Origin of the sequence: Pseudomonas sp. OV546, from assembly GCF_900116845.1 — a bacterium.
Taxonomy (GTDB): Bacteria; Pseudomonadota; Gammaproteobacteria; order Pseudomonadales; family Pseudomonadaceae; genus Aquipseudomonas; species Aquipseudomonas petroselini.
In genome coordinates this window covers 110,795-164,393 of the sequence record NZ_FPCE01000016.1, presented here as the reverse complement: position 1 = coordinate 164,393, position 53,599 = coordinate 110,795, and the positions used below count along the sequence as shown (strand labels likewise).

The window sequence follows — 53,599 nt, the reverse complement described above, 5'->3', positions numbered from 1 at the left end:
GCGCTGAATCAGTCACCTGATGAATCGACTGACACACCGCTATCGGGGGCAAGCCCCCTCCCACATTTGGATCGCGGTCTAACCGTTAGATGGCGCTCGGCTGTCAGGCCGCCGGCGGGAGCAAGCTCCCTCGCCACAGGTCCTGCGCCATACCCAGAATTGTGTAGATACCGATGCACCGATGGCGCTGAATCAGTCACCTGATGAATCGACTGACAGACCGCTATCGGGGGCAAGCCCCCTCCCACATTTGGATCGCGGCCTAACAGTTAGATGGTGGTCGGCTGTCAGGCAGCCGGCGGGAGCAAGCTCCCTCGCCACAGGTCCAGCGCCATAGCCAGAATTGTGTAGATACCGAGGCCCCGATGGCGCTGAATCAGTCACCTGATGAATCGACTGGCACACCGCTATCGGGGGCAAGCCCCCTCCCACATTTGGATCGCGGTCTAACCGTTAGATGGCGGTGGGCTGTCAGGCAGCCAGCGGGAGCAAGCTCCCTCGCCACAGGTCCAGCGCCATAGCCAGAATTGTGTAGATACCGACGCCTCGATGGCGCTGAATCAGTCACCTGATGAATCGACTGACACACCGCTATCGGGGGCAAGCCCCCTCCCACATTTGGATCGCGGTCTAACCGTTAGATAGCGGTCGTCGGTAAGGCCGCCAGCGGGAGCAAGCTCCCTCGCCGCCCATCTGGCGAACACAGTTCACCACATGCCATCACTTTGCACCTATCCCCCCGCCCCCGACTAGCGTAAAAAAGTGCCCCTCACTCCATGAAGTCAGAGGCCTGCTATGCCTGTCGCCGTCATTGATGGACAACCGCTGCACTACGTCGACCAGGGTTCCGGCCCGGTCGTCCTATTGGGCTCAAGTTACCTGTGGGACCGCGACATGTGGGCGCCGCAGATCGAAGCCCTTTCGCAACAGTACCGTGTGATCGTGCCCGAGCTATGGGGGCATGGCGAATCAGGCCCGTTGCCGACGCAAACTCACTCCCTCGATGACCTTGCGCGCCAGACCCTGGCCCTGCTGGACCATCTGGACATCGCACAGATCAACCTGGTGGGGCTCTCGGTCGGCGGCATGTGGGGCGCACGCCTGGCACTGCTGGCACCCGAGCGGATCAACAGCCTGGTGCTGATGGACACATACCTGGGCGCCGAGCCCGAGGCCACGCGCCAGTACTATTTCTCACTGTTCAAGATGATTGAAGATGCCGGCGCCATCCCTGAGCCTTTATTGGACGTGATCGCACCGATCTTCTTCCGCCCGAACATCGACCGCGAATCCGCGCTGTACCAGGACTTCCGCAAACAATTGCAGGGCTACTCCAAAGAGCGCCTGCTGGAGAGCATCGTGCCCCTGGGCCGCTTGATCTTCAGCCGCGAGGCTGTGCTGGAGCAGTTGCCACGCCTGGACGCCGACACCACACTGGTGATGTGCGGCGAACAGGACAAACCGCGCCCACCCGCCGAGTCCGAGGAAATGGCCGAACTGATTGGTTGCAGCCTGATCCTGATCCCGCAAGCCGGGCATATCAGCGCCAGGGAAAACCCGGACTTCGTCAACGAAGCCCTGCTGACCTTTCTCGCCAACCACGCCTGACCACCCTCCCCTGTGATCGCTGCGCAGGCGCGGTGATCACAGGCGGAAGTGCCCCACCATCCCCTTGAGCTCGGCCCCCAACTGCGCCAGTTGAATACTCGACGCGGCGTTGCCCTGCATGCTCAGCGCCGACTGATCGGCACTGGCGCGGATACTGGTGACACTGCGGTTGATCTCTTCGGCCACCGAGCTTTGCTGCTCGGCCGCCGCCGCAATCTGCTGGTTCATCTGCTGGATCAACGACACCGCCACCGCGATGCTGCCCAGGGCACTTTCGGTTTCCAGCGCATCACTCACCGCCAGTTTCACCAGCTCACCGCTTTGCTGGATCTGCTGCACCGATGACTGTGCCGCGCTGCGCAAGGTGCTGACCAGCCGCTCGATCTCTTCGGTGGATTGCTGGGTGCGCTTGGCCAAGGCCCGCACCTCATCGGCCACCACCGCAAAACCGCGCCCCTGCTCGCCGGCACGCGCGGCTTCGATAGCGGCGTTGAGGGCCAGCAGGTTGGTCTGTTCGGCCACGCTTTTGATCACACTCAACACGGTGCCGATATGCTGGATCTCGGTGCTCAGGCTCTCGATGCTCGCGCTGGCGCGTGTGCTGGAGGTGGCCAGCAACTCGATGCGCTGCAAACTCTGGCGCACCACCTGTTGGCCACTGTCGACTTTGTCGTCCGCCGTCTGTGCGGCCTGCGCAGCCTCCTCGGCGTTGCGCGCCACATCGTGCACGGTGGCGGTCATCTGGTTCATCGCCGTGGCGACCTGCTCGGTTTCTTCTTTCTGGCTGCTGACTTCGACGTTGGTCTGCTCTGTCACACTGGACAAGGAATGCGCCGAGCTGGCCAGTTGCTCGATACCGGCTTGCAGGCCGCTGACCATCTGGCTCAGGCCGTTGCCCATCTGTTGCATTGCCTGCATCAACTGGCCGATTTCATCGCGGCGGCTGACCTCCATGCGCCCGCTCAAGTCACCGGCGGCAATCTGCTGGGCCACGGCGATCACACTGCGCAGCGGCGCGACGATCAACCGGGTAATCACCCACGCTGCAATCAACCCCACCAGCAAGGCCAGGGCCGAAGAGCCGATGATCAGCATCGCGCTTTTCTTCAACTGCGCCTGCATCGACAGGTCTTCGGCGGCATAGGCCTGGTTGACCCGGCCGACCACTTGCTCCGCCCGATCATGCAATTGCGTGTAGACCACCTTCTCCTGCGCCAGCAGGCCGGTGTACTCACCGAGCTTCTCGCTGAACGCGGCGATATGCCCAGCCACTTCGTTAAGCACAGTCTGGTAGCCGGGGTCCTTGACCGAGGTCTTCAGTTGCTCAACCTGAGCCAGCGCCTGGTCAGCCTGCTCAATCTTGCCTTGCTCGGCGTCGTCCTGGTCCGCCTTGCGGCTCTGGTCCAGGCGTACGTGAGCTTCGTTCATGGCTTGCAGCATCAGCCGCGACACCTGGCTGACCTGCCCCGCCTGCTCGATAAACTCGGCACCTTCCTTGCCCTGGCTTTCCTTAAGGCCATAAGCGCCGTCGTCTGCCAGCCCGGCCTGCAATACGTCGAGGTTATTGGCCACGCTGGACACCGACCAACTGGCCATTTCCAACGCAAGGTCCTTGGTCTGGGTCAATTCGACAAACTCATCGAACGCCTTGCGGTAAGCGGCCAGGGCCTGTTCGACCTCGGCCATGACCGGCACGTTGGCGGCCGATTCGGCTTTGAGGCTGGCGGCGAGGGCCGCCAAGGCATCGACACTTTCATGCAGCGCGTCGACGTCCTTGGGGTCGGCATGCAACGCATAGTTCTGCTCGATCAGGCGCACCTTGAGCAAGCCGCTGTTGAGCGACGACATGACCTTGAGGCCTTCGAAACGCTGGCCAACGGTTTGCAAGGACCACACGCCGATCGCCGCGACCAAGGCCGTCAACAGCAGCACGAGGGTGAAGCCCAAGCCCAGTTTTTTTGCCATACCGAGGTTGGCGAATTGTCGTTGCACGGCCGAAATCATTGCACTTGAATCCTCTTGCAATGGCAATTGCCATCGAGCCCGGTTTACATCGGCGAGATTGGCAACCACAAGGCCCTGAGCACAAGTCGTTGGCGCCACAATAATGGCAAAAAGCTACAGGTTCGTCGTTTTCAGAATGCTTGAGGTCGATCTGGCGGGTCCCATGGCGCGGAACAATGCCAAAGCCCGTTGATCAGCAGCATAGGCCACATTGATGCGTAGCCACTCACTGGGTTCGCTGGTCGGGCTGAACAACGCCCCCGGCGATAACAAAACCCCGAGACGCCGGGCACACGCCTGCAGCCGTGAGTGATCCGCCTGCCCCGGTCGCGCCCACAAGAACATACCGCCGGCGGGAGTGGCAAACACCTCCCACTCCTCGTCTTCCAGCACTTGCAAGGTCGCCGCCATTTCCATACTCAAGCGCTTGCGCAAGCGTTGCACCCACTTACGATAGGTGCCATTAGCCAGCAGCGTGGCCACCACCGCCTCAGCAAACCGCGAGGTGCCGAAGCCGGTCAACGTCTTGAGGCTCGTCAATTGAGTGATGATCGCCGTGCTGGCACTGAGATAGCCCACGCGCAAGGCGCTGCTCAGGGTCTTGGAAAAGCTCGCGACGTAGATCACCCGGTCATCATGGGGCATTGCCGACAGCCGCGTGCAGCTGGCGTGTTGCAGGTCGCCGAACACGTCCTCTTCGATAATCAGGAAGTTCTCGCGGTGCGCCAGCGCCAATAAACGCTCCGCCACCTCGCGACACAGGCTGGAGCCGGTCGGGTTGTGATACAGGCTGTTGATAAACAGGCATTTGGGCCGATGCCGCTGCAGCAGGGTTTCCAGTGCAGGAATGTCCGGGCCACCCCGCGTGCGCGGCACTTCCAGCAACTGCACTCCGTGGAATGACAATTGCCGATAGAGGTTGCCGTACCCCGGCGTTTCGACCACCACGCAATCACCGGCCTTGAGCAGTGTGCGTATCAGCAAGTCCTGGGCATGGCTGGCGCCTGCGGTGGTGAGGATACGGTCAACGCTGCTGGCAATATGCGCCTGGGCCAGGCGCTTGAGCAGTTGCTCACGCAACGCCGGCAGACCCAATGGGGGGCTGTAGTTGAACAGCCCGGCGGTGTCGGTACGGGTGACTTCACGAATCGCGTAACTGATGTCATCGCTTTCGCGCCAGGCATCCGGCAACCAGCCGCAACCCAGCTTGAGCTCGCCCAATGGGTTATCGGCGAAAGCCCCCCATTCCCGCTCAGCACCTTCGTACCACTGGCCTTCGTGCGCCTGCGGCGGCTGGGCCACCCTGAAACCTGCCCCCTGCTTGGACACCAGCAAGCCCTGGGCGACCATCCGCTCGAACGCCTCAATGACGCTGGACTGGCTGAGCAGGTTATCAAGGGCCACCTGGCGGATGGACGGTAAGCGTGTGCCAGGGCTCGCCCCACTCGTGCGAATCCATTGCGCCACTGCGCTGATGATCTGCTGCACCACCGGTACAAGGGCTTGTCGATCGATCCCTAAATCCATACGCCACTCACTTCAACTGTCTGTTATTCAACCCGGAACAGTTAAGCACAGAAGCCCTTGTCGACCCGTCGCCAAGTTTTATTAAAGTATTGATTCTATTGGATTATTTACCTAATGATACACATTCTGACAGGGCACACTGCCAGCTATGGAAAAGCCCCACAGCCCCCCAAACGTTTTCGAATGGAGAGCGAGGTGAGGTCCTAGATCGCCGTCGCGCCACCGTCCACCGCCAACGCTTGGCCAGTGGTAAATGCCGCACCGTCGCTGCACAGATACAGCACCGCACTGGCGATTTCCTCGACCTTGCCAATGCGCCCGACCGGGTGCATGGCGGCGGCGAATTCGGCTTTGCGTGGGTCGGCTTCATAGGCACGCCGGAACATATCGGTATCGATCACCGCCGGGCACACCGCGTTGACGCGGATTTTCTTCTTCGCATACTCAATGGCCGCCGATTTCGTCAGGCCGATCACCGCATGTTTGGACGCGGCATAAATGCTCATCTTCGGCGCAGCGCCCAGCCCCGCGACCGACGCGGTGTTGACAATCGCGCCGCCGCCCTGGGCCAGCAAGAGCGGCAATTGGTGCTTCATGCACAACCACACGCCTTTGACGTTGACGCCCATGATCGCGTCGAACTCATCCAGGCTGCCGTCAGCCAGCTTACCCTTCTCGATCTCGATCCCGGCATTATTGAAGGCATAGTCCAGGCGGCCATAGGCGGCGAGGGTCTGGGCCATCAATTGCTGCACCTCCCCCTCCAGCGTGACGTTGCAGCGCACAAACAGCGCTTCGCCGCCGGCCTGGTGAATCAAGGCAACGGTGCCCTCGCCGCCCGCCGCATCCAGGTCGGCGACCACGACCTTCAAGCCTTCGGCGGCGAACGCCAACGCGGTAGCGCGGCCGATACCGGCGGCGGCACCCGTTACCAGAGCGACCTGGCCGGAAAACGTCATGCTCATAAGAAGATGTCCTGTTGGGGGAATAGCAGTGGGTCGAGTCTAGCCAACGCCGCGCCGGGCGCGTCAGCACTATTAAAAGGCCGGTTGGCGCTGCATGAATCGCAGTGATAAGAGGCACCACCCGACTATCAGCACTGTCTATCGAACGGCATTCGCGCCCTCGGTGAACCTTGCCCTCTACCCGTTCAAGGTCTATCACTTCAGGTTCATTTCCAGAAGAGTCGCTGCCATGACCGCCCAGACCAACCGCCAATTCCTGCTCGCCAAGCGCCCGGTCGGCGCGGCCACCCGGGAGACGTTCACCTACCAGGAAGTACCGGTGGGTACCCCCCAGGACGGCCAAGTGCTGGTGCGCAATGAATACCTGTCCCTCGACCCGGCCATGCGGGGCTGGATGAATGAAGGCAAGTCGTATATTCCGCCGGTCGGCATCGGTGAAGTGATGCGTGCGCTGGGCGTGGGCAAGGTGATTGCCTCGAACAACCCGAAATTCGCGGTCGGCGACTACGTCAACGGCGCCTTGGGCGTGCAGGATTACTTCCTCGGCGAGCCACGCGGCTTCTATAAGGTGGACCCGACACTCGCGCCCCTGCCCCGTTATCTGTCTGCCCTGGGCATGACCGGCATGACCGCTTACTTCGCACTGCTGGACACCGGCGCGCCCAAGGCCGGTGAAACCGTAGTGATTTCCGGCGCAGCCGGCGCCGTGGGCAGCATTGCCGGCCAGATCGCCAAGATCAAAGGCTGCCGCGTGGTGGGCATTGCCGGCGGCGCCGACAAGTGCAAGTTCCTGGTGGACGAACTGGGCTTCGACGCCGCCATCGACTACAAAAGCGAAAACGTGCCCGCCGCACTCAAACGCGAGTGCCCCAAAGGGGTGGACGTGTATTTCGATAACGTCGGTGGCGATATCCTCGACGCGGTGCTCAGCCGCCTGGCGTTGAAGGCCCGCGTGGTGATTTGCGGTGCCATCAGCCAATACAACAATAAGGAAGCCGTGAAGGGCCCGGCCAACTACTTGTCACTGCTGGTCAATCGCGCACGCATGGAAGGTTTTGTGGTGATGGATCACGCCGCAAATTTCGCCGCCGCCGGCCAGGAAATGGCCGCCTGGATGGCGCAGGGCAAGCTCAAGAGCAAGGAGGACATCGTGGAGGGACTGGAAACGTTCCCGGAGACGCTGATGAAGTTGTTCAACGGCGAGAACTTCGGAAAGCTGGTGCTCAAGGTCAGCTGACAAGCGATAGATCTAGAGGGTGGATATCTGAATGTGGGAGGGGCTTGCCCCCTCCCACCTTTGACAATCAGGCGATTTCGGCGACCACGTCAGCCAACGCCTTGGCCGGATCCGCCGCCTGGCTGATCGGACGCCCAATCACCAGGTAATCCGAACCAGCGTCCAGCGCCTGACGCGGGGTCAAGATACGGCGCTGATCATCCTGGACGCTCCCCGCCGGACGAATCCCCGGAGTCACCAGTTGCAGCGATGGATGCGCAGTTTTCAACGCCTGGGCTTCCAGCGCCGAACACACCAAGCCATCAAGGCCGGCTTTCTGCGCCAGGGCGGCCAAACGCAGCACCTGCTCCTGAGGCTCGATATCCAGGCCGATACCGGCCAGATCCTCGCGCTCCATGCTGGTCAGCACGGTCACACCGATCAGCAAAGGTTTAGGGCCGCTGCGCTGTTCCAGCACTTCACGGCAGGCCGTCATCATGCGCAGGCCACCGGAGCAGTGCACGTTGACCATCCACACGCCCATTTCGGCGGCGGCCTTGACCGCCATGGCGGTGGTATTCGGGATGTCGTGGAATTTCAGGTCGAGGAACACCTCGAAACCTTTGTCACGCAGGGTGCCGACGATTTCCGCGGCGCAACTGGTGAACAGTTCCTTGCCGACCTTGACCCGACACAGTTTCGGGTCCAACTGGTCAGCCAGCTTCAGTGCGGCGTCACGGGTGGGGTAATCCAGGGCGACGATGATAGGCGTCTGGCAGACGGACATTGGAATGGGCTCTCAGGCAAGTCGAAATCGGCGCGGATTGTAGCGCACGCAGCGCCGTTGCGGGATCCGATGATCGGTAAATACTGCCCAACCGCCCTTGAGCGAGCATTTTTTGGGCAATTGTTTCAAAACAGATACATTCACGACATGCCCCCAACACGCCCCACCGCTAGCCTCGCTCGCACGACCCACCGACCAGCACTTCCAGCCATGTGGCTGGGCGCCTATGCTGACCGCAACAACCAGGCAGATGATCACACTATGCAGACCCCTTCCGCCCCTGTGAACGACGAGCAAAAAGGCGCGGTGATCGCCGATGACAAGCGCTGGAACACCCGTGCGCTGATTGTTGACGACGATGTGCCGATCCGCGAGCTGCTGATCGACTACCTGGCGCGCTTCGGTATTCTCGCCACCGGCGTGACCGACGGCACGACCATGCGCCAGGCCATGCAAGCCGAAACCTTTGACGTGGTGGTGCTCGACCTGATGCTGCCTGGCGAGGACGGCCTGTCGCTGTGCCGCTGGCTGCGCTCGGAGTCGGATATCCCGATCCTGATGCTCACCGCCCGCTGCGAACCCACCGACCGCATCATCGGCCTGGAGCTGGGCGCCGACGACTACATGTCCAAGCCGTTCGAACCCCGTGAGCTGGTGGCGCGTATCCAGACCATCTTGCGCCGGGTGCGCGATGACCGCACCGAACAGCGTGCCAATATCCGCTTCGACAACTGGCGCCTCAACAGCGTATTGCGCCAGCTGGTGGCGGATGATGGCCTGGTAGTGCCGCTGTCCAACGCCGAATTCCGCCTGCTGTGGGTGTTTATCGAGCGCCCGCGCCGGGTACTCAGCCGCGAGCAATTGCTGGATGCCGCCCGTGGTCGCTCGATCGAAGCCTTTGACCGCAGCATCGACCTGCTGGTCTCGCGCCTGCGGCAAAAACTCGGCGATGATCCCAAGGCGCCGCAACTGATCAAGACCGTGCGGGGCGAAGGCTACCTGTTCGATGCGCGGGATATCGGTTGATGCGTGCCCCCTTCAACACGCTGTTCGGTCGGCTGTTCGGCGTGTTGCTGGTGGCGATCGTGCTGGCCCATGCGCTGGCGTTCTTCTGGTTCCACCATTACGGCCAACCGCCCCCCCCACCGCCTGAACAGTTTATCGAGCAGCCGGACGGCAGGCTGGTGCCGCTGCGCAAGGAGCACCATCGCCCCTGGTTTGGCGGCCCGGTGGTGCCCCTGACGTTTCAATTCGTCTCGCTGATTATCGCCGCCTGGTACGGTGCCAAACTGTTGAGCCGACCGATCCAGCGCCTCAGCGACGCCGCCGAGCGCTTGAGCCTGGACCTCGACAGCCCGCCCCTCGACGAATCGGGACCGCGGGAGGCTCAGCAAGCGGCGTCGACCTTCAACCTGATGCAACGGCGTATCCGCGAACAGGTCAGCCAGCGTGCGCGCATGCTCGGTGCCGTGTCCCATGACCTGCGCACGCCGCTGTCACGCCTCAAGCTGCGCCTGGAACAGATCGAAGACACCAAGCTGCAGGGCCAGATGCGCCAGGACTTGGACGACATGATCGGCATGCTCGACGCCACCCTGAGCTACCTGCACGAACAACGCACCAGCGAAACCCGGCATTGGCTGGATGTGCAGGCGTTGGTGGAGTCGATGAGCGAGAACGCCCAGGACCAAGGCTGCGATGTGCAATTCGCCGGCAGCTGCGTGCCCTTGCAGGTGCAGCCGATGGCCCTGCGTTCCTGCCTCAACAACCTGATCGACAATGCCTTGCGTTATGCCGGTACTGCGCGCATCGAACTGCAAGACAGCCGTGAAGCCTTGGTCATTCGCGTTATCGACCACGGGCCGGGAATTGCGGCAGACAAACGCGAGGCGGTGTTCGAGCCGTTCTATCGGCTGGAAGGCTCACGCAATCGCAATTCCGGCGGGGTCGGCCTGGGCATGACGATTTCCAAGGAGGCGGCGGAACGCCTCGGCGGTCGACTGGAGCTTGAGGAAACCCCAGGCGGTGGGTTGACTGCAGTGATGTGGTTACCGAGGACCTGAGATCCAACCCCTCACCACAGACAGCCCACACCCCCATGAGCCCTCACACCACCGTTACAGCGGCTTGTCTTCACGACGCCCCTGGGCCTGGGTCGCGCTCCAATCCATCAACAAGCTGTAGGCCACCGCCAGCAAGGTCGGGCCGATGAACAGGCCGATAAAACCAAAGGCAATCAAGCCGCCGAACACCCCGAGCAGCACGATCACCAGCGGCAGGTTGCCGCCACGGCTGATCAGGTAGGGTTTGAGCACGTTGTCCACGCCGCTGATGATGAAGGTGCCCCACACGCCAAGGAACACCGCGTAGGTGTAGTCGCCCTTCCAGGCCAGCCAGGCGGTGGCCGGGATCCACACCAGCGGCGGGCCCATGGGGATCAGGCTGAGCAGGAAGGTGACGATACCCAGCACCAACGCACCTGGGACGCCGGCGATCAGGAAACCAATCAGCGCCAGCACGGCCTGGGCGGCGGCGGTGCCGATCACGCCGTTGACCACCCGTTGGACCGTCCCCGCCACCAGTTCGATGTAGTAGCCGGCGCGGTCGCCGATCAAGCGCTCCAGCAAGCGATGGACGAACATGGCCAGGCGCGGCCCGTCCCGATAGAAAAAGAACACGAAGACCAGGCTCAGGGTGAGTTCCAGGATGCCACCACCGATCTGTGCACTGCGCGCCAGCAGCCAATTGCCGACCTGCCCCAGGTACGGCTTGATGCTGACCATCAAGGCCGCGCCCTGCTGGTCGATGCTGTCCCACATTGCCACCAGCCGTTCGCCGACAAACGGGATCGAGCCGAGCCAGGTCGGTGCCGCCGGCAGGCCATCGACCTGGATATCCTTGATCAATGCCGTGGCATCGCGCACATGGTCCGCGAGGTTAAAACCCAGCCACACCAGCGGCAATGCCACCAGCAACATCCAGCACAACGTGAGGATACCGGCGGCCAGGGATTCACGCCCACCCAGCCAGCGGGTGAGCAGGACCATCAACGGCCAACTGGCAAACGCCAGCACCGCGCCCCAGAACAGCGCCGACCAGAACGGCGCCATCACCCAGAAGCTGGCACCGAACAGCACCAGCAGCAGGATTTGCACCAGCAGGCGATCGTTATTGAGCATGGAGTATCTCTAGAGGAAGGCTGTAGGAAGAGAGCTTAGGCGAACGGCGCGGGTCCGTTCGCCTTGTAACGGTCAGCGTATCAGATGCAGGTGCAGGCCTTTGGTTTCAGCAGTACCGGTTTCCATGCGCGCGGCGCGCACGCCTTTGTCGACCAGGGCCTGGCGCCAGGCTTCGGCATTCGGGCCGGTCAGGCTGACGCGCAAGGTGGCGTCAAGGTTCAACCCACGGGAAATCAGGGTCAGCCAGGTGTCGTCAGGGTCGCCGCCGAGCGCTGGAAAATCCAACTCGCCGGTGCTTTTCAACTCGCGCAGCAGGGTCGCCGAGGTGGGCAACAGGTTGCCCAGCGGCGCGTTGGCGTCCAGTTGTTCCACATGCAGATAGGCGCGGCGATTGCCACGGGTGATGCCGTACAGCGCCACCAGGGAGTTGTCCTGCGGGGCGGCCAGGCGCAGCAGCAGGTATTCCTGTTGGCCATCGGCACCGACCAGCTTGGCGTTGCCGAATACTTCATTGGCCCACAGGCTGCTTTCGCCGCAATCGCGGGCCTGGCACCAGAACAACAGCTGCGCGCCCTTCGCCTGCAACGCTTCACGCGTAGCGGTAAACGCGGCACTGGAGGTGTGCTCGGCAGGCAGTTCATAGGTAATCGCCGTGGCGTGCCCACGGGCGGTGGCCTGCCCTTCGTAACGCAGTTGGCCGCTGATCTTGCGGATCGCGCCCATCGGGTAGATGCGTTCCTTCTCTTCGGCGGGGCGGTAGTCGACGATCTGTGAGTCGACCTGACGTGACACTGCCGGTAAATCCTGGCTTCCTGGCACATCGGCGGCGAATACCAGGGGACTGAAACAGCACAGCCCGAGGGCACGGATAGATCCTTTACGTAGGCTCATCGGATCAATGAGCCCTGGCCATCGGAGCGCACAGCGGTGTTGAGATGGTTCATGGTTGACTCCCTTTCAATCCGCCCAGCCTCGGCAGTTGACCGCGCCAAGTCAAGGCGTGGTGAAGAACCGATTGAAACAGTCTGCAACAAGGACCGCGCCGGGCTCATCATTCAGGTGTAAATGATGGCCACCCGGCAGCGTGGTGACCGTAAAGGGTAGTTGAGAAAGCAATTCTGAATGTTTCGCCAGCATGCCGTCGGCAGCCACCACCAACTGCGTAGGGCAACTGACGCGCCGTACGAAAGCCATGGCTTGTTCGTCGGTCAGGCGCATCGGCGAAGCGAGGGTCAAGCGACTGTCGGTACGCCAGGTGTAGCCGCCCGGCACCGGCATCAAACCGCGCTGGGCCAGCAGTTGCGCGGCTTCGCGACTGACCGCCACCACGCCTTTCATGCGCGCCTCGACCGCTCGGTCCAGGGTGTTATAGACCGGCTTGCGCTTGTCCTGCAGGTTCAATTGCGCCTGCAAGGCCATGCCCAGCCGCTCGGCGGCGTTCTCACCGCTGGCGGTCGGCGGGATCACCCCGTCGATCAATCCCAGGTGCGTCACGCGCTCCGGCAACGCACCCGCCAGCACCAGGGACACGATGGCGCCGAGGGAGTGGCCAAGTAATGCAAAACGTTTCCAACCCAACTGCTCGGCGACTTGCAGCACGTCATACACGTAATCCCACAAGGCATAACCGGCGCCGCTAGGACGATGCGCCGAATGCCCGTGCCCGGCCATGTCCAGGGCAACGATGCGCAGGCCCTGAAGTTTGGGCGCCAGTCGCGCAAAACTGTTGGCGTTGTCCAGCCAGCCATGCAGGGCGATCACCGGCAAACCGTCCTCGGGGCCGAACAGATGGGCCGCCAGTTCGATATGCGGCAGGCTCAGGCGCACCTCTTCAACCGGTGTGCTCATGCGCAACTCTGCTCGCGGGCTTCCCAGCGGGAGAACAGCTGCTTGATCAAGGCCGCGGTGTCCTGGGGGCGTTCAAGGGGGAACATATGGCCGCCGGGCATGGTGAGCATTTCACCCATGGGCAGGCGCCCGACACCGCTGGCGTGGTGACGCATCACCACCCGGCTCTGCCGGCCGCGCACGACGGCCAGCGGCACTTTCAATTGGCGCACCTGGCCGGGGCTGGTATGGGGCACGCCACGGTAGATGCTGATTTCGGTGGCCGGGTCGAAGCGCAGGCGCAGGCGATCGCCCACCTGATGCAGGCCATGTTGCAGGTAAGCGTCGAAGCATTCCGGGTCAAAGCCACGGAACAGGGTCTTGCCGGCGAAATAGCTGCGTGCGGCGTCCAGGTCGCTGAACTCTTCGCGCCGCCCCAGGGTACGCCCGGCCGGGGTCAGGCGGTCGATAAACCCGAAGCGCTTGGCCGCGCGGATCACCCAGCGGTCGGCACGGGTCAGCACCGGCGAATCCAGCATCACCACGCCGCGATACAGCTGCGGGCAACGCATGGCCGCGTGCAAGTGCAAGACGCCCCCGAGGGAATGGCCCACGCCCCACACCGGTGCCGGTTGCTGCTCCAGATGATGGATCAGTTCGTCCACCAGGTTCTGCCAGTTATCGTCCACCGGAAACCTGGGGTCGTGACCGTGTTGCGGCAGGTGAGCCACTGCGTATTCCGGCGCCAGGGCGGCAAACAACTTGCCGTAGGTGGCCGAAGGGAAACCATTGGCGTGGGCAAAAAACACATGCTGCGACATACCGGATCCATCTACTAAAACAGAGATTGATTGTCACCATGCCCGACGTACACAGCAATGACTGTAACTGCCAGGAATGATGACACTCACGCCACGCCTATCGCGCCGGTGGGGTCTCGCCCAGCGGCACCACGGCCATGGTCAGGCGCGACACGCAGCTGGTTTTGCCATCATCACTGGTCAAGCGGATGTCCCAGACCTGGGTGGTGCGGCCAATGTGGATCGCCTTGGCCACCGCCGTTACGCGCCCGCTGCGCACACCGCGCAGGTGGTTGGCGTTGACCTCCAGCCCCACGCAATAGAACTTGCTGGCGTCGATGCACAGGTAGGCCGCCATGGAGCCGACGCTCTCGGCCAACACCACCGACGCGCCGCCGTGCAGCAGGCCGTAGGGCTGGTGGGTGCGATGATCGACCACCATGCTGGCGGTCAGGGAGTCGTCGTCGAAGCTTTCAAAGCGGATATCCAACAGTTCACCGATGGTGTTTTTCTGGGCCGCATTGAGTTGGTCGATATTCGGTTGGGTACGCCAGAGGCTCATGCCGTTATCCTTGTTGGTTTTATGATGACCCTAATCCTGCCACAGAACGGTTTCGGAACGCTCGCTCCATGCCTGGAATTGTGCACCGTAAGTCAATTCGATCACGTTGCGCTTGATCTTCAAGGTCGGGGTCAGGAAGCCGTTCTCCACCGCCCAGTTGTCTTTCACCACCACCAGTTGGCGCAGGCGTTCATGCTTATCCAGCGCCTGGTTGACCTGTGCCAGCCAACGCTCAAGGCTGCTGCGCAGTGCGTGCGGGTCCTCGCTCACCGCCGATAACACGCACAACCCTATCGGCGCGGGCAGCCCATCCCCCACTACGCACACCTGCTCGATACGCGCATGTTCAGCCAAGCGGTTTTCAATCGGCGCCGGCGCCACGTATTTGCCTTTGCTGGTCTTGAAGATTTCCTTGAGCCGCCCGGTCAGGCGCAGGCGGCCATCGGCATCCTGTTCGCCCTTGTCGCCGGTGCGCAGGAAACCATCGGCGGTAATCGTCTCGGCGGTTTTCTGCGGGTCTTTGTAGTAACCGAGCATAGTCGCACCGCTGCGCACCTGGACTTCGCCTTCGGGGTCGATACGTACTTCCACGCCGGGGCACGGCAGGCCGATCCAGCCGAGGGTCTGCTGGCCGGGGCGGCACACGTGGGAGTAGCCGCAACTTTCGGTCATGCCGTACACCTCCAGCACATCCAAGCCCAGGCGTTGATACCAGCGCAGCAGCGCCTCGGGCACCGGCGCCGCACCCGACAGGGCAATGCGCAACGCGTCCAGGCCCAGGCCGGCGAGCACCTTGTGGCCCACCCGCTTGCCGATGAAAGGCAGGCGCAGCAGGGTGTCCAGGCGCTTCTCGGGGATTTTGGCGTAGACGCCCATCTGGAATTTGGTCCAGATACGCGGCACACCAAACAGGGCGGTCGGACGCGCCCTACGCAGATCGGTCAGAAACGTGTCCAGGCTTTCGGCGAAAAACACCGTTTGCCCGGTGTAGATCGCCGCCATTTCTACAAACATGCGCTCCGCCACATGACACAGCGGCAAGTACGACAGTAGCCGGTCGCCCTCCCCCAACCCGAACAGCTCGGTGCCACGGGTGGCGGCAAACCCCAGCGCGCCGAAGCTGTGCATCACGCCCTTGGGCAGGCCGGTCGTGCCGGAGGTGTAGATGATGGTGGCCAGGTCCGTAGCGGCCAGCAGCGGCTCGTCCTGGATCGGCGAACAGGCTTGCAGGTCAGCCCAGCTGAAATCGAACGTGCCGGTCGGGCACAGCGGCAAGCTGATGGTCGGGACATTGGACGGCACGCCAGGCGCCATCGCGGGCCAGTCGTCGAGTTTGCCGATAAACACCAGCGCCGCCTCGGAATGGGTCAGCACATGGGCAACGGAGTCGGCGGTGAGGTTAGGGTACAGCGGCACTGAGACGTGCCCGGCCATCCAGATGGCCAGGTCGGCGATGATCCAGTGGGCACAGTTTTTCGAGATCAGGGCAATGTGCGAGCCCTGGGGCAACTCGCGGGCCCGTAGCCAGTGCGCGGCGCAACGGGCCTGGTGGCCGACCTCACCCCAGGTGAGGGGCTGCACCTCGCCGCCGCCAGAGGGCTGGACCAGGAAGGTTTGGCGCGGATGACGCGCTTCACGTTCGAAGAAGACCTGCAACGGCAAACGAAAAGCGACGGGCATGGGACGCGCTCCTTTGTGGTCCGACAATAGCCAACCAAGCACTTGCTTGGTTGACTATATAGCACACACAAAGCCGCGATCCAGCCTAAGGGTTTTTTACGCTCACCAGGCTCATCAGCCCCGCCAGCGGGAAATCCCCCTCCAGTTCCGCCAGGCTGGCGGTGTGCATCGGCTGTGGCTGACGCTGATGGCCATGCTGCAAAAAGCTGATCAGGTTGCCCACCAGCGGCTGGTGGCTGACCAGCAGCACGTTGTCATCGGTGTCGAGCTTGTCCAGCACCTGCAGCGGGTTGCCCTCGGGGGTGAGCCACGGCACCGTGCGAACCTCCGGTTCGAACCCCAGCACCTCGCGCACCAGTTGCGCGGTCTGCTGCGCCCGCACATAGGGGCTGGCGATGATCGCGCTGAGGGGCTGGCCCATCAGCTGCGCAGCACTGCGCAATACTTCGGCGCGGCCATGCTCGGTGAGGTTGCGCTCGGCATCGGTGCGCGCATGCCCTTCGGCCTCACCGTGGCGCAGTATCCACACCTTCATAGCTTCGGCTCTTCGTCACGGACCGGGTGCGGCGCCGGCGGCACGCTGTGGGCAGCTTCGCCCTCCGGCGCGCGCGGGGTCGGCCAGTCGGCGAACGGCCACGGTTTCTGTTCGGAGTGGAAGCTGCCGAAACGGCCGATCTGTGCGAGGAACTGGCTGAGGCTGTCGCCGAAGTTCATCAGCCCCAGGTTCGGTGCGCCATAGATCAATCTGTAAACCAACTGCACCACCACCAGCGCGCCGAGCAGGAACTGCGCCACCTGCCACACTAGGGCAAACACCAGCATCCAAAGGATGCGCAGGGCAATGGACTCGTACTTGGGGGCTGCTTTCGGATCGTTCATGACGCGTTCCTCAGTTGAAACCACTGGTGGAAATAAAGTCGACATCGGTTTTCGGCTCGGCGCGCATCAGCAGCTCGATGACTTGGTTCAAGGTGCGCCCTTCAAACAGGATCGCGTGCAACCCGGCGACCAGCGGCATGTACACCCCGACTTCCTGGGCCTTGGCCTTGAGCACCTTGAGGGTGTTGACGCCTTCGGCCACTTCGCCCAGGCGCGTGACCGCGTCTTCCAGGCTCAGGCCCTGGCCGAGGGCAAAGCCGACCTGATAGTTGCGGCTTTTCGGCGAGGAGCAGGTGACGATCAAGTCGCCCACGCCCGCCAGACCCAGGAAGGTCATCGGGTTGGCGCCCTGGTTCACCGCAAAGCGGGTCATCTCCGCCAAGGCGCGGGTGATCAGCATGCTTTTGGTGTTTTCGCCCATGCCCAGCGCCACGGCCATGCCGGCAATGATCGCGTAGACGTTTTTCAGCGCACCGCCCAACTCGACGCCAAAGCGGTCGCTGCTGGCGTAGACGCGGAAGGTACGGCCATGCAGCACGGCCTGGACGCGCTCGCACAGCTCTTCGTCTTCACTGGCGACCACCGTGGCGGTCAGCGCGTGCTCGGCGACTTCGCGTGCCAGGTTGGGCCCGGACAGCACGCCAATGCGCGCCTGGGGCGCGATCTCTTCGAGGATTTCGCTCATCAGTTTGAAGGTCTGCGCCTCGATGCCCTTGGTCAGGCTGACCAGCAGCTTGCCCGCCAGGCGTTCGGCGTGGGGCGCCAGCACCGAGCGCAACGCGCTGGACGGCAGCGCGACGAAGCACAGATCACAGGCCGTAAGGGTTTCCAGCAGGTCGGTAACAGGCTCGACTGCCGGATGAATCTTGATGCCTTTGAGGTAACGCGGATTTTCCCGGTGCACCCGAATGGCCTCGGCCTGCTCGGGATCGCGCATCCATTGGCGCACAGCGTGACCGTTCTCGGCCAGCAGGTTAGCCACGGCGGTACCAAAACTTCCGCCTCCCAGGACCGCGATAGGGCGCTGTTCAGTCATATGCAATCCGTTAATCCATACCAGTGGCGATGGCGGCATTATACGGGCCGACCCGCTTGCGGCCAGCCCCCCTAGCAATTCGTGCGTTTGTCGGAAAACGCCACGCTTACATGAAGTAATTGCAAGTCGGGCGACTGGCAAAAGGCCCCACCTCAGTTAACATGGGCGGCTATCCGTAATTATCAAGGCTGCGCCGTGTATTTGGGCCCTCCTCCTCGTTCATCCCTATGGTTGATGTTGTTGTGCAGCGCACCGGTGCTGGCCGACGACCTGTTCCTCGACAGCCAACCGCTGCCGCAAGTGCTGACCGCCACGCGCCTCAAGCAATCGGCCGCCGCCGTGCCCGGCAGCATGACCGTGATCGACAGCGAGCTGATCAAGGCCAGCGGTGCGCGGGACATCAGTGAGTTGCTGCGCCTGGTACCGGGGATGATGGTCGGCTACACCACCGGCAACCAGGCGGCGGTGAACTACCACGGCACCAGTGCCAGCGACGCGCGGCGCATGCAGGTGTTGATCGACGGCCGCTCGGTGTACCGCGCAGGCCTGGCCACTGTGGACTGGAGTGACATTCCGGTGGCCATGGAAGATATCGAGCGCATCGAAGTCTTCCGCGGCCCCAACACCGTCAGCTACGGCGCCAATGCCTTGATGGCGGTGGTGAACATTCTTACGCGCTCACCGGCCAACAGCCACGGTACGCGGGTCAAGGTGGTGCGTGGCGAACGCGGCATCAATGATTTCTATGCCAGCCAGGGCGTGGGCTGGGAAACCGGCGACTTGCGCCTGTCCCTCTCCGGGCAACAGGACGACGGCTTCGACAGCGATGCCGCGGGCGCCGACCGCCGTGACGGCCGCCGCCTCAACCGCTTCAGCCTGGCGGTCAGCCAGATGCTGAACACCCAACAAAGCCTCGACTGGCAACTGGATGCGAAGGAAAGCACCAACCAGCGTCCTTATACCTACAGTCCGGTATTTGCCGGGATTACCGAAGGCGGCAACAATTCCGACGTCACGGCCAAGGACTACGCCGGCTCCCTGCGTTGGAATGTCGACTTCAACCCTGACCACAGCCTGTATATCCAGGGCTCGGCCCAGCAATGGGACCGCCGGCAAATCTGGAAGGCCTGTGATGCCAAGGTCTCGTTCAGCCCTGAGCTGACCCAGTTGTGGCAGTTGAACCCCAACTACGCCGAACTGCTCGCCCGGCATATGGACACCTACAGCCAGGGCAGCGCGCCACCGGGCAGCGCCGCCGAGCAGGCCCTGGCCAACCAGGTACTGAACCAATGGCGCAACGGCGCCAACCAGAGCGTGTGCGGTGACATCGACCAGAGCACCCGCGAAAGCCGCTACGACCTGGAGATTCAAGACACCCTCAGCCTGTCCGACAGCCTGCGTCTGGTCAGCGGCATGAACTACCGCTATGACCGCGCCGACTCCGACACCTATTTCAATGGCACCCTGGACGACACCACCTGGCGTTTGTTCGGCCAGATGGAATGGCGCGCCAGCGAACACTGGCTGCTGCAAGGCGGCGCGATGTATGAGGACACCCACCTGAGCGGCAACTCGCTGACACCGCGAGTGGCGGTCAACTACCTGATCAACCCGCGCCACGGCCTGCGCGCGGTGTATTCCGAGGCCATCCGCTCGCCGGACATGTTTGAGAACAACGTCAACTGGAGCTACCGCGTCACCAACCTCAGCTCACCCGCCTATGGGCAGACCACCGGGCAATACTTCGTAAAGACCCGTGGCCCGGGCAACCTCGATAAAGAGCTGATGAAGTCACGGGAACTGGGGTACAACGGTTTCTTTGCCGACATCGGGCTGAACATGGACGTGAAACTGTTCTACGACGAAATCACCGACATGATCAGTTCGCCGCTGCGCAATAACCAGTACATCGCCAGCAACGCCAACAGCTCGCGGTTTACCGGCGCCGAATCGCAGTTCGACTGGCGCGTCAGCAATGCCGACCGCCTGCGGCTCACCTATGCTTATGTCGACGCCACTACCAGTAACCCTTTGGACAAAGCGCAAACCGCTCGTAACAGTGGTTCCGCCGGCTGGTTGCGCGAATGGGGCCAGGGCTGGTCCAGTGCGCTGTTCTACTACGGCGATGACGCACTCAACCAATATCGCTTCGAACGGGTCGACCTGCGGGTGGCCAAGCGCATTGCCCTGGGCAAAGCCAACGTGGAGCTGGCCGGCATGTTGCAACAACGCCTCGATAACCAGCCCACTACGTGGGCCGATAACAATTATGACCATCGCCATGTGCTCTACTTCAGCGCGGAGTTAGAGTTCTGACATGGGCGACTCGTCACGGATGACCTGCTTATTTATCACTTCGCTCTGGCGCCGCGCTGTGCTGCTGGCCTGCCTGCTATGGGCCGCGCCGGCCTGGAGCGCCGACATCCTGCTGACCGCCGCCGAAGACGGCGCAGGCGTGCAGGCTTTTGCCCAGGCCCTGGCCCAGCAACGCCCCGAAGACCACGTCACCTTCACGCCCCTCAACGACTTGCCGGCGCCCAGCCGCCTGCCTGCGAGCACGCGCTTGATCCTGCTGGACCTGCCCGGCCTCGACTGGCGCCTGCAAGACACCCAAGGGCCGCCGACCCTGGTACTGCGCATCAGTCGGCTGCAGGCGCACCAACGCCTGGGCACAACGCAGCACCCACGCATCAGCTTATTGTGGAGCGACCCTGCGCAGGAGCGCCAACTGCGGTTGATCGCCGCCATCCTGCCCCAAGCGCGGCGCATCGGCGTGCTCTACAGTGCCGACAGTGAATTCCTCCTGCCCGAACTGCGCCAGCACGCCAAGCCCCTCGGCCTGGAGATCGTGCCGCAGCGCTGGGACAACACCAGCGACAGCCGGCCACTGCAAACCTTGTTCAGGAACAGTGACGTGCTGCTCGGCCTCGATGACCCGCAGCTGTACAACCCGAAAACCGCGAAGAACCTGCTGCTGAGCAGCTACGCCCAGCAATTACCGCTGGTGGGGCCGAATGCCGGATTTGTACGCGCAGGCAGCCTGGCCAGCACCTACAGCGACCAGACCGACTGGCTGGCGGTACTCGACCGCCTGCTGGACCTTGCGCCGACGAACTGGCCGCACTCGCTGTACCCGGAACATTTCAAAGTCGTGGGCAACCCGCAGGTTGCGCGCTCATTGGGGATCGAACAGGTAGACGAAGCCAACGTCGCCCTGCGATTGGCCGAAGGAGAAAAACGCCCATGACCTTGCGTCGTCGTTGGGACATCAACACCCGCACCCAGCTCATCACCCTGGGACCGGCGCTGTTGCTGACGTTGCTGTTGATCAGCTTCTTCACCTTCGTGCGTATCCAGGACCTGCGCCAGGAACTGGACCACACCGGCCAACTGATCGCCAACCAACTGGCGCCCGCCACCGAGTACGGGGTGATATCCGGCAACAACGATGTGCTCGACAGCCTGTTGCGCGCCACATTGGCCACGCCCCATGTGCGCTTCCTGGAGATCCAGGACAGCAGCGAAAACATCCTGGTGTATGTCGAACAACCGTCGGAAAAGCACGACCGCTCGCTGTCGGTAAAAGTCTTCCAGGCACCGATCCGCCTGCAACACATCCAGTTGGGCAATGACTTTTTCCAGGACAACCTCAACGAATCCAAGGCACCGCGTGCGGACTACCTGGGCCGGGTGATCGTCGGCATGTCCAACGATGCGTTCAGCCAGCGTCAGCAGGAGATCCTGTTCAAGGCCGGCATCCTGGCGCTGTTCGCCCTGTTGTTCACCTTCCTGCTCGCCCGGCGCCTGGCCGCCAGCCTGTCACAGCCGATCAGTGCCATGGGCAACGCGGTCAAGGCCATCCAGCAGGGCGACTACAAGACGCCACTGCCCATCGTGGATGACTCGGAGCTGGGCGACCTGTCGCGGCATATCAACAACCTCGCCGAAGGCCTCAACCAGGCCAGTCGCGAGCAGCAACAGGCCATGGCCCAGTTGATCCAGACCCGCGAAGAGGCCGAGCGCGCCAACAACGCCAAGTCGGATTTCCTGGCGATGATGAGTCATGAGCTGCGCACGCCCATGAACGGCGTGCTCGGCATGTTGCAGTTAATGGAAACCACCGAGATGACCGAGGAGCAGAGCGAATACGCGGCGCTCGCCTCCGAATCCACCGAACACTTGCTCAAGGTCATCAACGACATCCTCGACTTCTCGCGTATCGAGCGCGCCGCGCTGGAACTGGAGCATATTCCGTTCAACCTGGCAGACCTGATCAACAGCTGCGCCCAGGCGTTCCAGCACAGCGCCCAGCAGCGTGGGCTGGCGCTGCAGCTGTCGATTCCGCAAGGAATGGACGCCTTGCGGGTGCAGGGTGACCCGACGCGGATCCGCCAGATCCTGGTGAACCTGATCGGCAATGCATTGAAGTTCACCGAGAACGGCAGCGTCAGCGTCGAGCCGCACTGGCAAACCCTCGACCATGACCTGGTGTGGTTCACCTGCACCGTGCGTGACAGCGGCATCGGGATTTCCGCCGACCGCCTGGAATTGATGTTCGATGCGTTCCAGCAGGCCGACAGTTCCATTTCAAGACGTTACGGCGGCACCGGGCTGGGCCTGCCCATCGCCCGTACCCTGGCTGAACGCATGGGCGGCACGCTGCGCGCCCAAAGCGAGGAAAGCCGCGGCTCGGTGTTCACCCTGGAAATCCCCCTGGCCATCGACCAGCACAGCGTCCCCGCCGTCGCTGCCGATACCGACGGCAAAGCCAGCGCCGGCAATGGCCGCCATGTGCTGCTGGTGGAAGACAACCCCGTCAACCGTACGGTGGTCGAAGCCATGCTGCGCAGCCTGGGCTTTGAAGTGAGCCTGGCCACCGACGGTGCCGAGGCGATCCGCAGCGCCGAGAGCCTGATTTTCACGGCGATCCTGATGGATTGCCGGCTGCCGTTGATCGATGGTTACGAGGCCACCCGACAGATTCGTCAGCTGCCGGGTTGCGCCGACCTGCCCATCATCGCCCTGACGGCCAACGCCTTGCAGGGTGACCGCGAAGCCTGTCTGGCGGCGGGAATGAACGATTACCTGGCCAAGCCGTTCAAACGCACGGATTTGCAGCAAATCCTACAGCGCTGGGTGCAATAGCGCCGCGCCATCAGCCAACTCCGACTGGCGTGAAAGACGAAAGTGCGGCAGTCTTAGGCACCCGAACGGGCCCATAAACAGGCCCGGTTTAAAATTTCAGTGAACAAGTGTACATTCAGTACCTTGCCGCTGTGACTTTCACTACAACGCAATAGTCTATGTGTAGGCTGCCGACATGAGGCATGAACGCTTCATTCGGTTCGGGAAGATTTGCCCTACCCTGCCGCATGGGATTATTGAGGAGCTCGCATGACCAAACAAAACGCCTTTACTCGGGAAGACCTGCTGCGCTGCAGTCGCGGTGAGCTGTTCGGCCCAGGTAACGCGCAACTGCCCGCCCCCAACATGCTGATGGTGGATCGCATCACCCATATCAGTGAAGAGGGTGGCAAGTACGGCAAAGGTGAATTGGTCGCCGAGCTGGATATCACCCCGGACCTGTGGTTCTTCGCTTGCCATTTCGAAGGCGACCCTGTGATGCCAGGCTGCCTGGGCCTTGACGCCATGTGGCAGCTGGTCGGTTTCTTCCTCGGCTGGCAAGGCCTGCCGGGCCGCGGCCGTGCCCTGGGTTCGGGCGAAGTGAAGTTCTTTGGCCAGGTCCTGCCGACCGCCAAGAAAGTCACCTATAACATTCAAATCAAGCGCGTCCTCAAGGGCAAGCTGAACCTGGCCATCGCCGATGGTTCGGTGAGCGTCGACGGTCGCGAGATCTATACTGCCGAAGGCCTTCGGGTCGGCGTATTCACTTCCACTGACAACTTTTAAGGGTTATCCGCATGCGCCGCGTCGTTATCACTGGTCTGGGCATCGTTTCTTGCCTGGGCAATGACAAAGAGACCGTCACCGCTAACCTGCGTGCAAGTCGCCCTGGCATCCGCTTCAACCCGGAATATGCCGAAATGGGTCTGCGTAGCCAGGTTTCCGGCTCCATCGACCTGCCCCTCGAAGAGCTGATCGATCGCAAGATCTATCGCTTCGTCGGCCACGCTGCCGCCTACGCCTACCTGGCGATGAAAGACGCAATCGCCGACTCCGGCCTGAGCGAAGACCAGGTATCGAACGTACGCACCGGCCTCATCGCCGGTTCCGGCGGCGCATCCACCCTGAACCAGATGGAAGCGCTGGACATCCTGCGCGAAAAAGGCGTGAAGCGCGTTGGCCCGTACCGTGTAACGCGGACCATGGGCAGCACCGTTTCCGCCTGCCTGGCCACGCCGTTTGCAATCAAGGGCGTGAACTACTCGATCTCCTCCGCGTGCGCCACCAGTGCTCACTGCATCGGGACTGCCGTTGAGCAGATCCAGCTGGGCAAGCAGGACATCGTGTTCGCCGGCGGCGGTGAAGAAGAGCATTGGAGCCAGTCGTTCCTGTTCGACGCCATGGGCGCACTGTCTACCCAATACAACGAAACCCCGGAAAAAGCCTCCCGCGCCTACGACGCCAAGCGTGACGGTTTCGTCATCGCCGGCGGTGGCGGCATGGTGGTCGTCGAGGAGCTGGAACACGCTCTGGCCCGTGGTGCCAAGATCTACGCGGAAATCGTCGGCTACGGCGCGACCTCCGATGGCTACGACATGGTTGCCCCAAGCGGTGAAGGCGCCATCCGTTGCATGCAGATGGCCATGTCCACCGTGGACACCCCAATCGACTACCTGAACACCCACGGCACCTCGACTCCGGTCGGCGATGCCAAGGAAATGGAAGGCGTGCGTGCGGTGTTCGGCGACAAGGCTCCGGCCATCAGCTCCACCAAGAGCCTGTCCGGTCACTCCCTGGGCGCCGCTGGCGTTCACGAAGCGATCTACTGCCTGCTGATGATGGAAGGCAACTTCATGGCCGGTTCGGCCAACATCGACGAGATTGATCCGGTTGTGGCTGATATGCCGATCCTGACCAAAACCGTTGAAAACGCAAAAATCGACACCGTGATGAGCAACAGCTTCGGCTTTGGTGGCACTAACGCTACCTTGGTGCTGAAACGCTGGCAGGGTAAATAAACCCCGCAGGTTGATCACATGAAAAGCCCCGACTGGTTCGGGGCTTTTTTATGCGTGTTGATGTCGATGAGTTTCTGTTCGTTCTGCGCCAACGCCTGGGGTCACGATGGACCAACAGGCGCAAGGTTAATGCGCTTTTGCGCAAGACCAAAACGCGATATCAACGTGCCACACCCTCGCGCGCCGCTTTAGGCAGGATGGCCAAGAAGTTGTCCCGCGCGACTTTTTGCGCAACGTCCTCGGGTAAGGCATCCAGAAAAGGGTCAAAGCGGCGCATTTCCTTACCCAGCTTGTTGAAGCGCCCTACTACGTCAGAGCCCAGCATGAAGCGCTCTGGAAAGCGCTCTACCAGCTTTACCCACTCCGGGCGCGGCTGACCCCCATCATCCAGCAAGTACGGCGTGAGCATGCTCCAGGACAGGTCGATATACAGGTTCGGATAGGCCTCCAGCATGCGGCTCAAGGTGGGCAACAAAAAGTCCATCCGCACCTGATGGCGGTGGATCTCCTTGCTGGTGCCGGCATGCGCCCAGATGAAGCGGGTGTGGGGATGGTTGCGCAGCGGCTCCTCCACTTCCGCCAGGTACAGCGGGTTGCGCTCGCGCTTGGAGGTGATGTTGGAGTGCAGCATCACCGGCAGGTCATTCTCCGCCGCCAAGTGATAGATGCGGGTCATGGCTTCGTTATTGGCGCGTGGGGTGTCGCCCGCAGTGATAGCCGTCAGGTCATCATGGCGCGTGAAAACTTCGCCGATGCCCTGCCACAGCCCAGGGTTGAGGTCGAGCATGCGCTGGATATGGGCATCGGAGTTCTTGTCGTTGGGGTTGAAGCCCGACAGAAACGGGTGAAAACGCTGGCGCTGCTCAGGGGTCAGTTTGTTGACCGCTGCGGCCACGATCACATCGGTTGCGCTGTACCAGTAGGCATCGGCGTCGTCACCGGCGTAATAGCGTGGGCGCTTGGGTTCGTCTTCGTGCCATTTCTTCGCCACTGGAATGCCGGAAATCATCACGTGCTCGATGCGGTTGTCGGCCATGGCCTTGAGCAGCTTGTCCATGCCCGCCGTTTCCTGGAAGAAATCCACGTAATGCAGGTGCGCGTCGCTGTAGGCATAGTCGCGGGCCTGCGCGGCAAGGCTGCCGGCGGCGAGCAACAGGGCAAGAGTCAGGCGAGTCCAGGGCACGGTAAAACCTCGATAAGGGCTGATACGGGTAGACCTTTCGCGGCGTGCCGCGGTTCATCCCCCAAAAAACGTGGAACACTGAAGTGCCAGCATGCTCTATAACTGCATGACCTTCATCCTGCCCCCCTGTGAGGTTTGCCATGCCTGTTACCGTGAACACCCTGAACCAGGACAACTTTCGCCACAGCGTCAACATCAACAACCATGAGTTGTTTACCGACCTGCCCAAAAGCCTGGGCGGTGACGATTCGGCGCCCTCCCCCCATGACTACTTCGATGCCGCCCTGGCGTCGTGCAAGGCCCTGACCCTCAAGCTCTACGCCCAGAAGAAAGATATCCCGCTCACCGGTGTCACCGTGGAGGTCACCCACGACGCCGCCGAGGAGCAGAAGGGCAAATACAAACTCAACGTCAAGCTGACCCTTAAAGGTGTGCTCACCGATGAGCAACGCGATGAGCTGCACCGCGTGGCCGACCGCTGCCCCGTGCACAAGCTGATGACCACTGCCGAAATCAGCATCGACACTCAACTGTCGGAAGGCGCCTTCAGCCAATAGCGGCAACCTCCCGTCGAGCGGGTTATGCTCAGCACTCTCCAACCCGCTCAGACTGGGACGCACCATGAACACCCTCACCGTGATTCGCCCTCGCGCCGAAGACGTCGAAGGCCAACCGATCCTGCGCCCGCTGCCATCACGGGAATGCCGCAGCGTCGGGCCTTTTGTGTTTTTCGACCATATGCTGCTCACCCGCTATGCACCGAGCGATGGCATGAATATCCGCCAACATCCGCATATCGGGCTGTCCACGCTGACGTACCTGTTCGAAGGGGTATTGCAGCACAAGGACAGCTTGGGCTCGGACCAGGTGGTGCAGGCGGGCGACGTCAGCTGGATGACCGCCGGCAGCGCGATTGCCCACGTCGAGCGTACACCCGAGGCGGTCAGGACCCATGGTTTCAGCCTGCATGGGCTGCAAGTGTGGCTGGCCTCACCCAAGGACCACGAGACCGGGCCAGGCCACTACAGTCATCACCCGGCCGCGAGCCTGCCGGTGAGCGACAACCTGGGCGTGCAGATCCGCTTGATCGCGGGCGACGGTTTTTGCCTCAAATCGCCGGTGCCGGTGCTTTCGCCCACCTTGTATGCCGAGGTGCAAATGCAAACGGCCACCACGCTGCTGATCCCGGATGAGCATGAGGAACGTGCGGTGTATGTGCTGGAGGGCGAGGCTCAGTTGGACGGTGAGGCGCTAGAGGTGAACAGCCTGGTGGTGTTGCCGGCCGAACGGGAGATGACGTTGTCTGCCGATACCGATTGTCACCTGGTCTTGATTGGCGGCGCGGCGCTGGATGGGCCACGGCGGATCAATTGGAATTTTGTCGCGAGTGACCCGGCGGTGATCGAGCAGGCCAGGCAGCGCTGGGCGGCTGGGGATTGGCCGGCGGTGCCGGGTGAATCTGAAAGAATTGAGTTGCCTGTGAGATAGCTATCGCAGGCAAGCCAGCTCCCACTTTCGACTGTGTTCACAAATCAAACTGTAGGAGCTGGCTTGCCTGCGATGAGGCCCGAACAAGCGCTAGAGATTTAGCCCTTGAACACTTCATCCAACAAGTTATGCATCGACCGGAAGGCCCGCTCAGCAGTCTTCGCGTCGTACATCATCTTGCCCGGCACACTCGCGTCCGGGTCGGTGAAGGAATGCACCGCGCCGCCGTAGCTCAGCAATTGCCAATCCACACCGGCCGCGTTCATTTCATCTTCAAACGCCGGCAGTTGCTCTTTCGGCACCAAGGGGTCCGAGGCACCGTGCAGCACCAGCACTGAGCCCTTGATGTTCTTCGCATCCGCCGGGTTAGGCGTGTCGAGGGTACCGTGGAACGAGATGGCCGCCTTGAGCGGTGCACCGGTACGCGCCAGCTCCAGGGAGCAGCAACCGCCAAAGCAGAAACCAAAAGTCGCCAGCTTGGACGTATCAACCGCTGCCTCAGTCTGGCCCTGCAGCTGCTCAAAGGCCGCCTGCATGCGTTTGTTCAGCAACGCGCGATCATCCTTCAACGGCATCATCGCCGCACCGGCTTCATCGCCGTTCGACGGACGCACAGTCTGCCCGTACAGGTCGGCGATCAACACCACATAGCCGTTGCTCGCCACGCGCTTGGCGATCTCTTCGGCACCCGCACTCACCCCCATCCAATTCGGCGCCATTAACAGGCCCGGCAGCGGACCCTTGTGGCTGGCATCGAACGCCAGGCGGCTTTCATAGGACTGGCCATCAATCTGATAGACCACGGAACGCACAGTGACTTGGCTCATCATTTTCTCCAGTTGAGGTGCAGTAGAACGAAAAAACCCGCCGAAGCGGGTTTTTCTACAACGGTGTTAAACCGACAGTTCAACCAACAGCTTGTTCAGTCGGCGCACATACGCGGCCGGATCTTTGAGGCTGTCACCAGCGGCCAGGGCCGCCTGGTCGAAGAGGATGTGCGACAGGTCGCCAAAACGCTCTTCGCTCTGCTCGCCGTCGAGTTTCTCGATCAACGGGTGAGCCGGGTTGAATTCGAAGATCGGCTTGGAATCCGGCACCTTCTGACCGCTGGCTTCAAGGATCTGGCGCATCTGCATGCCCAGGTCCTGCTCGCCGATGGCCAAAATCGCCGGGGAATCGGTCAGGCGGTGGGAAACCCGCACTTCGCTGACGGCATCGCCCAGGGAAGCCTTGATCCGCTCGACCAGACCTTCTTTGGACTTGGCGACTTCTTCGGCTTCTTTCTTCTCTTCTTCGGAATCCAGGTTGCCCAGGTCCAAGTCACCACGGGCCACGTCGACGAAGGACTTGCCGTCGAACTCGTTGAGATAGCTCATCAGCCACTCATCGATACGGTCGGTCAGCAGCAGCACTTCGATGCCTTTCTTGCGGAAGACTTCCAGGTGCGGGCTGTTCTTGACCTGTGCGTAGGTTTCGCCGGTGAGGTAGTAGATCTTGTCCTGACCTTCCTTGGCGCGCGCCAGGTACTCGGCCAGGGACACCACCTGCTCGCCATCGTCACCCTGGGTGGAGGCAAAACGCAGCAGGCCGGCGATTTTTTCCTTGTTGGCAAAATCTTCCGCCGGGCCTTCTTTCATGACCTGGCCGAAGTTTTTCCAGAAGCCTTTGTATTGCTCAGGCTCGTTCTTCGCCAGTTTTTCCAGCATGTCGAGCACGCGCTTGGTCAGCGCCGACTTCATGGAGTCGATGATCGGGTCTTTCTGCAGGATTTCCCGCGATACGTTCAGCGACAAATCATTGGAGTCGACGACGCCTTTGATAAAGCGCAGGTACAGCGGCAGGAAGGATTCGGCCTGGTCCATCACGAACACGCGTTGTACGTAGAGCTTGAGGCCTTTTGGCGCTTCACGCTGATACAGGTCGAACGGAGCACGGGCCGGTACATAGAGCAGCGAACTGTATTCCAGCTTGCCTTCGACCTTGTTGTGGCTCCAGCTCAGCGGGTTTTCGTAGTCATGACCGATGTGCTTGTAGAACTCCTGGTATTCCTCGTCCTTGATCTCGGTACGCGGACGGGTCCACAGGGCGCTGGCACGGTTGACCACTTCCCATTCCTGGGCAGGCGTCTCTTCGCCTTCGGCGGCCGCTTGTTCTTTCGGCAGTTCGATCGGCAGGGCGATGTGGTCGGAGTACTTCTTGACGATGTTGCGCAGGCGCCAGCCATCGGCGAACTCGTCTTCACCGTCTTTAAGGTGCAGCACGATACGGGTACCCCGATCGGCCTTGTCGACGGTGGCGATTTCGAACTCGCCCTCGCCTTTGGACGACCAGTGCACGCCTTCGCTGGCGTCGAGGCCGGCACGGCGGCTGAATACCTCAACCTTGTCAGCGACGATAAAGGCCGAATAGAAGCCCACGCCGAATTGGCCGATCAGGTGCGAATCTTTTTTCTGGTCGCCCGACAGGTTCTTCATGAAATCGGCGGTGCCGGATTTGGCGATGGTACCCAGGTGGGTGATCGCGTCTTCGCGGCTCATGCCGATGCCGTTGTCTTCGAGGGTGACGGTCTTGGCGTCTTTGTCGAAGCTCACACGGATTTTCAGTTCCGCGCCACCTTCCAGCAACTCAGGCTTGGACAGGGCTTCGAAACGTAATTTGTCGACAGCGTCAGAGGCGTTCGAGATCAATTCGCGAAGGAAGATTTCCTTGTTGGAATACAGCGAATGGATCATGAGGTGCAGCAGTTGCTTCACCTCGGTCTGGAAGCCCAGGGTTTCCTTTTGAGTTTCCACACTCATGGTCATCAAACTCCAATTGGATGGCAATGGCCGCGCCCTGAAGGGTTGGCGGCGGGTTGTCATCAAAGTTGGGGGCTAAGACCAGGATTTCAAGGGCGGCTTGGTTCCTCGATCTTGAAATGCGCGCGAGCGGTGGCGATGGGCTCCGCCGCCGTGCTTTGCCAGGCGGTAATCGCCACATTGGCCACCCGTCGGCCTTGGCGCCACACCTGGCATTTGGCGTAAGTGTCGCGAAATTGGCCGGCGCGGAGGTAATCCAGGGAAAAATCGATGATTTTCGGGATACCCGGTGTGCCAGTAAACACCAGCAGGTGCAGCGCCGCCGACAGTTCCATAAAACCCGCGATCACCCCGCCGTGCAGCGCCGGCAATATAGGGTTACCAATATTGTCCTTGCTGGCCGGCAGGCGAAACAGCAGCTCATCCCCCAGCCGGGTGCATTCGATGCCAATCAGTTTGGCGTAGGGAATCAGCTCGAGCAGCGCCGCGTAGTCGCCGCGCTCATGGGCTTGTTCCAGACGGGTCTTGAAGCGGTGCGTCATGCCTGCTCTCCTTTGATCGTGCTGCTCAACCCTTGTGTGCCCTTGAGGCGCTTACCCATGCGCATGAAGGTACCGACCACATGGGCAATGGGCTGCTGCGGGTCATCCTGATAGGCGAATCCACGGGTAAAAATCACGTCGGCAGTCACTCGGTAGCATTGAGCAAAGCCGTATACAGGCTTGCGCGGCTCGGCGGGATGCATGTAGTCGATGCGCAGGTCCAGGGTCGGGCACACCTCAAACTCCGGCAACACACACAGGGTGGCCATGCCGCAGGCGGTGTCCATCAGCGAGGTCAGCGCGCCGCCATGGATCACTCCGGTCCGCGGGTCACCGACCAAATGCAGCGCATAAGGCATGACCAGCGTGATGCCCTCCTCGCTGGCCTGATAAGCGGCAATACCCAGTACCTGACAGTGGCGCAAGGCCGATACAAAACGCTTCGCACGCTCTAACAAAGGATTTTCGGTCATGGGCTCCAGACTCTTATGGGTGGGGATATGCCGTGCAGGTGGTACGCGTGAAAGTTCCTTGGCGACCGTGGTTTATATATCTGCGCAATAAAAGGAACTAATGCTGAACGGCCATGCTCGAAAGGCCAGTAGATATCTTCAATAAGGAGAAACACCCCATGCGCAAGACTTTAGCTATTTCCATGATGTTGGCCGCTGCCCTCGGTCTCGCTGCCTGCGATAAAAAATCCGAAGACAAAGCCCAAGATGCCGCCGCGCATTCTGAGCAAGCTCAGAAAGATATGGCGAAAGCTCAGGATAAAGTGAACGACGCTGCGAAAGAAAACGCCGATGCTGCCAAAGCTCAGGCTGAATCGAACGCAGCCGCCGCAAAAGAAGCAGCACCTGCTACACCTGCCACCGGTTCTTGAGACCGCGGCTTGAAATAGCTTCGCTGCAAAAAGAAAGCCCGCTTAAATAGCGGGCTTTTCTTTGTCTGCTGTTTTTAGTTGAAGCGTTAATTAAACAGCCTCTTTCACCGCCTCCGGCGGCGACGTATCCGTCTGTGTATACACCATCACTTGCAGTACGTCGGAATGGAATTCCCGACGGTACAGTACCAACACTACCCCACTGCTCATCAACATGAATAACCAAGGGCTGACAAACCACGCCAGCATGGTCATGCCGAAGTAATAAGCGCGCAGGCCGAAGTTGAACTGGTTGGCGGCCATGGAGATCACCCGCGCCGCGCGCAGTGCAAACGCCTTGCGCTCCTGCTCCGACACATGCCGCTCACCAATCATCGGTGCCGAGCCGACCAGCACCGCCGCGAAGTTGTATTGGCGCATGCACCAACTGAACGTGAAGAACGCATAGACGAACACCAGCGCCAGGCACAACAGCTTGATCTCCGACATGCCTTGGGAAGCCTGCTGCACCATGGGAATGTCGGCCAACAGCGACACCGCGCGTTCCGAGGCACCCAGCACGGTGAGAATACCGGCCAGGATGATCAAGGTACTGGAGGCGAAGAACGAGGCGTTGCGCTCCAGGTTGCCGATCACGCTGGCGTCGGCGATGCGGTTGTCACGCAGCAGCATGCGGCGCATCCAGTCTTCGCGATACAGGTGCAGCACACTGGCCAGGCAGGCCGTGTCGCGGGCCTTCCAGGTGGCGTAGCGGGTGTAGCCGCCCCAGCAGAGGATGAACCAGAGGGCGGCCAGCAGATGGATCTGATTGGTTTCGACGAACGACATGCGGGTCCTGTTACACAGTGGCGGGTGGCGGAACACGGTCTGAAGGTGGGAGCCCGCTCCCACACTGATCGCATTCCAATGTTTAGATTCTGTAGCCTGTTCGACGCTAGCTCAGGCCAAAAGACACTGCCTGATGCCCATAAAAAATGCCCCGTATCGATTGATACGGGGCATTTCAGCACTGCGCGAACGTGGGTTATGCGATCGCTTCGCTACGCTTGCCGAGCATACGGTCAATCACCACCGCCACGACCAACGTCATCACCGACGGCACCAACCACGCCAGGCCTTGTTCGCTCAGCGGCAGGTTCGCCAGTTGCGACGGCATCCAGCCCGCCAGGCCCGCGCCCTTGAGCGCGTCGATGCAACCGAAGATGAACGACACCAGCATCACCGGGCCAACGATGCGGCCCTGCTCCTGCCAGAAGTCTTTGCAGAAGCTCAGCGCCACCAGCACGATGCACGGCGGGTAGATCGCGGTGAGTACCGGGATCGAGAACGCAATCAGCTTGGTCAGGCCCAGGTTCGACACGAACAGCGAGAACAAAGCCAGGATCACGACCAGCGTCTTGTAGGACAGCGGCAGGATTTTGCTGAAGTACTCAGCGCAAGCGCAGGTGAGGCCCACGGCGGTAACCAGGCACGCGAGCGAGATCAACACCGCCAGGAAACCGCTGCCCAGGGAACCGAAGGTGTGCTGCACGTAGGCATGCAACACGGCGGCACCGTTAGCCGCACCCGAGGCGACTGCATGGCTGCCCGAGCCGAGGCGGAACAGGCTGATATACACCAGCGCCAGTCCCACACCGGCAATCAGCCCGGCAATGATCGCGTAGCGGGTGATCAGCTTCGGCGACTCGACGCCACGGGAGCGAATGGCATTGACGATCACGATGCCGAATACCAGGGCGCCCAGGGTGTCCATGGTCAGGTAACCATTGATAAAGCCCTGGGAGAACGGCGCAGCCACGTATTCCGGGGTAGCAACGCCCACGTCACCGGCCGGCAAGGCGAACGCCGCGATACCGAGGATGGCCAGCGCGATGATCTTCAGCGGCGCCAGGAAGCGGCCAACAGTGTCCAACAGACGACCTGGGTACAGGGAGACAAAGAACACCACCAGGAAGTACACCGAGCTATAGAGGAACAGCGCCAGCGGGCTTTCGCCGGTCAGCGGCGCCAGACCCACTTCGAAGGAGACGGTCGCGGTACGCGGGGTGGCGAACAGCGGCCCTACCGCCAGATACGCCGCCGCCGCGAGCAGGCCACCGGCGATCTTGCCGATCGGGCTGCTCAACGCGTCCATACCGCCACCGACCTTGGCCAGGGCGATCACCGTGACCACCGGCAAACCCACTGCGGTGATCAGGAAGCCCAGCGCTGCCATCCAGACATGAGGCCCGGACTGCAAACCCACGATAGGCGGGAAGATGATGTTGCCGGCGCCCACGAACAGGGCAAACGTCATAAAGCCCAGCGCCAGGATGTCCTGGCTTTTCAACACTTTCATTTGAGGAAATACCACACTACTGAATCGGAATTTAGAGGGGGATTCCCTGTGGATGAGGGAAATACTGCCGGCCCTTATGGGCGCCGAACGGTCTAGCGCGCGGCTTCCTTTTGGGATGCGGGCGCATAAAGAGGCGGCAAGGGTACAGAATTGGGCTGACAAACGCACTGTTGCGGGGCGCACTGTCCGATAAGCGACATCTCTATGTCGCATTTTCATACTTAATCTGGCAATGCAGATAAATGTGGGAGGGGGCTTGCCCCCGATGGCGAAGTGTCAGTCACTGTATTTGTTAACTGACCCACTGCAATCGGGGGCAAGCCCCCTCCCACATTTTGATCTTTATTAAACCTCAGAAAGCACAAAGGCCACCCGAAGGTGGCCTTTGCTGGTGAAGCGTCAGTAAAGCGCGAGGCTTACTTGACAGCCCAACCGGTCAGCTCGGACAAGGCCTTGCCGATGTCTGCCAGCGAACGCACGGTTTTAACGCCTGCGTCTTCCAGGGCAGCAAACTTCTCGTCTGCAGTACCCTTGCCGCCAGAGATGATTGCGCCCGCATGGCCCATGCGCTTGCCCGCAGGGGCAGTCACACCAGCGATGTAGGAAACAACCGGCTTGGTCACGTGTGCCTTGATGTAGGCAGCCGCTTCTTCTTCAGCCGAACCGCCGATCTCACCGATCATCACGATCGCTTCGGTCTTCGGGTCTTCCTGGAACAGCTTCAGGATGTCGATGAAGTTGGAGCCTGGGATCGGGTCACCGCCGATGCCGACGCAAGTCGACTGACCGAAACCGGCGTCAGTGGTCTGCTTAACAGCTTCGTAGGTCAGGGTGCCGGAACGGGAAACGATACCGACTTTACCTGGCAAGTGAATGTGACCTGGCATGATGCCGATCTTGCATTCGCCTGGCGTGATCACGCCTGGGCAGTTAGGGCCGATCAGGACTACGCCCAGCTCGTCGCACTTAACTTTAGCGTCCAGCATGTCCAGGGTAGGAATGCCTTCGGTGATGCAGACGATCAGCTTGATGCCGCCGAAGGCCGCTTCCAGGATCGAGTCCTTGCAGAAAGGAGCTGGAACGTAGATCACGCTGGCGGTGGCGCCAGTGGCCGCTACAGCGTCTTTCACGGTGTTGAACACAGGCAGGCCCAGGTGCTCGGTGCCGCCTTTGCCCGGCGTTACGCCGCCAACCATCTTGGTGCCGTATTCGATGGCTTGCTGGGTGTGGAAACTACCTTGCGAACCGGTAATACCCTGGCAGATAACTTTGGTGTCTTTATTGATCAGGACGCTCATTATTTGCCCTCCGCAGCTTTGACAACTTGTTGAGCAGCGTCGGTCAGGCTGGTAGCCGCGATGATGTTCAAACCGCTTTCTGCCAGTACTTTAGCGCCCAGTTCAGCGTTGTTACCTTCAAGGCGAACAACAACCGGGATTTTAACGCCAACTTCTTTCACTGCACCGATGATGCCTTCGGCAATCATGTCGCAACGAACGATGCCGCCGAAGATGTTGACCAGTACTGCAGCGACGTTGGAGTCGGACAGGATGATCTTGAAGGCTTCGGTTACGCGTTCTTTGGTAGCACCACCGCCCACGTCGAGGAAGTTGGCTGGTTTGCCGCCATGCAGGTTGACGATGTCCATGGTACCCATGGCCAGGCCAGCACCGTTGACCATGCAACCGATGTTACCTTCCAGGGCTACGTAGTTCAGTTCGAACTTGGCAGCGTGCGCTTCGCGCGGATCGTCTTGCGACGGATCGTGGAAAGTCTTCAGCTTAGGCTGACGGTACATGGCGTTGGCGTCGATGTTGATCTTGGCGTCGAGGCAATGCAGATCGCCGTCAGCCTTGATCACCAGCGGGTTCACTTCCAGCAGGGCCAGATCGTGATCCTGGAACAGTTTGGCCAGACCTACGAAGATCTTGGCGAACTGGGCAACTTGCTTGCCTTCCAGACCCAGCTGGAAAGCCAGCTCGCGACCCTGGAATGGCTGAGCGCCAACCAGTGGATCGATAGTGGCTTTCAGAATTTTTTCTGGGGTTTCTTCGGCGATCTTCTCAATGTCCACGCCACCTTCGGTGGAAGCCATGAACACGATGCGACGGCTCGAACGGTCAACGACAGCGCCCAGGTACAGCTCTTTAGCGATATCAGTGCACGATTCAACCAGGATCTTGGTGACTGGCTGGCCATTGGCATCAGTCTGGTAAGTCACCAGACGCTTGCCCAGCCACTGCTGTGCGAAGGCCTTGGCGTCTTCTTTGCTGCGAACCAGCTTAACGCCGCCCGCTTTACCGCGACCACCAGCGTGGACCTGGGCTTTGACAACCCACTCAGTGCCGCCGATTTTGTCGCAAGCTTCTGCTGCTGCTTCCGGGGTGTCTACTGCGTAGCCCTTGGAAACTGGCAGGCCGTATTCAGCGAACAGCTGCTTACCCTGATACTCGTGAAGATTCATGCTTTTTACCGTCTTCGTTAGGTACTGCGCATTCGGCGCTGCGCTCATTATGAGTGCCGCGCCACCTGTGACTGCTGCTTGCGCAGCTTGCGGGGCTCAAGGCCCGTAAAGCTGCGCAAGACTGCGTCCAGCGGATATTCCGCGGTGAGTCTTGCGCGCAAGGCTCACGACGGGCAACTCCGCCGTGGTTTCTTATTATCTCGCTTAACGCTTCTTCTTGTTGGCGATGTGGATGGCGCCGCCATTCACTGCCAATGCTGCTTCGTGCAACGCTTCGGACAGGGTCGGATGGGAGAAGACCATCATGCCCAGGTCTTCGGCACTGGTGCCGAACTCCATACCGATTGCGCCTTGCTGAACCAGTTCTGCAGCGCTTGGGCCAATCACGTGGACGCCCAATACGCGGTCAGTCTTGGCATCAGCGATGACTTTGACAAAACCACCGGTGTCGTTGGCTGCCATGGCACGGCCAGAAGCGGCAAACGGGAAGGTGCCGACGTTAACTTCAACGCCTTCAGCTTTCAACTGCTGTTCGTTCTTGCCGACCCATGCAATTTCCGGGTGGGTGTAGATAACCGACGGGATCAGGTCGTAGTTCATCTGGGTTTTGTGGCCCTTGATGCGCTCGACCACCATGATGCCTTCTTCGGACGCTTTGTGCGCCAGCATCATGCCGCGAACCACGTCGCCGATGGCGTAGACGCCAGGCACGGTGGTAGCGCAGTGATCGTCAACGTGGATGAAGCCACGCTCGTCGATGTTCACGCCGCTGTCCGACGCCAGCAGGTCGGTGGTCACTGGACGGCGACCCACGGCTACGATCAGCTTGTCGAAAGTGATGGTCTTTTCGCCATCCTTGTCGGTGTAGTTGACGACAACTTCTTCACCGTTGACTTTCGAACCGGTCACGCGAGCGCCCAGCTTGATGTCCAGACCTTGTTTGGTCAGGGTCTTCAGCGCTTCTTTGGACACGGCGGTGTCGGCAGCCAGCAGGAACGTGTCCAAGGCTTCCAGCACGGTGACTTCGGAACCCAGGCGGGACCAGACCGAACCCAGTTCCAGGCCGATCACGCCAGCGCCGATCACGCCCAGACGCTTAGGTACCGCTTGGAATTCCAGGGCGCCGGTCGAATCGACGATCACGTTCTGGTCAACCGGAGCCGGTGGAATGTCGATTGGACGCGAGCCTGGTGCCAGGATCACGTTTTCGGCTTCGATGATTTCGGTCGAACCGTCTGGCTTGGTGATTTCAACTTTCTTGCCGGCCAGCAGCTTGCCGTGGCCTTGCAGGGAAGTGACGCCGTTGGCCTTGAACAAGGTGGCAACGCCGGAGGTCAGGCCTTTAACGATGTTGGCTTTACGGCCGACCATTGCTGGCACGTCCATGGTCACGCCAGCATGGTTGATACCGTGGATCGCGAAACCGTCTTGGGCTTCGTGGAATTTCCAGGAGCTGTCCAGCAGCGCCTTGGAAGGAATGCAACCAACGTTCAGGCAAGTACCGCCCAGTGCCAGTTTGCCTTCCTTGTCGGTGTATTTTTCGATGCAAGCAGTCGAGAGGCCCAGTTGTGCGGCCTTGATGGCGGCAACATAGCCGCCAGGACCTGCACCAATCACTACAACGTCAAATTTCTGCGACATGAAAATAGTTCCTCTATTCAGCGACAAGCTTCAAGCGACAAGCCGCAAGCCAAGCTGCTTTTTCCTACAGCTTGTAGCTCGCAACTTGCCGCTGCGTCTTTAGATGTCCAGCAGCAGACGAGCCGGGTCTTCCAGCAGGTTCTTGATGGTCACCAGGAAAGTCACGGCTTCTTTACCATCGATCAGGCGGTGATCGTAAGACAGTGCCAGGTACATCATTGGGCGGATCACGACTTGGCCGTTGATGGCCATCGGACGCTGGATGATGTTGTGCATGCCCAGGATCGCGGCTTGTGGCGGGTTGACGATCGGGGTCGACATCATCGAACCGAAGGTACCACCGTTAGTGATCGTGAAGGTACCGCCGGTCATCTCGTCGATGGTCAGCTTGCCGTCACGGGCTTTCTTGCCGAAGCCGGCGATGCCGCCTTCGATTTCAGCCAGGCTCATCAGTTCGGCGTTACGCAGGACCGGAACCACCAGGCCACGGTCGCTGGAGACGGCAACGCCGACGTCTGCGTAGCCATGGTAAACGATGTCGCCGCCGTCGATGGAAGCGTTGACCGCCGGGAAGCGTTTCAGCGCTTCGGTGGCCGCTTTCACGAAGAACGACATGAAGCCCAGGCGTACGCCGTTGTGGGACTTCTCGAACAGGTCCTTGTACTTCGAACGCAGGGCCATGACTTCAGTCATGTCGACTTCGTTGAACGTGGTCAGCATCGCCATGTTCGACTGTGCTTCAACCAGGCGCTTGGCCACGGTGGCACGTACGCGGGTCATCGGAACGCGCTTCTCGGTGCGGTCGCCGGCAGCGAACACAGGTGCAGCGGCAGCCGGGGCAGCAGCCTTGGCAGGTGCGGCAGCGGGAGCGTTTTTCTTGGCTTCAACAGCGGCAACCACGTCTTCCTTGGTCACGCGGCCGTCTTTGCCGGTGCCCTTGATGGACGCCAGGTTGATGCCGTTCTCGTCAGCCAGTTGACGGGCAGCCGGTGCAGCGATTGGGTCTTCAGCGCCAGCAGCCGGAGCGGCAGCAGGCGCCGAAGCAGCAGCCGGTGCAGCGGCGGCGGCAGGAGCGGCAGCAGCAGCGCCGCCCTCTTCGATCGAACCCAGTACCTGGTTCGACAGAACGGTAGCGCCTTCTTCGGCAACGATTGCGCCCAGCACGCCGTCAGCCTCAGCCAGCACTTCCAGCACGACCTTGTCAGTCTCGATGTCAACGATCAGGTCGTCACGCTTGACGGCCTCACCTGGTTTCTTGTGCCAGGTGGCAACGGTGCCATCGGCAACCGATTCCGGGAATGACGGGGCTTTGATTTCGATAGCCATTATCTGTGGGTCCTTAAAATTCGGTTTCAGTCAGCGCGAAGGCGTTAAACAGTGAAAGCATCTTGCAGCAGTTTTTCCTGCTGCTCGGCGTGCATCGACGCATAACCACACGCAGGTGCAGCGGAAGCATCACGGCCGGCATATTCCAGGCCCAGGGCCTTGTTATGGTTGCCGATGCTGCGACGCAGGTGATGCTGGCTGCTGTACCACGCGCCCTGGTTCATCGGCTCTTCCTGGCACCACACCACGTGAGTGAGGTTGGTGTAAGGCGCGATGGCCTCCATCAGGTCGTCTTCCGGGAACGGGTAAAGCTGCTCGATACGCACGATAGCGATGTCTTCGCGGCCTTCGGCACGGCGTTTTTCCAGCAAGTCGTAGTAGACCTTGCCGCTGCACAGGACCAGGCGAGTCACCTTGGCCGCGTCCAGCGTGTCGATTTCTGGAATAACGGTCTGGAACGAACCATCAGCCAGATCTTCCAGGGTCGAGATGGCCAATTTATGACGCAGCAGCGACTTCGGTGTCAGCACAACCAGCGGCTTGCGCAGCGGGCGGATCACCTGGCGACGCAGCAAGTGGTAGATCTGGGCCGGGGTAGTCGGCACGCACACCTGGATGTTGTGCTCGGCGCACAGCTGCAGGTAACGCTCCAGACGGGCCGAGGAGTGCTCAGGACCCTGACCTTCATAACCGTGTGGCAGCAGCATGGTCAGACCGCACAGGCGACCCCATTTGTGCTCGCCGCTGGTGATGAACTGGTCGATAACCACCTGTGCACCGTTAGCAAAGTCGCCGAACTGGGCTTCCCAGATCACCAGCGCCTGAGGCGTGGTGGTCGAGTAACCGTATTCGAACGCCAGAACGGCTTCTTCGGACAGGAACGAATCGTACAGGTCGAAACGTGGCTGGCCTTCGTACAGGTTCTGCAACGGGATGTAGGTGCCCGCGTCTTTCTGGTTGTGCAACACCGCATGACGGTGCGAGAACGTACCACGGCCGATGTCCTGGCCGGTCATGCGGATCGGGTGACCTTCGAACGCCAGGGTCGCGTACGCCATGGTTTCGGCGTAACCCCAGTTGATCGGCAGGCCGCCGGCTTGCATCTTCTGACGGTCTTCGTAGATCTTCGAGACCTGACGCTGCACCACGAAACCGTCCGGAATTTCCAGCAGTTTGGCGGACAATTCCTGCAAGGTCTTCAGATCGAACGACGTATCGTGACGCGCAGTCCAGGCGTGGCCCAGGTACGGACGCCAGTCCACGAACAACTCTTTGTTCGGCTCTTTAACCAGGCTTTTTACAACATGCAGGCCATTGTCCAGCGCGTTGCGGTATTCATCGATTTTCGCCTGAACACGCGCGTCATCCAGTACACCGGCCTTGGTCAGGCTTTCGGCGTACAGCTCACGGGTGGTGCGCTGCTTGCTGATCTGCTGGTACATCAACGGTTGGGTGCCGCTTGGCTCGTCCGCTTCGTTGTGACCGCGACGGCGGTAGCAAACCAGGTCGATCACCACGTCACGCTTGAACTGCATGCGATAGTCGATGGCGAGCTGGGTCACGAACAGCACGGCTTCCGGATCATCGCCATTCACATGGAGGATCGGTGCCTGGATCATCTTGGCAACGTCGGTGGCGTACTCGGTGGAGCGCGCATCCAGCGGGTTGCTGATGGTGAAGCCAACCTGGTTGTTGATGACGATGTGAACCGTACCGCCGGTCTTGAAGCCGCGGGTCTGCGACATCTGGAAGGTTTCCAGGACCACGCCTTGACCGGCAAATGCCGCGTCGCCGTGGATGGAAATCGGCAAGACCTTCTCACCGGTGGTGTCGTTACGACGATCCTGGCGAGCCCGCACCGAACCCTCGACCACTGGAGAAACGATTTCCAGGTGGGATGGGTTGAAGGCCATGGCCAGGTGAACTTCACCGCCGGTGGTCATCACGTTGGACGAGAAGCCCTGGTGGTATTTAACGTCACCGGAACCCAGCTCGACCTTCTTCTTACCTTCGAACTCGTCGAACAGCTCACGCGGGTTCTTGCCGAAGGTGTTGACCAACACGTTCAGGCGACCACGGTGGGCCATGCCGATCACGACTTCCTTGGTACCGTAGGAACCGGAACGCTGGATCAGCTCGTCGAGCATCGGGATCAGGCTTTCGCCGCCTTCCAGGCCGAAACGCTTGGTGCCCGGGTATTTGGTGCCCAGGTATTTTTCCAGGCCTTCGGCAGCGGTAACGCGCTCGAGCAGGTGGCTGCGTACGTCGGCGGACAACACCGGACGGCCACGCACACCTTCCAGGCGATGCTGGAACCAGTGACGTTGCTCGGAATCGGTGATGTGCGTGAACTCAGCGCCAATGGTGCGGCAATATGTCTGCTGCAACGCTTCGTGAATTTCGCGTAGGCTCGCTTCCTCTTTGCCGATGAACAGGTCGCCGGCACGGAAGGTCGTATCAAGATCGGCATTGGTCAAGCCGTAATGATTGATCGACAGGTCAGCAGGTGCAGGACGCTGCCAGAGCCCCAGCGGGTCAAGCTGGGCCGCCTGGTGGCCACGCATCCGATAGGCCTGGATCAGTCGCAGTACTTCAACTTGCTTCTTCTCGTGCTCACTGCTCACGCTGCCGGCGGAAACCGGTTGAGCGCGGCGCTGGTTCTTTGCCAGCAGCACGAATTGATCGCGAATCGTTGCATGCGATACATCGGTGGCAGCGTTGCCGTCTGAAGACAACGTCTGAAATTTGGTGCGCCATTCTTCTGGCACAGCGTTAGGGTCGTGCAGGTAGAGCTCATAAAGCTCTTCCACATAGGCAGCGTTACCACCTGAAAGATAGCCGCTGTTCCACATGCGCTGCATCACGCTTTCTTGCATGCTTGGTCACCCTCGATTTGGGGACACCACCGGCGAAAACACCGAGTTTGCTTGCAAAAGGCCAAGTGCAGCGACCAAAACAAGCCACTTAGGATCACGCTGATAGTTCGGGTACCAACCCGAATGCCCCTGCTTGTCTCATTTCTTCAAAATAAGAGCCGCGGCTTTGTAAGTCGCTGCTCAAGTTAAAACTACGGCGCCGGTTGAAGCCTGCGCCGTAGCATTTACGGGCACAACGGTCCTGCCTTGTTACAACGTCAGTTACACGCCGCTCTGCAGCAGCATATTACGAATGTGACCAATGGCCTTAGTCGGGTTCAGGCCTTTGGGACATACGTTGACGCAGTTCATGATCCCGCGGCAGCGGAATACGCTGAACGGGTCATCCAGCGAAGCCAGACGCTCGGACGTCTTGGTGTCACGGCTGTCTGCCAGGAAGCGGTACGCTTGCAGCAGGGCAGCTGGGCCCAGGAACTTGTCCGGGTTCCACCAGAAGGACGGGCACGAAGTCGAGCAGCAAGCGCACAGGATGCACTCGTACAGACCGTCGAGCTTCTCGCGCTCTTCCGGGGACTGCAGACGCTCGATGGCCGGGGCCGGCGTGTCGTTCTGCAGGAACGGCTTAACTTTCTCGTATTGCTTGTAGAAGATGCTCATATCGACGACCAGGTCACGGATAACCGGCAAACCTGGCAGAGGACGAACGATCAGCTTGTTGCCTTTAACCACGGCGGACAGCGGCGTGATGCACGCCAGGCCGTTTTTGCCGTTGATGTTCATGCCGTCGGAACCGCACACACCTTCACGGCAAGAGCGACGATAGGAGAAACCTTCGTCCTGCTCTTTGATCAGTGCCAATACATCCAGCACCATCAGGTCTTTACCACCGGTATCGACCTGGAACTCCTGCATGAACGGCGCAGCGTCCTGATCAGGGTTGTAGCGATAAACACTGACTTTCAACATGGCAGCCACCCTTAGTAAGTCCGAATCTTCGGTTCAAACGTCGGAACCGTCTTCGGCGAGAAGTTCACGGCACGCTTGGTCACGCGCTTGTCACCCGGGAAGTACAGGGTGTGGCACAACCAGTTTTCGTCGTCGCGGTCTTCAAAGTCTTCACGAGCGTGGGCACCACGGGATTCTTTACGAACCTCGGCGGCGATCGCGGTCGCTTCGGCCACTTCCAGCAGGTTTTGCAGCTCAAGGGCCTCGATACGAGCCGTGTTGAACGCCTGGCTCTTATCGTTGATCTTGACGTTGGCGATGCGCGTGCGCAGGTCAGCCAGCTGGGCGATGCCCTTCTGCATGTATTCGCCGGTACGGAACACACCGAAGTAGTTCTGCATGCAGCTTTGCAGCTCGCGACGCAGGGTTGCCACGTCTTCGCCATCGGTGCGCTCGTTCAGAGCGTTCAGGCGCGCCAGGGCAGCTTCGATGTTGGCGTCGGTTGCGTCATCGTATTCGATGCCGTCGGTCAGCGCTTTTTCCAGGTGCAGGCCGGCCGCGCGGCCGAAGACCACCAGGTCGAGCAGCGAGTTGCCGCCCAGGCGGTTGGCGCCGTGTACCGATACGCAAGCCACTTCGCCTACCGCGAACAGACCATGAATGATCTCGTCCACGCCGTCGGCGTTCTGGGTGATCGCCTGGCCATGGATGTTGGTCGGCACGCCGCCCATCATATAGTGGCAAGTTGGAACAACCGGAACCGGAGCAACCACCGGGTCAACGTGTGCGAAGGTCTTGGACAGTTCGCAGATACCCGGCAGACGGCTGTGCAGCACTTCTTCGCCGAGGTGATCGAGCTTCAGCAGTACGTGATCGCCATTCGGGCCACAGCCGTTGCCAGCGATGATTTCCTTAACCATCGAACGGGCCACAACGTCACGACCGGCAAGGTCCTTGGCGTTCGGAGCATAACGCTCCATGAAACGCTCGCCGTGCTTGTTGATCAGGTAACCACCTTCACCACGGCAACCTTCGGTCACCAGTACACCGGCGCCGGCGATGCCGGTCGGGTGGAACTGCCACATTTCGATATCTTGTACCGGCACGCCTGCACGCAGTGCCATGCCGACGCCGTCACCGGTGTTGATCAGGGCATTGGTGGTGGACGCGTAGATACGGCCTGCACCGCCCGTCGCCAGCACGGTAGCCTTGGCGCGGATGTAGGTGGTTTCACCGGTTTCGATGCAGATGGCGATCACACCGACGAACTCGCCTTGTGCGTTCTTCACCAGGTCAACAGCGTAGTACTCGTTCAGGAACGTGGTACCGGCTTTCAGGTTGCCCTGATAAAGGGTGTGCAACAGCGCGTGACCGGTACGGTCGGACGCGGCGCAGGTACGGGCAGCCTGCCCGCCTTTGCCGTAATCCTTCGACTGGCCGCCGAATGGACGCTGGTAGATACGGCCTTGTTCGGTACGGGAGAACGGCAGACCCATGTGGTCCAGCTCGAACACCGCGGCCGGGCCTTCCTGACACATGTATTCGATAGCGTCCTGGTCACCGATGTAGTCGGAACCCTTGACGGTATCGTACATGTGCCAGCGCCAGTCATCGTTCGGGTCGGCGGAGGCGATGGCGCAGGTGATGCCACCCTGGGCCGATACGGTGTGGGAACGGGTCGGGAACACCTTGGTGATCACGGCGGTCTTGTGACCGCCCTGGGCCAGCTGCAGCGCAGCGCGCATGCCAGCACCGCCGCCACCAATAATGATGGCGTCGAATGAAATAGTTGGAATGTTAGCCATGAATCAGATACCCCAAAGAATCTGCACACCCCAGACGAAGTAAGCGAACATCGCGACGCCGCAGACTGCCTGGAAGAGAAAACGTACTGCAGTCGCGGACTTGCCCAGCGCCATCGGCGTCAGGTAGTCGGTCGCAATGGTCCACATGCCAACCCAGGCGTGTGCGCCCAGGGCAACAAGGGCCAGCAGACTGAAGATTCGCATCGCATTGTGGGAAAACAGGCCGTGCCATTGCTCATAGCCGATGCCCGGGTTTGCGACGAGGTATCCGATCAGGAAAATGAAATAAGCCGCGAGAACGACCGCAGACACACGCTGTGCCATCCAGTCATAGAGGCCCGAACGCGAAAGGTTCGTAACGCTGGTTACCATATCCAAACTCCTGCCAGAACGATCAGCACCACGGAAATGGCGATGATGATTTTCGAGCCCAGGCGGCCGCCTTCCAGCGTCTCACCGATGCCCATGTCCATGATCAAATGGCGCACACCGGCTACCAGGTGATACAGAAGAGAAGACAGGAGGCCCCATGCTACGAACTTGGCCAGCGGGCTGGTCAAGCATGCCTTCACCTCGGCGTATCCTTCCTCGGAACCCAGGGATTTGCTCAATGCATAAAGCATGATGCCCAAGCCCAGGAACAGGATGATGCCGGAAACACGGTGCAGGAACGACGTAACGCCGGTGATGGGGAGTTTGATGGTCCTTAGGTCTAGGTTTACAGGTCGTTGGCTATTCACGGCTTTTTTTCACACTGAAGAGCCCCTAACAATCAGGGCAAAGTTGTTGGGGAGTGCGACTGGTCAGGTAAGCACCACCCAGGGAGTGCGACCCCCAATGAAAGCAAGCCCAAAAGCCCTTGGCGGTCGGTGGCCGAGTATAGACAGTTAGGTTACTAATGACAACGCGCACTCCTCACCCTAATAGCTGATTGCGCTGGCGGGATAAAAGGCGTAAATGGCGCTCAATTTCGAGGAAAAAGTACGGTTAAAGCCTTCTGGGGCAAGACTTTAGGCAAATTGACATCTGAATTTATCTCACTATAGTGGTGCGGGCCCTGCGTGGGGGGTCTGTCTGATGATTTGAAGCATAAATAGGAGGCCACATGGCTGACAAAAAAGCGCAGTTGATCATCGAGGGCGCAGCCCCCGTCGAGCTGCCCATTTTAACCGGCACCGTTGGTCCCGATGTTATCGACGTACGGGGCCTGACGGCCACGGGCCGTTTCACTTTCGACCCAGGCTTCATGTCGACCGCCTCTTGCGAGTCGAAGATCACCTATATCGATGGCGACAATGGCATTCTGCTTCACCGCGGCTACCCGATCGAGCAACTCGCCGAACAGTCGGACTACCTGGAAACCTGCTACCTGCTGCTAAATGGCGAATTGCCAACAGCCGAGCAGAAGGCCCAGTTCGTCAGCACCGTCAAGAACCACACCATGGTTCACGAGCAATTGAAGACCTTCTTCAACGGCTTCCGTCGCGACGCCCACCCAATGGCCGTCATGTGCGGCGTGGTTGGCGCCCTGTCGGCCTTCTATCACGACTCCCTCGACATCAACAACCCGCAGCATCGCGAAATTTCCGCGATCCGCCTGGTTGCCAAGATGCCGACCCTGGCCGCAATGGTTTACAAGTACTCCATGGGCCAACCCATGATGTACCCGCGCAACGACCTGACGTACGCGGAAAACTTCCTGCACATGATGTTCAACACCCCGTGCGAGATCAAACCGATCAGCCCGGTGCTGGCCAAGGCAATGGACCGGATCTTCATCCTCCACGCCGACCACGAGCAGAACGCCTCCACGTCCACCGTGCGCCTGGCCGGCTCTTCGGGTGCCAACCCGTTCGCCTGTATCGCCGCCGGTATCGCCGCACTCTGGGGCCCTGCCCACGGCGGTGCGAACGAAGCCGTATTGACCATGCTCGATGAAATCGGCGATGTGTCGAACATCGACAAATTCATCGCCAAGGCCAAGGACAAGAACGATCCGTTCAAGTTGATGGGCTTCGGTCACCGGGTCTACAAGAACCGCGACCCACGCGCCACCGTGATGAAGCAGACCTGCGACGAAGTGTTGAAGGAACTGGGGATCAAGAACGATCCGCAACTCGAACTGGCCATGCGCCTGGAAGAGATCGCCCTGACCGACCCGTACTTCATCGAACGCTCGCTGTACCCGAACGTCGACTTCTACTCGGGGATCATCCTCAAGGCGATCGGCATTCCAACCAGCATGTTCACCGTGATCTTCGCCCTGGCGCGGACCGTGGGCTGGATCTCCCACTGGAAAGAAATGCTCTCCAGCCCGTACAAGATTGGCCGCCCGCGCCAGCTGTACACCGGCTACGAGTCGCGTGACATCACCAAGCTGGAAGATCGCAAGTAAGCACTTGAGTTGTACCGAATAAGGCCTCCTCTGGAGGCCTTATTCATTTGTGCAACTTGTAGTGAGCGGGCTTACCCCGCGCTGGGTGGCGAAGCCGCCCCAAACCCAGGCACCTCGGTTCTAATTGGAGAACTGAGTGCCTGAGATGGGGCGGCTTCGCCACCCAGCGCGGGGCAAGCCCGCTCACTACAGACCCACCCTCACCGATATTCAGGTAAAAAAATGCCCCGGCCTTACGACCGGGGCATTTCTTTATCCAGCTGCAACCTTAGTGATTAACCGCCCCGCTCGCCCCCAGGCCAGTCTGCGAACGCACAAACTGCGGGAAGTACAGCGCACGCTCTTTCTCTGCCGCCGCCGACTTGTCGGTGATAGAGAAGAACCAGATGCCGACGAACGCAATGATCATCGAGAACAGCGCCGGGTACTCGTACGGGAAGATGGCTTTTTCGTGATGCAGGATCGAGACCCAGATGGTCGGGCCCAGCACCATCAGGCCAACGGCACTGACCAGGCCCAACCAGCCGCCGATCATCGCGCCACGGGTGGTGAGGTTCTTCCAGTACATGGAAAGCAGCAACACCGGGAAGTTACAGCTGGCAGCAATGGAGAACGCCAGACCGACCATGAACGCAATGTTCTGGCTTTCGAACAGGATACCCAGGCCGATAGCCAGCACCGCCAGGGCGATGGTGGTGATCTTCGACACGCGAATCTCATCTTTATCGTTGGCCTTGCCTTTCTTGATCACGCTGGCATACAGGTCGTGGGACACCGCCGAGGCACCCGCCAGGGTCAAACCGGCAACCACTGCCAGGATGGTGGCGAAGGCCACGGCCGAGATGAAGCCCAGGAAGATACTGCCGCCCACCGCGTTGGCCAGGTGCACCGCCGCCATGTTGTTACCGCCCAGCAAGGCGCCTGCCGCATCCTTGAACGCCGGGTTGGTGCTGACCAGCAAGATCGCGCCGAAGCCGATGATAAAGGTCAGGATGTAGAAGTAGCCGATGAAGCCGGTTGCATACAACACGCTCTTACGCGCTTCCTTGGCGTCGCTCACGGTAAAGAAGCGCATCAGGATGTGCGGCAGGCCGGCGGTACCGAACATCAGTGCCAGGCCCAGGGAGAATGCCGAGATCGGGTCTTTCACCAGACCGCCAGGGCTCATGATCGCCTCACCTTTAGGGTGAACCTTGATCGCCTCGGCAAACAGCATGTTGAAGTCAAAGTTGACGTGCTTCATCACCATCAGCGCCATGAACGAGGCACCGGACAGCAACAGCACGGCCTTGATGATCTGCACCCACGTGGTCGCCAGCATGCCGCCGAACAGCACATACAGGCACATCAGGATGCCCACCAGGATCACCGCTACGTGGTAGTCCAGGCCGAACAGCAGTTGGATCAACTTGCCCGCGCCCACCATCTGCGCGATCAGGTAGAACGCCACCACCACCAGCGAGCCACAGGCCGACAGGCTGCGGATCTGGGTTTGCCCGAGGCGATAGGACGCCACGTCGGCAAAGGTGTACTTGCCCAGGTTACGCAGGCGCTCTGCGATCAGGAACAGAATGATCGGCCAGCCCACCAGGAAGCCGATCGAGTAGATCAGGCCGTCGTAGCCGGAGGTAAACACCAGCGCGGAAATACCCAGGAAAGACGCCGCCGACATGTAGTCGCCGGCAATCGCCAGGCCGTTCTGGAAGCCGGTGATCTTGCCGCCGGCCGCATAGTAGTCGGCCGCCGACTTGTTACGTTTGGAAGCCCAGTAGGTGATGCACAGAGTGGCACCGACAAACGCGACGAACATCAAGATGGCGGAGACGTTCAGCGGTTGTTTGTGTACTTCACCGGTCAATGCGTCCGCCGCCCAAAGGGCTGGAGCAAAAAGCGAAGCGCCGAGTACTGCCAGTAGACGCCGGATCATTGCGCAGCCTCCTTGAGAATCGCATTGTTCAGGTCGTCAAATTCGCCGTTAGCCCGACGCACATAGATGCCGGTCAGGACAAACGCAGACACAATCAGCCCGACGCCCAGGGGAATGCCCCAGGTAATCGACGAACCGGGGCTGATCTTGGCCCCCAGCACTTGTGGCCCGTAGGCGATTAACAGGATGAATCCGGAGTAGAGCCCTAGCATGATCGCCGAGAGAATCCAGGCGAACCGTTCCCTTTTTCTCACCAGCTCCTTGAAACGCGGGCTGTTTTGAATCGAGAGGTAAATGCTGTCGTTCATTGTTTTTATCCTCGCAGCACAGCTTTTTTATTATTGGAACGTATCCACTGTATGCGGCTGCGGAACAGGTTCCAGACGACCTTAGTATTAGAGGGAGTGTAGCGAGGGATTGGGAGGGCGAAGAAAGATTTGCGGGTCACGAAAATAATGTGGGAGGAGGCTTGCCCCCGATGGCAGTGGGTCAGCTACAGATGAGCTGACTGAAACACTGCCATCGGGTGCAAGCCCCCTCCCACAGGGGTGTATCAAGGCATTGGGGAGTTACTTACCGATCCACTCGGCCACACGCTCAGGGTGCTTGGCCACCCAATCCTTGGCCGCGGCATCCGGCTTGGCGCCCTCTTGGATAGCGAGCATGACTTCGCCGATTTCGTCCTTGGAGGCCCACTGGAATTTCTTCAGGAAGGCCGCGACTTCCGGCGCTTTCTTCTCCAGGCCCTTGCTGCCGATGCTGTTGACGGTTTCAGCAGCACCATAAATCCCTTTTGGATCGTCCAGGAAGCGCAGCTTCCATTTGGCGAACATCCAGTGTGGCACCCAACCGGTGACCGCAATGGATTCCTGTTTGTCTTCGGCACGGGTCAACTCGGCGATCATCGCCGCGCCCGAGCTGGCTTGCAGCTTGTAATCAAGGCCGTATTGCTTGATGGCTTCGTCGGTCTTGAGCATCACGCCTGAACCGGCGTCGATGCCGACGATCTTGTTCTTGAAGGTGGTATCGGTCTTGAGGTCTTCGATGGACTTGGCCTTGACGTACTCCGGCACGATCAGGCCGATCTTCGCGTCCTTGAAGTTAGGGCCGTAGTCGACCACCTTGTCCTTGTTCTTCGCCCAATACTCACCGTGCGTCACGGGCAGCCAGGCGGAGAGCATGGCATCGAGTTTGCCGGTGGCGACACCCTGCCACATGATCCCGGTGGCAACCGCTTGCAGTTTCACGTCATAACCGAGCTTTTGCTTGATCACCTCAGCCGCCACGTGCGTGGTGGCAACGCTGTCAGACCAGCCATCCACATAGCCGATGCTCAGGGTTTTGCTGTCGGCGCTGGCCAGTGTGGAGCTCATCGCAACTACCAGAGTGGCAGCTGCGCCCAAGAGTCGTCGCATCTTCATCGTACTTCCCCGAAAGTGCTGCGCCCGGCGGATGCCGAGCGACGTCAACCTGTTGTTATGTGGTGCACCGCGCCCCCTTCACGCGCATCGATCACGGTAGTGCGCCGTCAGCGGAGTACTGACGCTTCGATCATCAACCTGCCGAGACCTTCGACCTGCTCTGTCAGCGACCTTGTGCAAGCAGGAAACGACATCACATAGCCAGTAGGACGCTTTGTAGGATTTGACGCCAGAATCCCGCCCGAACTTTGCATGTCAAAATTATGCTGCCCCACTGGGAAGGGCTAAATCCGGGTAAGATGCGCGCCTTTGCTCCTCCAGATAAGCCAACCATGCCCGCGACCGCCCGCTTCCCTGCCCTCCCCTATTGCTTCGCCTTGATCCTTGGCCTGCTGGCCATGATCGGCTACTGGTATGGCCTCGGCCGGCCGGTGGTACTGCCCGACGTCGCCAGCGCAACGCACAAGATGCAGTGCGCGTCCTACACGCCGTTCGATAAGGACCAATCGCCGTTTGACCAGCCGTTCACCCTGCGTCCGGAGCGCATGGACGCTGACCTGGCCCTGCTGGCGACCCGCTTCGAGTGCATTCGCACCTACTCCATGACCGGCCTGGAAGCCTTGCCGGAAATGGCACGCAAGCATGGCCTTAAGGTGATGGCCGGCGCCTGGGTCAGCAGCGACCCGGTGGCGACCGCCAAGGAAGTCAACGAATTGATCGCCGCGGCCAACGCCAACCCTGACGTCGTGACCTCAGTGATCGTCGGCAACGAAGCGCTGCTGCGCAAGGAAGTCACCGCCAAACAGCTGGTGGCGCTGATCCACACCGTCAAAAGCCAGATCAAGCAGCCGGTGACGTACGCGGATGTCTGGGAATTCTGGCTGCAACACCCGGAAATCGCGCCGGCGGTGGACTTCCTCACGATCCACCTGTTGCCGTACTGGGAAGATGAGCCGTCCGGCATCGACCAGGCCCTCAAGCACGTAGGTGACGTGCGCCAGACCTTTGGCAACAAGTTTGCGCCCAAGGACATCCTGATCGGTGAAACCGGCTGGCCCAGCGAAGGCCGCCAGCGCGAAACCGCCGTGCCAAGCCGGGTCAACGAAGCCAAGTTCATGCGCGGCTTCGTGGCCATGGCCGAGGCCAATGGCTGGCGTTACAACCTGATCGAAGCCTTTGACCAGCCGTGGAAGCGCGCCAGCGAAGGCGCCGTGGGCGGTTACTGGGGCCTGTTCGATGCCGACCGCCAGGACAAGGGCATTCTCGCCGGGCCCGTGACCAATGTGCCTTACTGGCCACTGTGGCTGGGGGTGGGCGGGATCATCCTGCTGGGCGCCTTGGTGCTGGGTGGTCGTGTACGCAGTGTGCGTGCCGCTATCGCCCTGCCGCTGCTGGGCGCCGTTGCCGCATGCGCCATCGGCACCTGGGCTGAACTGACCCGCGTTACCGCGCGTTTCAATGATGAATGGGTGTGGGCAGGCTTGCTGGTGGTGTTGAACCTGCTGGTGCTGGCTCACGCGGCACTGGCCCTGAGCGCCCGGGAAGGTTGGCGCGCACGGGCCTTCAACTGGCTGGAACAGCGCGCGGGCTGGCTGGTGGCGATTGCCGGATTCGCTGGCGCGGTGATGATGCTGGCGTTGGTGTTTGACCCGCGCTATCGCAGCTTCCCGACGGCGGCGCTGGTAGTGCCGGCCTTGGTGTACCTGGTGCGGCCGGTGACCGGACCGCGTCGGGAGATTGCGCTGCTGACCTTTATCATCGGTGCGGGCATTGCGCCGCAGTTGTACCGTGAAGGGTTGTTGAACCAGCAGGCGTGGGGTTGGGCGATGGTTAGCCTGCTCATGGTTGCAGCCTTGTGGCGCTGCTTGCGGGTGCGCAAGCTCTAAAACCGCTATCGGGGGCAAGCCCCCTCCCACAGGGGAATGCATTCCAAATGTGGGAGGGGGCTTGCCCCCGATGAGGCCCTACCAGGCGACGCGGGGCTTCCTGACCAACCGCAACCCCGCAATCACCACCGCAAACACCGCAAACGTGGTGTTGTACAACGCCAGCGCCGGCAAACCGAAGACCATCCCCAGCACCGCCAAACCCCACCCGGCACGACCCGGCACGAAAAACCCCAGCACCGACGTGATCAGCGCCGCCCAGCCCAGCACCTTGAAGTGGATCATCAACCCCAGGTTCGAACGCAACTGGCATTCCCAACGGCTGGCTTCGTCCGCACAGATGCCGACCCACTGGCCATCTTCCATAAAGCCATAGCGCGCACCGTAACTGGCGGCCAGCCATAGCGGCAGTGCAACAAGCAGCAAAATCAGCGGCAAACGACGGGACATGAGGCACTCCGATAGGCAA

At 60.7% G+C, this 53,599-nt stretch carries 47 protein-coding genes and 1 pseudogene; 14 read left to right on the top strand and 34 right to left on the bottom strand.

Annotated elements, in window-relative coordinates:
* Positions 1-795 precede the first annotated feature (795 nt).
* Complete coding sequence (locus tag BM403_RS27790) at positions 796-1,608, top strand: alpha/beta fold hydrolase (protein ID WP_093546170.1); 813 nt, start codon at positions 796-798, stop codon at positions 1,606-1,608.
* A gap of 36 nt (positions 1,609-1,644) precedes the next feature.
* Here the strand turns inward: BM403_RS27790 and BM403_RS32685 are convergent, their stop codons facing one another.
* From BM403_RS32685 to BM403_RS27775, 4 genes and pseudogenes are all read right to left on the bottom strand, one after another.
* Entirely contained in the window at positions 1,645-2,349 is a 705-nt protein-coding gene (locus BM403_RS32685) for a methyl-accepting chemotaxis protein (protein WP_370636885.1), read from the bottom strand.
* A 201-nt stretch (positions 2,350-2,550) separates the two neighbouring features.
* Positions 2,551-2,703, bottom strand: a pseudogene (locus tag BM403_RS32680) (HAMP domain-containing protein); the annotation flags it as partial.
* A 1,023-nt stretch (positions 2,704-3,726) separates the two neighbouring features.
* Positions 3,727-5,139, bottom strand: coding sequence for an aminotransferase-like domain-containing protein (locus BM403_RS27780; RefSeq protein WP_046033834.1), 1,413 nt, complete (start codon positions 5,137-5,139; stop codon positions 3,727-3,729).
* A 203-nt stretch (positions 5,140-5,342) separates the two neighbouring features.
* Positions 5,343-6,104 carry an SDR family oxidoreductase gene (locus BM403_RS27775; protein WP_012723120.1) on the bottom strand — a complete coding sequence of 254 codons (762 nt, stop codon included), beginning with the start codon at positions 6,102-6,104 and terminating at the stop codon, positions 5,343-5,345.
* Between the two features lie 229 nt (positions 6,105-6,333).
* Between BM403_RS27775 and BM403_RS27770 the strand changes: the two genes are divergently transcribed.
* Positions 6,334-7,341 (top strand): NADP-dependent oxidoreductase, encoded by a 1,008-nt coding sequence (locus BM403_RS27770; protein ID WP_093546168.1) that lies wholly within the window; start codon positions 6,334-6,336, stop codon positions 7,339-7,341.
* A gap of 67 nt (positions 7,342-7,408) precedes the next feature.
* On the opposite strand, the gene pyrF is transcribed toward BM403_RS27770, so the two are convergent.
* On the bottom strand, positions 7,409-8,107 hold the full coding sequence (gene pyrF, locus BM403_RS27765) for an orotidine-5'-phosphate decarboxylase (protein WP_093546165.1): 699 nt from the start codon (positions 8,105-8,107) through the stop codon (positions 7,409-7,411).
* A 261-nt stretch (positions 8,108-8,368) separates the two neighbouring features.
* Here pyrF and BM403_RS27760 point away from each other — a divergent pair, with 261 nt between their 5' ends.
* Both BM403_RS27760 and BM403_RS27755 read left to right on the top strand, forming a co-directional pair.
* On the top strand, positions 8,369-9,133 hold the full coding sequence (locus tag BM403_RS27760; RefSeq protein ID WP_043206166.1) for a response regulator: 765 nt from the start codon (positions 8,369-8,371) through the stop codon (positions 9,131-9,133).
* Positions 9,133-10,170, top strand: a complete 1,038-nt coding sequence (locus BM403_RS27755; protein ID WP_046033839.1) for a sensor histidine kinase — start codon at positions 9,133-9,135, stop codon at positions 10,168-10,170. Before BM403_RS27760 ends, BM403_RS27755 begins: the two co-directional genes overlap by 1 nt.
* Before the next feature lie 54 nt (positions 10,171-10,224).
* Here BM403_RS27755 and BM403_RS27750 read toward each other — a convergent pair whose 3' ends face one another.
* The 9 genes from BM403_RS27750 to BM403_RS27710 form a co-directional block, all read right to left on the bottom strand.
* Positions 10,225-11,286, bottom strand: coding sequence for an AI-2E family transporter (locus BM403_RS27750; protein ID WP_012723115.1), 1,062 nt, complete (start codon positions 11,284-11,286; stop codon positions 10,225-10,227).
* Between the two features lie 72 nt (positions 11,287-11,358).
* Positions 11,359-12,177: a DUF4892 domain-containing protein gene (locus tag BM403_RS27745; RefSeq protein WP_012723114.1), complete on the bottom strand. Its 819-nt coding sequence runs from the start codon at positions 12,175-12,177 to the stop codon at positions 11,359-11,361.
* Between the two features lie 102 nt (positions 12,178-12,279).
* Entirely contained in the window at positions 12,280-13,134 is an 855-nt protein-coding gene (locus tag BM403_RS27740; protein ID WP_012723113.1) for an alpha/beta hydrolase, read from the bottom strand.
* A complete protein-coding gene (locus BM403_RS27735) occupies positions 13,131-13,934 on the bottom strand; it encodes an alpha/beta fold hydrolase (protein WP_012723112.1) in 804 nt (267 codons plus the stop codon). The genes BM403_RS27740 and BM403_RS27735 overlap by 4 nt, the downstream gene beginning before the upstream one ends.
* 97 nt (positions 13,935-14,031) lie before the next feature.
* Positions 14,032-14,475 (bottom strand): hotdog fold thioesterase, encoded by a 444-nt coding sequence (locus tag BM403_RS27730; protein ID WP_012723111.1) that lies wholly within the window; start codon positions 14,473-14,475, stop codon positions 14,032-14,034.
* 30 nt (positions 14,476-14,505) lie between these two features.
* The gene (locus BM403_RS27725) at positions 14,506-16,155 is read right to left on the bottom strand and encodes an AMP-binding protein (RefSeq protein ID WP_093546162.1); all 1,650 of its coding nucleotides are present in this window, start codon (positions 16,153-16,155) and stop codon (positions 14,506-14,508) included.
* Positions 16,156-16,240: 85 nt separating this feature from the next.
* Positions 16,241-16,690: a phosphohistidine phosphatase SixA gene (gene sixA, locus BM403_RS27720; RefSeq protein ID WP_046033841.1), complete on the bottom strand. Its 450-nt coding sequence runs from the start codon at positions 16,688-16,690 to the stop codon at positions 16,241-16,243.
* Positions 16,687-17,034, bottom strand: a complete 348-nt coding sequence (locus BM403_RS27715) for a DUF4389 domain-containing protein (protein ID WP_012723108.1) — start codon at positions 17,032-17,034, stop codon at positions 16,687-16,689. Before BM403_RS27715 ends, sixA begins: the two co-directional genes overlap by 4 nt.
* Before the next feature lie 10 nt (positions 17,035-17,044).
* Positions 17,045-18,070 (bottom strand): NAD(P)H-dependent glycerol-3-phosphate dehydrogenase, encoded by a 1,026-nt coding sequence (locus tag BM403_RS27710; protein WP_012723107.1) that lies wholly within the window; start codon positions 18,068-18,070, stop codon positions 17,045-17,047.
* 195 nt (positions 18,071-18,265) lie between these two features.
* Between BM403_RS27710 and BM403_RS27705 the strand changes: the two genes are divergently transcribed.
* From BM403_RS27705 to fabB, 5 genes are all read left to right on the top strand, one after another.
* Positions 18,266-20,386, top strand: a complete 2,121-nt coding sequence (locus tag BM403_RS27705) for a TonB-dependent receptor plug domain-containing protein (RefSeq protein ID WP_371914033.1) — start codon at positions 18,266-18,268, stop codon at positions 20,384-20,386.
* 1 nt (position 20,387) lies between these two features.
* On the top strand, positions 20,388-21,317 hold the full coding sequence (locus BM403_RS27700) for an ABC transporter substrate-binding protein (RefSeq protein WP_043205034.1): 930 nt from the start codon (positions 20,388-20,390) through the stop codon (positions 21,315-21,317).
* Entirely contained in the window at positions 21,314-23,215 is a 1,902-nt protein-coding gene (locus BM403_RS27695; RefSeq protein WP_012723104.1) for an ATP-binding protein, read from the top strand. Before BM403_RS27700 ends, BM403_RS27695 begins: the two co-directional genes overlap by 4 nt.
* A 249-nt stretch (positions 23,216-23,464) precedes the next feature.
* On the top strand, positions 23,465-23,980 hold the full coding sequence (gene fabA, locus BM403_RS27690) for a 3-hydroxyacyl-[acyl-carrier-protein] dehydratase FabA (RefSeq protein WP_010211704.1): 516 nt from the start codon (positions 23,465-23,467) through the stop codon (positions 23,978-23,980).
* 11 nt (positions 23,981-23,991) lie between these two features.
* A complete protein-coding gene (gene fabB, locus BM403_RS27685) occupies positions 23,992-25,212 on the top strand; it encodes a beta-ketoacyl-ACP synthase I (RefSeq protein ID WP_012723103.1) in 1,221 nt (406 codons plus the stop codon).
* A gap of 160 nt (positions 25,213-25,372) precedes the next feature.
* Here the strand turns inward: fabB and BM403_RS27680 are convergent, their stop codons facing one another.
* The gene (locus tag BM403_RS27680) at positions 25,373-26,395 is read right to left on the bottom strand and encodes an amidohydrolase family protein (RefSeq protein ID WP_012723102.1); all 1,023 of its coding nucleotides are present in this window, start codon (positions 26,393-26,395) and stop codon (positions 25,373-25,375) included.
* A 140-nt stretch (positions 26,396-26,535) separates the two neighbouring features.
* On the opposite strand from BM403_RS27680, the gene BM403_RS27675 reads away from it, so the two are divergent.
* Both BM403_RS27675 and BM403_RS27670 read left to right on the top strand, forming a co-directional pair.
* Entirely contained in the window at positions 26,536-26,952 is a 417-nt protein-coding gene (locus BM403_RS27675; RefSeq protein WP_012723101.1) for an OsmC family protein, read from the top strand.
* Positions 26,953-27,016: 64 nt separating this feature from the next.
* The gene (locus BM403_RS27670; RefSeq protein WP_093546156.1) at positions 27,017-27,883 is read left to right on the top strand and encodes a pirin family protein; all 867 of its coding nucleotides are present in this window, start codon (positions 27,017-27,019) and stop codon (positions 27,881-27,883) included.
* 98 nt (positions 27,884-27,981) lie between these two features.
* On the opposite strand, the gene BM403_RS27665 is transcribed toward BM403_RS27670, so the two are convergent.
* From BM403_RS27665 to BM403_RS27650, 4 genes are all read right to left on the bottom strand, one after another.
* Positions 27,982-28,710, bottom strand: coding sequence for a dienelactone hydrolase family protein (locus BM403_RS27665; protein ID WP_093546154.1), 729 nt, complete (start codon positions 28,708-28,710; stop codon positions 27,982-27,984).
* A 66-nt stretch (positions 28,711-28,776) separates the two neighbouring features.
* Positions 28,777-30,681, bottom strand: a complete 1,905-nt coding sequence (htpG, locus tag BM403_RS27660) for a molecular chaperone HtpG (RefSeq protein ID WP_043205029.1) — start codon at positions 30,679-30,681, stop codon at positions 28,777-28,779.
* Positions 30,682-30,770: 89 nt separating this feature from the next.
* The gene (locus BM403_RS27655; protein WP_046033845.1) at positions 30,771-31,223 is read right to left on the bottom strand and encodes a PaaI family thioesterase; all 453 of its coding nucleotides are present in this window, start codon (positions 31,221-31,223) and stop codon (positions 30,771-30,773) included.
* Positions 31,220-31,696, bottom strand: a complete 477-nt coding sequence (locus BM403_RS27650; RefSeq protein WP_064052884.1) for a PaaI family thioesterase — start codon at positions 31,694-31,696, stop codon at positions 31,220-31,222. The genes BM403_RS27655 and BM403_RS27650 overlap by 4 nt, the downstream gene beginning before the upstream one ends.
* 158 nt (positions 31,697-31,854) lie before the next feature.
* On the opposite strand from BM403_RS27650, the gene BM403_RS27645 reads away from it, so the two are divergent.
* The gene (locus tag BM403_RS27645; protein WP_012723095.1) at positions 31,855-32,106 is read left to right on the top strand and encodes a hypothetical protein; all 252 of its coding nucleotides are present in this window, start codon (positions 31,855-31,857) and stop codon (positions 32,104-32,106) included.
* 90 nt (positions 32,107-32,196) lie between these two features.
* Here BM403_RS27645 and BM403_RS27640 read toward each other — a convergent pair whose 3' ends face one another.
* From BM403_RS27640 to sdhC, 11 genes are all read right to left on the bottom strand, one after another.
* Positions 32,197-32,934: a DUF599 domain-containing protein gene (locus BM403_RS27640; protein ID WP_012723094.1), complete on the bottom strand. Its 738-nt coding sequence runs from the start codon at positions 32,932-32,934 to the stop codon at positions 32,197-32,199.
* Positions 32,935-33,130: 196 nt separating this feature from the next.
* A complete protein-coding gene (gene brnQ, locus BM403_RS27635) occupies positions 33,131-34,444 on the bottom strand; it encodes a branched-chain amino acid transport system II carrier protein (protein ID WP_046033847.1) in 1,314 nt (437 codons plus the stop codon).
* 416 nt (positions 34,445-34,860) lie between these two features.
* On the bottom strand, positions 34,861-35,742 hold the full coding sequence (gene sucD, locus BM403_RS27630; protein WP_003210566.1) for a succinate--CoA ligase subunit alpha: 882 nt from the start codon (positions 35,740-35,742) through the stop codon (positions 34,861-34,863).
* Entirely contained in the window at positions 35,742-36,908 is a 1,167-nt protein-coding gene (sucC, locus tag BM403_RS27625) for an ADP-forming succinate--CoA ligase subunit beta (protein WP_003210567.1), read from the bottom strand. The genes sucD and sucC overlap by 1 nt, the downstream gene beginning before the upstream one ends.
* 204 nt (positions 36,909-37,112) lie before the next feature.
* Positions 37,113-38,549, bottom strand: a complete 1,437-nt coding sequence (gene lpdA / locus BM403_RS27620) for a dihydrolipoyl dehydrogenase (RefSeq protein WP_012723091.1) — start codon at positions 38,547-38,549, stop codon at positions 37,113-37,115.
* Positions 38,550-38,648: 99 nt separating this feature from the next.
* On the bottom strand, positions 38,649-39,875 hold the full coding sequence (gene odhB / locus BM403_RS27615; RefSeq protein ID WP_012723090.1) for a 2-oxoglutarate dehydrogenase complex dihydrolipoyllysine-residue succinyltransferase: 1,227 nt from the start codon (positions 39,873-39,875) through the stop codon (positions 38,649-38,651).
* 44 nt (positions 39,876-39,919) lie between these two features.
* Positions 39,920-42,751 (bottom strand): 2-oxoglutarate dehydrogenase E1 component, encoded by a 2,832-nt coding sequence (locus BM403_RS27610; RefSeq protein ID WP_012723089.1) that lies wholly within the window; start codon positions 42,749-42,751, stop codon positions 39,920-39,922.
* 261 nt (positions 42,752-43,012) lie between these two features.
* On the bottom strand, positions 43,013-43,717 hold the full coding sequence (locus BM403_RS27605; RefSeq protein WP_003172807.1) for a succinate dehydrogenase iron-sulfur subunit: 705 nt from the start codon (positions 43,715-43,717) through the stop codon (positions 43,013-43,015).
* 11 nt (positions 43,718-43,728) lie between these two features.
* Complete coding sequence (gene sdhA / locus BM403_RS27600; protein ID WP_012723088.1) at positions 43,729-45,501, bottom strand: succinate dehydrogenase flavoprotein subunit; 1,773 nt, start codon at positions 45,499-45,501, stop codon at positions 43,729-43,731.
* 3 nt (positions 45,502-45,504) lie between these two features.
* Positions 45,505-45,873, bottom strand: a complete 369-nt coding sequence (sdhD, locus tag BM403_RS27595) for a succinate dehydrogenase, hydrophobic membrane anchor protein (RefSeq protein ID WP_003172805.1) — start codon at positions 45,871-45,873, stop codon at positions 45,505-45,507.
* Positions 45,867-46,241: a succinate dehydrogenase, cytochrome b556 subunit gene (gene sdhC, locus BM403_RS27590; protein ID WP_003190005.1), complete on the bottom strand. Its 375-nt coding sequence runs from the start codon at positions 46,239-46,241 to the stop codon at positions 45,867-45,869. The genes sdhD and sdhC overlap by 7 nt, the downstream gene beginning before the upstream one ends.
* 365 nt (positions 46,242-46,606) lie before the next feature.
* Between sdhC and gltA the strand changes: the two genes are divergently transcribed.
* Positions 46,607-47,896, top strand: a complete 1,290-nt coding sequence (gene gltA, locus BM403_RS27585; RefSeq protein ID WP_012723087.1) for a citrate synthase — start codon at positions 46,607-46,609, stop codon at positions 47,894-47,896.
* 268 nt (positions 47,897-48,164) lie between these two features.
* Here the strand turns inward: gltA and BM403_RS27580 are convergent, their stop codons facing one another.
* From BM403_RS27580 to BM403_RS27570, 3 genes are all read right to left on the bottom strand, one after another.
* Positions 48,165-49,823: a cation acetate symporter gene (locus BM403_RS27580; RefSeq protein WP_012723086.1), complete on the bottom strand. Its 1,659-nt coding sequence runs from the start codon at positions 49,821-49,823 to the stop codon at positions 48,165-48,167.
* A complete protein-coding gene (locus BM403_RS27575; protein ID WP_012723085.1) occupies positions 49,820-50,131 on the bottom strand; it encodes a DUF485 domain-containing protein in 312 nt (103 codons plus the stop codon). Before BM403_RS27575 ends, BM403_RS27580 begins: the two co-directional genes overlap by 4 nt.
* Positions 50,132-50,392: 261 nt before the next feature.
* Positions 50,393-51,244 (bottom strand): glycine betaine ABC transporter substrate-binding protein, encoded by an 852-nt coding sequence (locus BM403_RS27570; protein WP_012723084.1) that lies wholly within the window; start codon positions 51,242-51,244, stop codon positions 50,393-50,395.
* Between the two features lie 332 nt (positions 51,245-51,576).
* Between BM403_RS27570 and BM403_RS27565 the strand changes: the two genes are divergently transcribed.
* Positions 51,577-53,130: a glycoside hydrolase family 17 protein gene (locus BM403_RS27565; protein WP_093546151.1), complete on the top strand. Its 1,554-nt coding sequence runs from the start codon at positions 51,577-51,579 to the stop codon at positions 53,128-53,130.
* 78 nt (positions 53,131-53,208) lie between these two features.
* Here the strand turns inward: BM403_RS27565 and BM403_RS27560 are convergent, their stop codons facing one another.
* Entirely contained in the window at positions 53,209-53,580 is a 372-nt protein-coding gene (locus tag BM403_RS27560; RefSeq protein WP_093546148.1) for a hypothetical protein, read from the bottom strand.
* Positions 53,581-53,599 lie beyond the last annotated feature (19 nt).

Excerpts from the sequence above, each read along its gene's own strand:
- BM403_RS27790 (WP_093546170.1), top strand. The coding sequence starts at position 796 with ATGCCTGTCGCCGTCATTGATGGACAACCGCTGCACTACGTCGACCAG.
- BM403_RS32685 (WP_370636885.1), bottom strand. The coding sequence starts at position 2,349 with ATGACCGCCACCGTGCACGATGTGGCGCGCAACGCCGAGGAGGCTGCG.
- BM403_RS27780 (WP_046033834.1), bottom strand. The coding sequence starts at position 5,139 with ATGGATTTAGGGATCGATCGACAAGCCCTTGTACCGGTGGTGCAGCAG.
- BM403_RS27775 (WP_012723120.1), bottom strand. The coding sequence starts at position 6,104 with ATGAGCATGACGTTTTCCGGCCAGGTCGCTCTGGTAACGGGTGCCGCC.
- BM403_RS27770 (WP_093546168.1), top strand. The coding sequence starts at position 6,334 with ATGACCGCCCAGACCAACCGCCAATTCCTGCTCGCCAAGCGCCCGGTC.
- pyrF (WP_093546165.1), bottom strand. The coding sequence starts at position 8,107 with ATGTCCGTCTGCCAGACGCCTATCATCGTCGCCCTGGATTACCCCACC.
- BM403_RS27760 (WP_043206166.1), top strand. The coding sequence starts at position 8,369 with ATGCAGACCCCTTCCGCCCCTGTGAACGACGAGCAAAAAGGCGCGGTG.
- BM403_RS27755 (WP_046033839.1), top strand. The coding sequence starts at position 9,133 with ATGCGTGCCCCCTTCAACACGCTGTTCGGTCGGCTGTTCGGCGTGTTG.
- BM403_RS27750 (WP_012723115.1), bottom strand. The coding sequence starts at position 11,286 with ATGCTCAATAACGATCGCCTGCTGGTGCAAATCCTGCTGCTGGTGCTG.
- BM403_RS27745 (WP_012723114.1), bottom strand. The coding sequence starts at position 12,177 with ATGAGCCTACGTAAAGGATCTATCCGTGCCCTCGGGCTGTGCTGTTTC.
- BM403_RS27740 (WP_012723113.1), bottom strand. The coding sequence starts at position 13,134 with ATGAGCACACCGGTTGAAGAGGTGCGCCTGAGCCTGCCGCATATCGAA.
- BM403_RS27735 (WP_012723112.1), bottom strand. The coding sequence starts at position 13,934 with ATGTCGCAGCATGTGTTTTTTGCCCACGCCAATGGTTTCCCTTCGGCC.
- BM403_RS27730 (WP_012723111.1), bottom strand. The coding sequence starts at position 14,475 with ATGAGCCTCTGGCGTACCCAACCGAATATCGACCAACTCAATGCGGCC.
- BM403_RS27725 (WP_093546162.1), bottom strand. The coding sequence starts at position 16,155 with ATGCCCGTCGCTTTTCGTTTGCCGTTGCAGGTCTTCTTCGAACGTGAA.
- sixA (WP_046033841.1), bottom strand. The coding sequence starts at position 16,690 with ATGAAGGTGTGGATACTGCGCCACGGTGAGGCCGAAGGGCATGCGCGC.
- BM403_RS27715 (WP_012723108.1), bottom strand. The coding sequence starts at position 17,034 with ATGAACGATCCGAAAGCAGCCCCCAAGTACGAGTCCATTGCCCTGCGC.
- BM403_RS27710 (WP_012723107.1), bottom strand. The coding sequence starts at position 18,070 with ATGACTGAACAGCGCCCTATCGCGGTCCTGGGAGGCGGAAGTTTTGGT.
- BM403_RS27700 (WP_043205034.1), top strand. The coding sequence starts at position 20,388 with ATGGGCGACTCGTCACGGATGACCTGCTTATTTATCACTTCGCTCTGG.
- BM403_RS27695 (WP_012723104.1), top strand. The coding sequence starts at position 21,314 with ATGACCTTGCGTCGTCGTTGGGACATCAACACCCGCACCCAGCTCATC.
- fabA (WP_010211704.1), top strand. The coding sequence starts at position 23,465 with ATGACCAAACAAAACGCCTTTACTCGGGAAGACCTGCTGCGCTGCAGT.
- fabB (WP_012723103.1), top strand. The coding sequence starts at position 23,992 with ATGCGCCGCGTCGTTATCACTGGTCTGGGCATCGTTTCTTGCCTGGGC.
- BM403_RS27675 (WP_012723101.1), top strand. The coding sequence starts at position 26,536 with ATGCCTGTTACCGTGAACACCCTGAACCAGGACAACTTTCGCCACAGC.
- BM403_RS27670 (WP_093546156.1), top strand. The coding sequence starts at position 27,017 with ATGAACACCCTCACCGTGATTCGCCCTCGCGCCGAAGACGTCGAAGGC.
- BM403_RS27665 (WP_093546154.1), bottom strand. The coding sequence starts at position 28,710 with ATGAGCCAAGTCACTGTGCGTTCCGTGGTCTATCAGATTGATGGCCAG.
- htpG (WP_043205029.1), bottom strand. The coding sequence starts at position 30,681 with ATGAGTGTGGAAACTCAAAAGGAAACCCTGGGCTTCCAGACCGAGGTG.
- BM403_RS27655 (WP_046033845.1), bottom strand. The coding sequence starts at position 31,223 with ATGACGCACCGCTTCAAGACCCGTCTGGAACAAGCCCATGAGCGCGGC.
- BM403_RS27650 (WP_064052884.1), bottom strand. The coding sequence starts at position 31,696 with ATGACCGAAAATCCTTTGTTAGAGCGTGCGAAGCGTTTTGTATCGGCC.
- BM403_RS27645 (WP_012723095.1), top strand. The coding sequence starts at position 31,855 with ATGCGCAAGACTTTAGCTATTTCCATGATGTTGGCCGCTGCCCTCGGT.
- BM403_RS27640 (WP_012723094.1), bottom strand. The coding sequence starts at position 32,934 with ATGTCGTTCGTCGAAACCAATCAGATCCATCTGCTGGCCGCCCTCTGG.
- brnQ (WP_046033847.1), bottom strand. The coding sequence starts at position 34,444 with ATGAAAGTGTTGAAAAGCCAGGACATCCTGGCGCTGGGCTTTATGACG.
- sucD (WP_003210566.1), bottom strand. The coding sequence starts at position 35,742 with ATGAGCGTCCTGATCAATAAAGACACCAAAGTTATCTGCCAGGGTATT.
- sucC (WP_003210567.1), bottom strand. The coding sequence starts at position 36,908 with ATGAATCTTCACGAGTATCAGGGTAAGCAGCTGTTCGCTGAATACGGC.
- lpdA (WP_012723091.1), bottom strand. The coding sequence starts at position 38,549 with ATGTCGCAGAAATTTGACGTTGTAGTGATTGGTGCAGGTCCTGGCGGC.
- odhB (WP_012723090.1), bottom strand. The coding sequence starts at position 39,875 with ATGGCTATCGAAATCAAAGCCCCGTCATTCCCGGAATCGGTTGCCGAT.
- BM403_RS27610 (WP_012723089.1), bottom strand. The coding sequence starts at position 42,751 with ATGCAAGAAAGCGTGATGCAGCGCATGTGGAACAGCGGCTATCTTTCA.
- BM403_RS27605 (WP_003172807.1), bottom strand. The coding sequence starts at position 43,717 with ATGTTGAAAGTCAGTGTTTATCGCTACAACCCTGATCAGGACGCTGCG.
- sdhA (WP_012723088.1), bottom strand. The coding sequence starts at position 45,501 with ATGGCTAACATTCCAACTATTTCATTCGACGCCATCATTATTGGTGGC.
- sdhD (WP_003172805.1), bottom strand. The coding sequence starts at position 45,873 with ATGGTAACCAGCGTTACGAACCTTTCGCGTTCGGGCCTCTATGACTGG.
- gltA (WP_012723087.1), top strand. The coding sequence starts at position 46,607 with ATGGCTGACAAAAAAGCGCAGTTGATCATCGAGGGCGCAGCCCCCGTC.
- BM403_RS27580 (WP_012723086.1), bottom strand. The coding sequence starts at position 49,823 with ATGATCCGGCGTCTACTGGCAGTACTCGGCGCTTCGCTTTTTGCTCCA.
- BM403_RS27575 (WP_012723085.1), bottom strand. The coding sequence starts at position 50,131 with ATGAACGACAGCATTTACCTCTCGATTCAAAACAGCCCGCGTTTCAAG.
- BM403_RS27570 (WP_012723084.1), bottom strand. The coding sequence starts at position 51,244 with ATGAAGATGCGACGACTCTTGGGCGCAGCTGCCACTCTGGTAGTTGCG.
- BM403_RS27565 (WP_093546151.1), top strand. The coding sequence starts at position 51,577 with ATGCCCGCGACCGCCCGCTTCCCTGCCCTCCCCTATTGCTTCGCCTTG.
- BM403_RS27560 (WP_093546148.1), bottom strand. The coding sequence starts at position 53,580 with ATGTCCCGTCGTTTGCCGCTGATTTTGCTGCTTGTTGCACTGCCGCTA.